This window comes from Kosakonia sp. H7A, from assembly GCF_003028445.1.
GTDB classification, from domain to species: Bacteria; Pseudomonadota; Gammaproteobacteria; order Enterobacterales; family Enterobacteriaceae; genus Kosakonia; species Kosakonia radicincitans.
On sequence record NZ_PYTZ01000007.1, the window covers coordinates 173,015 to 230,685 of the forward strand.

The following is a 57,671-nucleotide window of genomic DNA, read 5'->3' on the forward strand; positions in this document are numbered from 1 at the left end:
ATAGCCGCGATCACGGCAAAAAAGAGCGCATGGGGCAACTCAACAGCCAGAACGGCGTGTGGAGCTGTACGTTTGTCGGCTACTGTTCGGAAGTATGTCCGAAACATGTCGATCCGGCTGCGGCCATTCAGCAGGGCAAGGTGGAAAGCTCGAAAGACTTTCTTATCGCCACCCTGAAACCACGCTAAGGAGTGCATTATGACGACTAAACGTAAAGCCTGGGTTCGTCCCATGCCGTCAAGCTGGTGGAAAACTCTGCCGTTTTATCGCTTCTACATGCTGCGTGAAGGAACGGCGGTACCTGCGGTCTGGTTCAGTATCGAACTGATCTTTGGTCTGTTTGCGCTAAAACATGGGCCGGAAAGCTGGGAAGGGTTCGTGCACTTTCTGCAAAACCCGATTGTGGTGATCCTCAATCTGGTGACGCTCGCCGCCGCGCTGCTGCACACCAAAACCTGGTTTGATCTGGCGCCGAAAGCGCAGCTTATCATCGTCAAAGGCGAAAAAATGGGGCCAGAGCCGGTAGTGAAAGGGCTTTGGGTGGTGACTGCGGTAGTCACTGTGGTGGTGCTGTTTGTGGCTCTTTTCTGGTAAGGAGGCCAACGTGATTAACCCGAATCCAAAACGTTCTGACGAACCCGTATTCTGGGGCTTGTTCGGCGCAGGCGGTATGTGGAGCGCCATTGTCGCGCCGGTTATCGTGCTGCTGGTCGGTATTCTGCTGCCGCTGAGCTTCTACCCAGGTGAAGCGCTGGGCTATGAGCGCGTACTGACATTTGCGCAAAGCTTCATTGGCCGCGTGTTCCTCTTTTTAATGATTGTCCTGCCGGTGTGGTGCGGTCTGCACCGTATCCACCATATGATGCATGATTTGAAAATTCACGTACCGAACGGTAAATGGGTGTTCTACGGTCTCGCGGCAATTCTGACTGTGGTCACACTGATCGGCGTCATTTTTATTTGATACCTGTCGCTCTCCTGCGCAAGCGGGAGAGCAAATTTCCTGCCAGCGTCTATACCCTAAAGAAAAGATCTGGAAGGAAAAATCTCATGCGCATGTTGCTGATGATCGCCATGGTTACCGCTGCGTTACTGCTCTCCTCCTGTAGTTCCCCTACCCCGCCTGATGGCGTCACCGTTGTGCAAAACTTCAATACCCAGCGTTATCTTGGAAGATGGTACGAAATCGCCCGTCTGGACCACCGCTTCGAGAGCGGTCTGGAGAAAGTCACCGCCACCTACAGTTTGCGCAACGACGGCGGACTGACGGTGATAAACCGCGGCTATAATCCGCAGCGCGACATGTGGCAACAGTCCACCGGCGTGGCATATTTCACCGGCAATCCGAATACCGCCGCGCTGAAGGTCTCTTTCTTCGGTCCTTTCTATGGCGGTTACAACATCATCGCCCTTGACGATGAATATCGCTACGCGCTGGTTTGCGGGCCGGATCGCGACTATTTGTGGCTGCTGTCGCGCACGCCCACCCTGCCAGCAGAGGTCAAACAGCAGATGCTGGATATCGCCAGCCGGCAAGGTTTTGCTGTGGAAAAACTACTCTGGATTAATCAGTCTTACTAATGTGTGCTGAGCTTTAACCCAACGATTCCAGCAACAATCAGGCACAGACTGAGAATACGCGCCAGGCTTGCAGATTCGCCAAGCAACACAATCCCTGCAACCGCCGCGCCCACCGCCCCGATCCCGGTCCAGATAGCATAGGCGGTACCGACCGGCAGGGTTTTCATTGCCCATGACAGCAGCACAATACTGGCGATCATTGCCGTAACGGTGATGATACTGGGGGCAAGTCGCGTAAAGCCGTGGGTGTATTTCAGGCCGACAGCCCACACCACTTCAAGAAGACCGGCGATAAGAAGAATTAACCAGGACATGATTGGCTCCGATGCGGGGCCGTCCCCGGAAAAAATGAAACTGACAGGTCGTCCCGCCAGAGATGTGAAGAGAGGCAAATTTTGCCCGCTACAGTTTAAAATTTCAACTTGAATGTGCTTGCTTATATTCCGCAAGTTAAAGCAAGAAATAGCCACTGTTCGCTGCGGAATTCCAGCATTTACCCACCTTATGTACCCCCTATGATGAATCACTTTCCTGAATACAGGAAGCTGTGCGCCACCCTCTGACTGCGAAGAAAAATATGTTCAAGATTCTCGTGATTGACCGTTGTTACTTCACCCGCGTTGGGGTGGAGTCCTGGCTCAATCAACCCGATTTATTCCCCGCCTCGTTCCTCGTCACCGGGTTGCATAATTTAATGCTGGCGAAAGAACATATTGTGCAGTGGCAACCCGATATGGTGATTGCCGATCTTCATGGCTTCAAAAATGAAATCCATCATATTCAACAGCTTGCATCGCTATTTTCCGTCTGCGGCGACTCAAACCAGGTACTGCTGCTGGAATCGGGTATCGATGCGCAACTTTCCGGGTTCTATGCGCAATTTAAAATTCGCGCAACGCTGCTAAAAACAGAACCGCTGGAGAAACTGGCGCAGGTCATTGATGACATTGTGCTGGCGCGCCCGATGCGTTCAATTCCACAAATGGCGACACCGCTACTGACCAAACAGGAAGAGAAAGTGCTCACGCTATGGATGGAAGGGAAAAGTAACCAAAGCATCGCGGCCAGGCTAAGTATTAACGGCAAAACCGTTTATACCTACAAGCGTAATATTCGTATGAAACTCGGGATGGGAAATCGGTTTACGCCGTTCCTTTCACTGCCGGAAAATTCAAATTAGCGGTACGGCGGATGCCGTACCGGCAAGGATTACTGCTGCGCTTTGCTTGCTGCGCCAGAGATTGCGCTGCCGCCTTCAGAGATATCCTGACCGACGCCACGCGTGGTGTTACACGCCGTCAGAACGGATGAAAGGACCAATACAGAAAAGATCGCAACAATTGTCTTCTTAACCATAATATCTTCCTTTTGTGACCAATATTATTTGTGTATAGCCACTTAAGCATAGACAAAATTCCGCAGTGAGACCGGAACGGGAAGATTTTTAAGAAGATGTGAAGTTTTTAGCTCACCGCGTGAGAAATAGCGTGGCCGAGGCTCTGAATATCTTCGCCGACGCCGCGCGCCGTATTGCAGCCCGACAGCAAAGCGCTGCTGATAAGCATAAGTGAAAGGATTTTGGTAAGGCGTTTCATCATTCCTGCCTTGTTATGTTCAACGGCGTAGCATGATGCTACGCCGAAGCCGCGGACATTACTTCACGCGAGATACGTATTCGCCGGAGCGGGTATCGACTTTGATGACTTCACCGATCTGCACGAACAGCGGAACTTTAACCACTGCGCCAGTGCTCAGGGTAGCCGGTTTGCCGCCGGTACCCGCGGTGTCGCCTTTCAGACCTGGATCGGTTTCAACGATTTCCAGCTCAACAAAGTTCGGCGGAGTGACGGAGATCGGCTGGCCGTTCCACAGGGTCACGATGCACTCAGCCTGGTCCAGCAGCCATTTTGCGTTGTCGCCAATCGCTTTGGCGTCAGCGGAAAGCTGTTCGAAAGTTTCGTTGTTCATGAAGTGCCAGAACTCACCGTCGTTGTACAGGTAAGTCAGGTTCATATCGACAACGTCTGCGCCTTCGGCAGAGTCAGTAGATTTGAAGGTTTTTTCTACGCGAGTACCGGTCAGCAGGCGACGCAGCTTAACGCGCGCAAATGCCTGGCCTTTACCTGGTTTAACGAATTCGCTGGCTTCAACCGCATAAGGTTCGCCGTCCAACATGATTTTAAGACCAGCACGAAAATCGTTGCTATAGTAAGTCGCCATAAGGCCCTCTGAAAATTGTTAACTGGTAGCTTAGCCACAAAATGGCGCATATTGTAACCCTAAATACCCCGTCCAGAGAAGATTGGTTAATGCAACTTGCCGATGTAATAACCGATCCAGATGAACTGTTACGTCTTTTAAAGATAGACACGGATGAAAATTTAACCGCAGGCCGTGAGGCAAAACGCCTGTTTCCGCTACGCGTACCGCGTTCCTTCGCCGCGCGCATGCAGCCTGGCAATCCCAACGATCCGCTATTGCGCCAGGTGATCACCGCACCGCAGGAATTTATCGCCGCGCCGGGTTTTACCACCGATCCGCTGGAAGAGCAGAGTAGCGTGGTGCCTGGATTACTGCACAAATACCGAAATCGCGCCCTGCTACTGGTGAAAGGCGGCTGCGCCGTAAACTGCCGCTACTGCTTCCGTCGCCACTTCCCCTACGCGGAAAATCAGGGCAACAAGCGTAACTGGCAAGGCGCGCTGGACTACATTGCAGCGCATCCGGAGCTGGATGAAATCATCTTTTCCGGCGGCGATCCACTGATGGCGAAAGATCATGAGCTGGACTGGCTGCTGGAACAGCTGGAAGCCACTCCACACATTAAACGCCTGCGTATTCACAGCCGCCTGCCGATTGTGATCCCGGCGCGCATCACCGATACGCTGGTCGCACGTTTCGCCCGTTCATCTCTGCAAATTTTGCTGGTCAATCATATTAACCATGCCCAGGAGATCGGCGATGACTTCCGCGCGGCGATGACCGCACTGCGGCAAGCGGGCGTCACTTTACTGAACCAAAGCGTGCTGCTACGCGGCGTGAATGATAATGCGCAAACGCTGGCGGAGTTGAGTAATGCGTTATTTGATGCGGGGGTGATGCCCTACTATCTGCACGTGCTGGATAAAGTTCAGGGCGCTGCGCACTTTATGGTCAGCGATGACGAAGCACGCTTGATTATGCGCGAGCTTCTGACGCTGGTTTCTGGTTATATGGTGCCGAAACTTGCCCGCGAGATTGGCGGCGAACCCAGTAAAACGCCACTGGATCTGCAATTGCGCCAGAGCTAAGCCGTAAATAATGACGAGCCTTTGCAGGCTCGTCATCGCCGTTTAAAACGTCTCCCAACCGTCCTGTCCCGTAGTAGCCGCAGCCTGTTTTGGCTGATGCATTTTACCGATCGACTTTTTCACTTTCTCCAGTTGCTGCCCCGGCAAGCGGAACACATCAACCAGCTGTTGCAGTTTGCCTGCTTGCTCTTCAAGGCTACCGGCAGCGGCAGAAGACTCCTGAACCAGCGCGGCGTTCTGCTGTGTAGTGGTATCCATTTCCGACATCGCCTGGGCAATCTGCGAGATGCCACGGTTTTGCTCATCGGACGCGGCGGCGATCTCCTGCATTAAATCTTTAACCTGCTGTACGGAATGCACAATGCCGCTCATCGTTTCCCCCGCCAGATCGACCTGCCGGGAACCTTCTTCGACATAGTTAACCGACTCATGAATCAGGGCTTCAATCTCTTTGGCTGCCTGGGCGCTACGCTGCGCCAGGTTTCGCACTTCGCCTGCTACCACCGCAAAACCGCGCCCCTGCTCGCCCGCTCTGGCTGCTTCAACGGCTGCGTTAAGCGCCAGAATGTTGGTTTGAAATGCAATGCCATTAATCACAGAGGTGATTTCAGAAATGCGCTTCGAGCTTTCGATAATATCCTTCATGCGATTCACCGCCACGCCAACAACGGTGCCGCCTTTTACCGCCGTATCTGCCGCTGACGTGGCTAGCTGGCTGGCCTGATGCGCGTTCTGCGCGTTCTGTTTCACCGTCGAACTCAGCTCTTCCATGCTCGCCGCCGTTTCCACCACGGCGGCCGATTGCTGCTCGGTACGTGCAGAGAGTTCATTGTTGCCGAGCGCAATCTCATTGGCGGCAGTATTCACCGAGCCGGAGGCGCTGCGCACCATGCTCAGCGATTCCGCGACCCGTTCAATCAACAGGTTGAATGCCCCAACGGCACGGCCAATTTCATCCAGGCGCCCCGTTGGTAACGTATGGCTGAGATCCAGTTTTTCGCTGATGCTGACCATCCCGTCTTTCATCTCATTCAGACGACGTTTGATATTCAACACAGTGAATAAACCAAACAGTCCCAGAATAAGAGTCGCCGCCAGCGTGGCAATCAGAGATAACGTTATTGAGCGAGAAATCAACGAACTATTATTACTGTTGGCCGCAGTCACTAACGAGGTGTTATAGGCAATTTGATCGTCAAAATCCTTGACCAGCAGGGTAATGTTTTCCGCAACTAAACCGCCACTATGCATCGCTTTAACGACGCCATCGCGATCGTTAGCATTTGATATTTTAAAATATTGGTCCATCACCGTGCGGAATTTGTCTAAATCACCTAACGTTTTATTCGACAAATCAAGATCATGTTGATCGGAAATAAGTTCCTTCAGGTAATGTTGATGCATGGCATATAATTCGTCATACATTTTAAACGCTTTTTGTTGTACTTCAGCCATACCAGCAGCGTCCTGCGTCAGACCATGTAGATAAAGCTGACTACGGATGCTGGTGACCTTCAGCATCTCTTTGTTCATGGCGTCGAGGCTCGGCAAGATATTGGCCTGAAAATAATCTTGTGCGTTACTAATTTTTGATAGCGAAAAAACAGCAATAAGGTTTGTTCCAATTAAGCTCAAGATTAATAACGAAAATGCAAGTAATAACTTTTTTGTAATATTCATCGACTCTCCGACCCTCTTCACATCCACCAAAGGTACCCTGTTTTAAAGTCCTTTTATTTTTGCATCCTGCCAACAATATCGACAATAAAACCGCATACTTTAGTGATCGCAGTATCTTCTCAGCAAAGAAACAGGAAATGGTGTTTAACCTTAAGAAAACTTAATATTCAGGACGGATTAACTGACAAAATTTATGAAAAAAAGAGTCAGGAAAAGAGGAATAAATAATGGAATGAAGCGATTAACGGACTCCCGTCAGCATGAGCGGGAGTCCGCAGAAACAGCTTAGTTAGGGCATTTATAGACCTGCGCGTTCATTTCGCTGGCGGTCGGGACAAAACTGGATAAGAAACCCTGCGTCGGGCTGGAAACGTTATAAAGAACGTTGCCGCCCATCGCAGCCGCCTGGTTGCGCAGCGCATTCGCCGCAGCGCGCATTGAACCGCCCTCTTCGCCATGCTGGCCAGAGAGCCAGTTGCTCTGCGAGCCAGTGGCGGTGCCGAGATACTGGCACTGCGCGCCCGGTTTATCTTCCACAAAGCGTACGCCTTGTCCTGCGGCGCTTAATTCACTACTGCTGCTGCTGCAACCCGCTAACAGCAGCACGCCGCCCATAATCCCAGCCAAACGTTTTACGTACATGTTATTCCCCATAATCAATGAGCTGGACGCATGCCGCCCGTGTGTAAACCTTATACTAAAAAGATGACTAAAAGAAAAACATACTCAGCATAAGCCGCACAAATCGCGGAAAATAGTGCCAGGAAAGCGTATAGCAACGATGAGGCTGGAGGGAGAACAACGCTCTGAAAGGCTAGCAGCGCTTCAACGCAGCCATGCTGGTTGAGGTTTACGTTTCACGCAGGGCGTTCCGCCTGTTTTTTCACCGCCAACGCTCATCACCTCAAACAGTACCCAGTGCTAAATACAGCGTGTTAAGCGATTATATATCAACCGATAATTGGCAATGAAATAATATGCCGGGTAACGATAAAAACAATATCAAGCACATCGCCTGAATCTGCAAACCGTAACATATTAAAAACCTGGCGCTCATAATAATCTGATTAACCCCTCCGCGCGGGAAAATCATCACCAAAACCATTGACAACATATATTAGATAGACAGTATGGTAACACCGCAAAAATTCATTGAACGGGATCATCAATGGGACACTCATTAAAAAACAGATCGTAACCACTATAATAGTTCGTGGTAACAACAACTCTTAATTAACTCATTAATGCAGGATAACTAAAACCATAATAAGCATCGCCATGCAAGGTACGACTATGATATTTATCATTAATCACAAAATCCATTTCAGGCCTGCCGATGGCACCATCTGGAATAACGAAGTTGAAAGCGAAAAAAGCCATTTAACGCTGACTCGCGCCAGCAGTAGATTGTTGACTTTCTTAATTGAGAATCAAGGAAAAATCTTAACGCGCAATGATATTTTGAAAGCGGTTTGGGGTAAATATGGTCAGCATTCGTCAAACAATACACTAAATCAATATATTTCGCTGTTACGTAGAATGTTATCTAATTTTGGATTAGGCGTTCAAGTTATTAAAACCATTCCTAAGACAGGATTTTTACTGAGCACAGATATACATATTGTTGCCAATAAAGAATTCGCCAATAGTGGAGTAAGGGCAGATGCACCGCTAATATGCAGAAACTGTAAAAAGTTAGGGTTATTGTTGCTACTGGTAGTGCTTTTCATGCTATTGGCTGGCGTCTGGCAGAGCCGCACAGGCATCTGCAATTTTCCCCCAGGCCTTCAGCCTCGCGCAAGCTGGCACCAGAACGTGCAGGTGCCTTCAGAGTTAGCGTTGCCGGTATAGTTTCATGCATATTCATGGGCAAAGCAGAAAGCAAAAAAAGAGCGGGCAATGCCCGCTCTTTTTCGTTGAACCCGCGACAGGTCGCCCTGTTCGCGCGTCCGGCAGCAATTACATCATGCCGCCCATACCGCCCATGCCGCCCATACCGCCAGCAGCACCTAAATCAGGCGCATCGCTTTTCGGCAGGTCGGTTACCATGCACTCGGTAGTGATCATCAGACCAGCAACAGACGCCGCATACTGCAGAGCAGAACGGGTCACTTTGGTCGGATCCAGGATACCCATGTCGATCATGTTGCCGTACTCTTCGGTCGCAGCGTTGTAACCGTAGTTGCCGTCGCCAGCTTTAACGGTGTTCGCTACTACAGACGGCTCTTCACCGCAGTTCAGCACGATCTGACGCAGCGGTGCTTCCATTGCGCGCAGCGCAACTTTGATACCGACGTTCTGGTCTTCGTTCTGGCCTTTCAGGTCAGCAATTTTGCTTGCTACACGGATCAACGCAACGCCACCGCCAGCAACCACGCCTTCTTCAACGGCAGCACGGGTCGCGTGCAGCGCATCTTCAACGCGTGCTTTTTTCTCTTTCATTTCAACTTCAGTTGCTGCGCCAACTTTGATAACGGCAACGCCGCCAGCCAGTTTCGCTACGCGCTCCTGCAGTTTTTCACGGTCGTAATCGGAAGTCGCTTCTTCGATCTGCTGACGAATCTGGGTTACGCGACCCTGGATTGCAGCTTCTTCACCCACGCCATCGATGATGGTGGTGGTGTCTTTGTTGATCACAACGCGTTTAGCCTGACCCAGATCTTCCAGGGTGGCTTTTTCCAGTTCCATACCGATTTCTTCAGAAATCACGGTGCCACCGGTCAGGGTTGCAATGTCCTGCAGCATAGCTTTACGACGATCGCCGAAGCCCGGTGCTTTAACAGCAGCGACTTTCACGATGCCGCGCATGGTGTTAACCACCAGCGTTGCCAGCGCTTCGCCTTCAACGTCTTCAGCGATGATAACCAGCGGTTTGCCTGCTTTTGCAACGGCTTCCAGAACCGGCAGCATTTCGCGGATGTTGGAGACTTTTTTATCAGCCAGCAGGATGAACGGGCTTTCCAGTTCTACTGCGCCAGTTTCCGGCTTGTTGATGAAGTAAGGAGACAGGTAACCACGGTCGAACTGCATACCTTCAACCACGTCCAGTTCGTCCTGCAGGCCGGTACCGTCTTCAACGGTGATCACGCCTTCTTTACCCACTTTATCCATCGCTTCCGCAATCAGTTTACCCACGGTTTCGTCGGAGTTTGCGGAGATAGTACCTACCTGAGCGATAGCTTTAGAGTCAGAGCATGGTACGGACAGTGCTTTCAACTCTTCAACCGCAGCAGCGACAGCTTTGTCGATACCACGTTTCAGGTCCATCGGGTTCATGCCCGCAGCAACGGCTTTCAGACCTTCAGTGATGATTGCCTGCGCCAGAACGGTTGCAGTAGTGGTACCGTCGCCCGCAGCGTCGTTCGCTTTGGAGGCCACTTCTTTCACCATCTGCGCGCCCATGTTTTCGAACTTGTCTTCCAGTTCGATTTCACGTGCTACGGAAACACCATCTTTGGTGATGGTCGGTGCACCGAAAGATTTATCCAGAACCACATTACGGCCTTTTGGACCGAGGGTAACTTTCACTGCATCTGCCAGAACGTTTACGCCGCGCAGCATTTTTACACGGGCGTCGTTACCGAATTTTACGTCTTTAGCTGCCATTTTCTCTTTCCTTAAATTCGTTCAGGTTCGCGCGCGTTGTTACGCTTCAACAATTGCCAGGATGTCACTTTCGGACATGATCAGCACTTCTTCGTTATCGATTTTTTCAGCTTTCACACCGTAACCATCGTTGAAAATCACGATATCGCCCACTTTCACATCCAGTGGTTGAACGGTACCGTTTTCCAGGATGCGGCCCTTACCGACAGCGATGATTTCGCCACGAGTTGATTTACCTGCTGCAGAACCGGTCAGAACGATGCCGCCAGCAGATTTGGATTCAACTTCTTTACGTTTGACGATCACACGATCATGTAACGGACGAATACTCATTGATAGCTCTCCTTTGAGAAAGTCTTTATCAGTTATGGATGGCGCCGGGCCGCAAACGGTTCTCCGGCTGGTGACCAGAGAGATGGGGTTAGCTGTTTCTCCCTTCAAGGGGGAACAACAAAAAAAATTTATGAAATCTGACTCACCCGCCAAACCAAGCTGCCTCAACTATTGCTGGCAGGTGCTGGCGCAGCCATAAGTAAAACCGATTGTGATAACATCAGCGCAACAGACAACCGACAGACAAAGACAATGAGTGGATTAAAACAAGAGCTGGGGCTGGCGCAGGGCATTGGATTGTTATCAACGTCTTTACTCGGCACTGGCGTATTTGCCGTACCCGCGCTGGCGGCGCTGGCCGCAGGCGACAGCAGCCTGTGGGCATGGCCGGTACTTATTTTACTGGTGTTCCCGGTGGCGATTGTGTTTGCGGTGCTTGGCCGTCATTTCCCAAGCGCTGGCGGCGTCGCCCATTTTGTCGGTCTGGCGTTCGGCCCGCGGCTTGAGCGGGTCACCGGCTGGCTGTTTCTCTCGGTGATTCCGGTCGGTCTGCCGGCAGCCCTGCATATTGCCGCAGGTTTCTGGCAAGGCATGTTTGGCTGGCAAGGGCCGCTATTACTCATGGCTGAGCTTGGCACGCTGGTACTGATTTGGTTTATCGGTACGCGCGGCGCAGGTTCCAGCGCCAATTTACAGTCGCTTATCGCCGGGCTGATTGTGGCGTTAATCGTCGCTATCTGGTGGCGTGGCGGCATCACTTTCCGCGATATTCCTTTCCCTCCGCTGCCGCAGGTGTCGGTTTCCGCGATGTCGGCATCGCTGGCGGTGATGTTCTGGTGTTTTGTCGGCCTGGAGGCTTTCGCCCATCTGGCTTCGGAATTCAAAAACCCGGAGCGGGATTTCCCGCGTGCGCTGATGATTGGCCTGCTGCTGGCGGGTTCGGTCTACTGGGCCTGTACCGTGGTGGTGCTGCATTTTGATGTCTGGCGCACGCTCGGCGCAGCGGCATCGCTTCCGGCAATCGTCGTTGAACTGTTCGGTAAGCAGGCGCTGTGGATAGCCTGCATTATTGGCTATCTGGCCTGCTTCGCCAGCCTGAACATTTATATCCAGAGCTTCGCCCGGCTGGTGTGGTCGCAGGCGGCATATAAGCCCGAGAGCGCGCTGGCAAAGCTCTCTAAACGCCAGTTGCCGGTGAATGCGCTCAACGCTGTGCTGTTCTGCTGCATGGTGTGCACCCTCGTCATCTACGCTTTCAGCATTAATCTGGATACGCTGATTATCTATGCCAACGGCATTTTCATCATGATCTACCTGCTGTGCATGCTGGCAGGTTGCCGCTTGCTGAAAGGGCGCTATAAAGCGCTGGCGATTGTCGGCAGCGCGCTGTGCCTGTTACTGCTGGTAATCCCTGGCTGGAAGAGTTTGTACGCGGTGATCATGCTGGCCGCGCTGTGGTTACTGCTGCCGAAGCGCCGCAGCACAACGATCCATTCCGTACAGCCATAAAAAAAGCCCGGCGGTGCCGGGCATCAACATTAGCGGTCGTCTTTATTATCCAGCCGATTACGCTGCTCGTCTTTGCGCTGATACTCGCCTTCAAATGTCTGGCCCGCATCGCCTCCTGCCGAAAAACCGCCGCCCGGCATCCGCGAAAAGCGCAGATGCGGCATCAGCTTCAGCGTCAGGTGTTTTTGCACCGGCGGCAACAGCAGCAGCAGGCCGAGGAAGTCGGTAAAGAACCCCGGCAGCAGCAGCAACAGACCAGAAATGATCAGCGATACGCTTTTGATCATCTCCGCCGCCGGGCTTTCACCCGCCGCCATTTTTTGCTGCATCAGCATGAAATTCTTAAAGCCCTGGTTACGCACCAGCGACATACCAATCACTGAGGTAAAGAGCACCAGAATGAGCGTCATCAGGACGCCAAAAACATGGGCAACCTGAATAAAGATCGATATCTCAATGTAGACGTATAAGAAAAAAGCAATAAACGGTATCCAGCGCACTGGCTTCTCCTGTGAAAAAAACAGACGCCCTGTGGCGTCTGTCAGTAAGGGTTTGCGAATCGCATAGTCCTGAGATGGCGGCAGATCGAAAAAATTCAATTTCCGCCGCGATGTAAAGTTTTGTCTGTTACGAAGCGGTGACACATTTCACATATTATTAATAATGATGCATTCACGAGGATAATAAGTGATCGAGATTACGGCATTTGATCATATCCAGCATATAATCTCGGGTATCCGACCGATTAAGGGCATAATCGTCGGTCGAAAAAGACACATATCCACATAAATACTGTGTGTTTGGTGTATTCATTCGTAGCTTGCAAAAGAAGGTTCACATGTTAAACAACATTCGTATCGAAGAAGATTTGTTGGGTACCAGGGAAGTGCCAGCGGATGCCTATTATGGCGTGCATACTCTGAGAGCGATTGAAAACTTTTATATCAGCAACAGCAAAATCAGTGACATCCCTGAATTTGTCCGTGGCATGGTAATGGTAAAAAAAGCGGCTGCCCTGGCGAACAAAGAGCTGCAAACCATTCCTAAAAATATCGCGAACGCTATCGTTGCCGCATGTGATGAGGTCCTGAACAATGGCAAATGCATGGATCAATTCCCGGTAGACGTTTATCAGGGCGGCGCGGGTACTTCCGTCAACATGAACACCAACGAAGTGCTGGCCAACATTGGGCTTGAACTGATGGGCCACCAGAAAGGCGACTACCAGTTCCTCAACCCGAACGATCATGTCAACAAATGCCAGTCCACGAACGATGCCTACCCTACCGGGTTCCGCATCGCGGTGTATGCCTCCATCGTTAAGCTGATTGATGCCATCAAACAACTCGGTGAAGGTTTTGAAAACAAAGCCGTGGAGTTCAAGGATATCCTGAAAATGGGCCGCACCCAGTTGCAGGACGCGGTGCCGATGACCCTCGGTCAGGAATTCCACGCCTTCAATGTGCTGCTGAATGAAGAGACCAAAAACCTGCTGCGCACCGCTGAGCTGCTGCTGGAAGTGAACCTCGGCGCTACCGCCATCGGTACTCGCCTCAACACGCCGGACGGCTATCAGCAACTGGCGGTGCAGAAACTGGCGGAAGTGAGCAACCTGCCGGTCGTGCCGGCGGAAGATCTGATTGAAGCCACCTCCGACTGCGGCGCGTATGTGATGGTACACAGCTCGCTGAAGCGTCTGGCGGTGAAACTCTCCAAAATTTGTAATGACCTGCGTCTGCTCTCCTCCGGGCCGCGCGCCGGGCTGAATGAAATCAACCTGCCGGAGTTGCAGGCGGGTTCATCGATCATGCCAGCCAAAGTCAATCCTGTGGTGCCGGAAGTGGTGAATCAGGTGTGCTTTAAAGTGATCGGCAACGATACCACTGTCACCATGGCTTCCGAAGCGGGCCAGTTACAGTTGAACGTGATGGAGCCGGTGATTGGCCAGGCCATGTTTGAGTCGATCCATATTCTCACCAATGCCTGCTACAACCTGCTGGAAAAATGCGTCAACGGCATCACGGCCAACAAAGAAGTGTGTGAAGGTTATGTCTATAACTCCATCGGCATCGTGACCTACCTCAACCCGTTTATCGGCCATCACAACGGCGATATCGTTGGCAAGATTTGCGCCGAAACGGGCAAAAGCGTACGGGAAGTGGTTTTGGAGCGCGGTCTGCTGACTGAGGCAGAACTGGATGATATCTTTTCCGCGCAAAACTTGATGCATCCGGCCTATAAAGCAAAGCGTTATACCGATGAAAGTGAACAATAAATTCAGTACGTAAATACATAAAAGGCACGTCACTCGCGACGTGCCTTTTTTCTTATGGATAGTAACTAAAATATAACGATTTAATATCACTTAGTTAAACAAGGAAGCCACTATGTTTACAGCAGAGCTTGTCCTCGTCTTATTAGCCATCTACCTGGGCGCCCGGCTTGGCGGTATCGGCATTGGGTTTGCGGGTGGCCTTGGCGTTCTTGTCCTGACCTTGTTCTTTCAAATCCCGCCTGGCGCCATTCCCTTTGACGTCATCGAAATCATCATGGCCGTTATTGCCGCTATCGCCGCGATGCAGGTGGCGGGCGGCATGGATTATCTGGTGAGCCTGGCTGAACGCATGCTGCGTAGCCACCCGAAATACATCACCTTTCTTGCGCCGCTGGTCACATGGTTTATGACGATCCTTGCCGGAACCGGGCACACCGCATTCTCGACGCTGCCGGTGATTACCGAAGTGGCGAAAGAGCAAGGTATTCGCCCGTCGCGTCCGCTGTCGATTGCCGTGGTCGCCTCACAAATCGCCATTACTGCCTCGCCTATTTCTGCCGCCATGGTCTTTTTTGCCGGTATCCTTGAACCGCTGGGTGTCAGTTACCTGACGCTGCTGGCGATCTGTATTCCTGTCACGCTGATTGCCGTGATGATCACCGCCGTGGTGTGTAACTTCCTCGGCTGCGAGCTGAAAGACGATCCGGTGTACCAGGAGCGTCTGGCGAAAGGTGAAGTGAAGCTGCGCGGCAGCCAGGTATTTGAACTGAAACCCCACGCTAAACGCTCGGTGCTGCTGTTCCTGATTGGCATTGTGGCGGTGATGCTGTACGCCACTGCAATCAGCCCAACCGTAGGGCTGATTGCCCACCCGGTACTGCCGCGTAACGAAGCAATTGTGGTGTTTATGCTGACCATCGCCACGCTGATTTGCCTGACCTGCAAAATCGACACCGGCGAAGTGCTGAACGCCAGTACGTTTAAATCGGGCATGAGCGCCTGTATCTGCGTGCTGGGCGTCGCCTGGCTGGGTGATACGTTTGTGAAGCACCATATTGAAGATATTCAGGTGGTGGCCGGTGACTTATTGCATAACTATCCATGGCTGCTGGCCGTGGTACTGTTTTTCGCCGCGACACTGCTCTACTCGCAGGCGGCAACTACCAAAGCGCTAATGCCTGCCGCGCTGCTGCTGGGCGTTTCGCCGCTGACCGCCGTTGCATCGTTTGCGGCGGTTTCCGCGCTGTTTGTGCTGCCCACTTACCCCACGCTGCTGGCGGCGGTTGAGATGGACGATACCGGTTCAACGCGCATCGGCAGGTTCGTGTTTAACCACCCGTTCCTCATCCCGGGCGTGATCGCCATTGCCCTGTGCGTCATTCTGGGCTTCATCTTTGGCGGTATTCTGTTGTAAAAGTCCTTAAAATCGGGCCGCGCGGCGGCCCGATCCTTTTCCTTCGCGTGGTATAGTCGATACTTTCGCTGCTACGAGGTTGACGATGAACACGCCTGATGCCGTTGTTGTACTCTGCACTGCCCCGGATGAAGCCACTGCCCAGGATCTGGCCGCCAAGGTGTTGGCCGATAAGCTTGCCGCCTGTGTCACTATTCTGCCGGGAGCAACGTCGCTCTATTACTGGGAAGGTAAACTGGAGCAGGAGTACGAAGTTCAGCTACTGCTGAAAACTGACGTCGCGCATCTGGAAGATCTTTTCGCCTGCATTAAATCGCACCATCCGTACCAGACCCCGGAACTACTGGCTTTGCCCGTTACCCACGGAGATTACGATTACCTCTCATGGCTCAACGCATCCTTACGCTGATCCTGCTGCTGTGCAGCACATCCGCCTTTGCCGGATTATTCGACGCGCCTGGTCGCTCCAGTTTTGTCCCTGCCGATCAAGCGTTTGTTTTTGATTTTCAGCAACATCAGCACGACCTTACGCTCAACTGGCAGGTGAAAGAGGGTTACTACCTTTACCGCCAGCAAATTCGCGTCACCCCGAATCAGGCCCATATTGGCACGCTGGCGTTGCCTGACGGGGAGATGCATGAAGATGAGTTCTACGGCAAAACCGAGATCTACCGCCAGCAACTCACGCTACCGCTTGAAGTGACGCAGGCGACAAAAGGCGCGACGCTGACGGTAACTTATCAGGGCTGCGCCGACGCCGGGTTCTGCTATCCGCCGGAAACCAAAGTCGTGCCGTTGATGGAGGTTGCCGCCACGCAATCCACTGCGCCAGCGCCCGCCGAAAAGCCGGTTACCGCAAACGACACGCCTGCAGCCTCACTGCCTTTTTCCGCGCTCTGGGCGCTGCTTATCGGTATTGGCATCGCGTTTACCCCTTGTGTACTGCCAATGTATCCGCTGATTTCCGGCATTGTTTTGGGCGGCAAACAGCGCCTGTCTACCACACGCGCGTTGCTGCTGGCGTTTATCTATGTACAGGGAATGGCGCTAACCTACACCGCGCTGGGGCTGGTTGTCGCCGCTGCCGGGTTATCGTTTCAGGCGGCATTACAACATCCTTACGTGCTGATTGGGCTCTCCGTGCTCTTTAGCCTGTTGGCGCTGTCGATGTTCGGCCTGTTTACCCTGCAACTGCCGTCCGCACTGCAAACCCGTTTAATGCTGTGGAGTAACCGCCAGCAGGGCGGCTCACCTGGCGGCGTGTTCGCCATGGGCGCAATCGCCGGGCTGATTTGTTCGCCCTGCACCACCGCGCCACTGAGCGCCATTCTGCTCTATATCGCCCAGAGCGGTAATCTGTGGCTCGGTGGCGGCACCCTTTATCTGTATGCACTGGGCATGGGTTTACCCCTGATCCTGGTCACGGTGTTCGGCAACCGGTTGCTGCCGAAAAGCGGGCCGTGGATGGAGCAGGTCAAAATCGCCTTTGGTTTTGTTATCCTCGCCCTGCCCGTCTTCCTGCTGGAGCGCGTGCTGGGCGATACATGGGGATTGCGGCTCTTGTCGCTGCTGGGTCTGGCGTTTTTTGCCTGGGCGTTCATTTCCAGCCTCAACGTGACGCGCCCGGTAATACGTGTCGTGCAAATTGCCCTGCTCGGCGCTGCGCTGGTGTGTGCTCGTCCATTGCAGGACTGGGCGTTTGGCGCGCCCGCCGTACAGACGCACTCGCCGCTGGCGTTTACCCCGATCCAGACCGTTGATGATCTGAACAAGGCGCTGGCGCAGGCAAAAGGTCGGCCGGTAATGCTGGATCTTTATGCGGATTGGTGCGTAGCCTGTAAAGAGTTCGAGAAGTACACCTTCAGTGACCCGCAAGTGCAGGCGGCGCTGAGAGAGAGCGTGTTATTGCAGGCCAACGTGACGGCGAACAACGCGCAGGATGCCGCGCTGCTGCGCCAGTTGAATGTGCTTGGTCTGCCGACGATCCTCTTTTTCGACGCGCAAGGCGTCGAACAGCCCGCCGACCGGGTGACCGGTTTTATGGATGCGGCAACCTTTGCCGCGCATTTGCGCAATCGCATCCCATAAACAACACTGTTTGGGGAGCTCGCTTCAGATAACGGAGGAGAACACCGTGCAACGCGAAGACGTTTTGAGCCAGACTTTGCAATTACTTGAGCTAAAAGGGATTGCCGAAACCACTCTTGAGATGGTTGCCGATCGCATCGGCTATCCCCTCAATGAGCTGCGCCGTTTCTGGCCGGATAAAGAAGCCCTGCTCTATGATGCGCTGCGTTATCTGAGCCAGCAGATTGATGCCTGGCGCAGACAGCTGTTGCTGGATGAGACGCTGACTCATGAGCAGAAGCTGCTGGCTCGCTACGGCGCGTTGACTGAATGCGTCAGCAACAACCGCTATCCCGGCTGTTTGTTTATCGCCGCATGTACGTTCTTTCCCGATCCCGGACACCCCATCCATCAACTGGCGGATCAGCAAAAGCGCGATGCTTACGACTTTACGCACCAGGTGCTGACGCAGCTGGAAGTTGACGATCCGGCGATGGTGGCGAAGCAGATGGAACTGGTGCTGGAAGGGTGTCTGAGCCGGATGCTGGTTAAGCGCAGCCAGGCCGATGTCGATACGGCGCAACGGCTGGCAGAAGATATTCTGCGTTTCGCCTGCTGCCGCCAGGGCGGCGCGTTAACCTGATTTCGCTGCGCAATCGCGCTGATTGCCGCAAACTTGAGCAACTGGATAGCATTTTTAGAAATAAGGTTGACGCCTTAAGACGATTAGGGTTTAATGCGCCCCGTTGCCCGGATAGCTCAGTCGGTAGAGCAGGGGATTGAAAATCCCCGTGTCCTTGGTTCGATTCCGAGTCCGGGCACCACTTCTTCAGAGCCTGTTCGTTAAGAGATGAGATCCTTAACGGGCATGAAACAGTCCCGGACACATCGTCAGGCAGAATGAGAGCGATTCGTTCTACACCTGAGGGTTACGGGATTAAGAATCCGGATGATGTTCGTTGCATCATCCGGATTTCTCACATCCCAACAATTTCAGTTACAGGTATTTACCTTCTCATCGCCACTCTGTCAACGATTTGTAAAGCAAAACCCCCTTTTAGATATCAATCCCTTAGAAATTTGCCTTAGGCATACTCTTAAGCCGCATATGCTGCTTCGAGGTTTCGCCGCAGGTTATCCATGTTGGCTTCCACATATTCCAGAGTCACCGCCACGCTGGAATGACCGAGCAGCGCCTGAACATCATTAAGGCTTCTCTCCGGCAGTTTCATCAGGTCCGTGGCAATGGAATGTCTGAACCGGTGCGGGCTGACAGCATACTGGCACTCCCTTGACAGTCTTCTGAAAAAAGCCCGCAGCGGGATATGGTCCATATTTTTACCGTGTATGATCCGGCCCTTTTTTGAGGAAAACCGGTTGATGCTGAACAACTGATCCCCTTTCCTGGCCCCCTTGCGGACAGCCTCATGATAGAGGTGTTCAAGCCGTGGCCGCAGTCGGGCAATGATGGGAACACGATGCTCCCGGTGATTCTTGGAGCCCTCCGCACGCAGTTCAATGACCCCCTGCACCAGATCCACATCGCACAGGCGTATATGCAGCAGCTGATTCTGACGCATACCGGTAAATTTAAGTGTCTCAATGACCGTCATCCAGAACCACGCGGGTTCAAGAGCATTTGGCCGCCGATCGTGAATCCCCATCTGCTCCAGCCCGATTTTTCTTTCCATGATTAAATCAATTTTCTTCATCTGTTCAGCGGAGAGCGTTTTTTTTCGTTTGATATCGGGTTTAACAATAACCTCTTTAAACGGATTTTCTCTGGTGGAAATAAGATCCCTCACTATGGCATGATTAAACAATGCCCGCATATGTGTGACCTTATTATTCCATGTCCTTTTACTGGACATCTGTTTTTTAAGAACATACCGTCGCCATTTCAGAACGTGATCGCCTGAGACATTTTCGGGTAGCGTATTTTTCCCCGCGAATGCAATGAAAGTTCTTAGCACCTTCCTGTAACTCCATTCCGTCGACTTAGTAAGAAATTTCCTGAGGAAATAATCTTCCAGAATATCGTCAAATGTAACAACACCCGTCATAAACACCTCATCATATTCAGCGAATTATTTTCTCGCTGACAGCCATATACTGTCCGCAGGACAGTTCCCTTTTTTAAAAATAATGTCAGCGTTAATCATGTAGCCTGACACTTTAGTAAAACGACCGCTTTTATCCGGCGTGTCATATTGATGGTAATGAAATAACCCCTTACCATTTCGTGAATGATGTACGTTCAGTAACTCAAAACTTTTCTGCAGCCTGTCCTTATCAACCCCGCAGGCCTCCACTGTCGGGGTATAGCGATAGAAACAGGCCGGGGACACCAGAAAGACAAACTGCGCCAGAACGTGCAGAATGCTGTCCTTTTCATTGACGCTCAGCGTGCCGTCTTCAACACAGTTCCTGACCCATTCCAGAAAGCGTGTACCGGCCTGCTCTCCCGGGCCTGTCTTGTACTCAGAAGAAAGTGCCCTGTCAGCATTAACCGGGATGTCCGGGCAGTTATCTGCGTAATCCGCAGGTGTGTTTGCGGCCGGCGCAGAGGGTTTCCCTTCTGCCATCAGATCCAGCATTGAAAGGAGATTTTCAGTGGAAATCTGCGTGTCACCCTCACCGTCCGTACTGATGTCACTTTCTGCAGAATGCAGTTTCGCCTCTGAAGAGAGAGCGGATTCCAGTGCCAGAGAAGGAGACGATGTCGCTGTATCAACGGGGGCTTTCCCTGTGTCCAGCCCCGGAGTGTAGGTCAAATCTCCGGTTTTAATTGGCACTGAAACATCAGGAGAATTATCCTGACTGGACAATGACATAACATCTGCTTCATATAATTTCGGGGGGGTATGTTCAGTGACAGGAGTCGCAGGCACCAGAGTGACCTGATGGGGTGCCTGCCCGGACATCGTGGCCGCATCAGAAAGACCACATCTGCTCAGGGCATCGTTCACAATGCTGTTCAGTATCCCGGCTTCGGCGCGACGTCCTGAGAGAAACAGCAGCAGCGAATCTGACAGCGCAGGCCAGCGCTGAAGCCACATCAGGGCGACCTCAGGCAGGAGCCTGAACGCCACATATGTGCTGCGCATCCCACCCGATGATTCACCAGATGGCCTTACCCGCCACGCTTCTCCGGGCACACTCAGCCCCGGATACCAGACCCGGCCGCTTTTCAGCGCGCCCTCCACCTGCATCAGCCAGGGCAGGTGATGGAACAACCCGGCCCAGTATGCGGCACAGACCCAGCCGGGCGTCTGCTCTGCCTGAGCTTCAGGCGTGGCACCCGGTGGCAGCATCATGCCCCGCACCAGCCTCACTGCACGCGTGGCCACGTTCAGGCTGAGTTCATTAAACCCCCCCGGTCCTGAGTACGGACCGGACCATGCTGCCGGACAGGCCTGTACCCGTGCCGCCATTTCTTCCAGAGGACGCAGCCACCAGGCTTCCGTGACCTGCTGCGACAGCGGGCTGTTTTCTGCCAGCACACGGATAAGACGGCGGTTTTCATCTGACTGCAGTAACGCCCTGCCCGTCCTAGCAGGGAGCCAGCCATCATCAGTCACTGTCCGTGGCAGCGGGGCTTCCCGCAGCCACTCTCCGGACCGGCTTTCCTGCCTGCCCCGCCCTGTTAACCAGTTAAATCCACGCACTGTCACCTCCGCCGGAATGTGCCTGCTGAAAATGACGCTACGCTAAAAGCCCCCCTGATAATTGCAACCGGAAATCCGGAACCGGCCCGGACAGAAATCCTGCTTGCGAAAATATTCAGAAGCGCTTTCAGATTTTCAGGGTGCCGGGATCACAGGAAGAATGCTCTCCTGCACGCCTCTGTTAACACCGGTATCGGGAGTCTGTTCATGCAGCAAGCCTGTGTTTTTACTTTTTTCCTGCTCTGGCTGGGTTTGTCCGCCGCGTTGGGCCTGGAGATTACCGGCGGCGTCTGCTCCGGTTTTTATCTGGTCTGGGTGCTGCTGTCCGGCCTCCCCTTCCTGCTGCGCCCGCTCGCATGGGCAGAGCGTCGTTTCAGGCCGGAGATGACGCTGATAAGCCAGCACGGAAAGCGGGCATGGGTTCACCTGGCCCCCTGGCAGCCCACCACCCGCCTGACGCCGCCGCGTGTCTGCCTGTTCTGGCAGAGCGTGAACGCCTCAACCTGCCAGGCACTGGAAACACACCGCACCGTTATCATCTCATCGCACCTGCTGACCGGTATACGTGCCCACAGGGTACTGGCCCACACCAGGGAATATGGACTCACGGTCCGCAGCCGTATTTATCAGATTCCTTTTACTCCGTGGAAAAGAGCGCTGATGCAGCTCGAAATCCTCTTCAGGCAGTGGCGCTGGCGTTCCGTCTTCCGGACGACATGGCCTGTGCTGGTCCTGCGGCGTAAATCTTCCGGACCGGAAAAATAATTTCCCCTGTCGCCTGCCTGCGCGGCGCTTCACACTGGATACATGCATGTATTCGATCTGAACGATCGATTTTATCCGTTATACATCCGCATATTCGCGGCGTAACGTATTCACACCGGATACATATAAATAAACCGATGAAAATTAGACTGTTAGCCAACACCAGGACTTTTTATGAAGCATCTGAATATGACATCCCTGCTGGCAAGGATCGCCCTTGAACGGGACGACGAATTGCTGCAGCTGACCGCCGCAATGTCCGACGGAAAGAAAACATCCGGTAACCCGATGGCCATCCGTTTCAAACCTGCTGTGGGGGATTTTATCGTCCTCATGTCAGGCAGGCTGGGGATCTCGGCTGCGGCTCTCGTGAATATTATGATTGAAGGCGTTATGCGTGAAACCCTCACACCGCATCAGGCCGCCATTACCCGCATCCCCGAACGTTTCTGGCTGTTGATGGACGAATACAATCTGTCATCTCCGGAGGTGGCCCATCTGCTTGCGGACTGGAACATGAGCCTGAATGTGCTGGAAAACCGGGAAAGAACACTCGGTTACATGACCGCGCCCCTGCTGGAAAAATTGTCCGAATGGTTTTATGTCAGTACCGGGTGGCTCTCGGGCAAAATTGTCCCTCCGGTCCGGATTACCGTATTTCCTGACTGGTCCGATGCAGCCAGGTTATTAACGTGCAGAATTCAGGAAATCAACCCGGAAGATTTTATCGCCCGGCCGGATCTCTTTTTAATTCGAAAAAAAGAGCAGGATGATATTTTCCTGTTTATTCGCCGGTACAGAACCATTAACGACACAAGGTTCCGTGTTGTGGAATGCGCTGGCCGTTGTTCAGTATCGGGTGAGTCAGGGAAACAATTTACTTCATTCCTGGCCATGTGCGGACTGCTGTTTAAAGCCGAAGTCCTCTTCCTTGTCGATACCTTTATTGATTCAGGGAATATTCTCGATTCAATGATATCCGGGGAAGTACTTCCGCCGGCAGCATTAAGGGAAATACAAAAACCCTTCCACGATACTTACGGAAAATATACCCAAAGGATCTGGAGCACTGACGAAAGGGAGCCTTTCCTTAATCCGGATAATTTTATAAATGATGAATGGAGAAAGATAGCGGAAGACATTATTTCAACCCGTTCCATCTGAATTCACTGAATAGCCCGTTTTAACTGGCGCGCCAGCGTCAGGGGATTCTTTTGCCTGAAACACCATAAATGAGAAAAGGAAATAAATGATGAAAGTTTCAATGATTACACGCTGCATTACCGCTGTCTTGTTCGTTACTGGCGTACCTTCTGTCCAGGCCGCCACGAGCTGGATGGAGGCCCGTAATGATGCAATGGGGGGCACAGGTGTTGCGTCCAGTCATTATGGTACCGCTGCGCTGTCCAACCCCGCGCTGTTGACCCGTTTCGGACCGACTGATGATTTCAGTCTCGTATTGCCGTCTGTGGGTGCTCAGGTTTCAGATCCGGATAACACCGTGGATAAGGCTGATGACGTCAAAAACCTCTGGAATAACTTCGACACCGCGGTAAACAACCAGTCCGGTGTGAGTGCCAGCGCCGCCGCACTGAAAAACAAACTGAATGAACTGAAAGACACGCATTCCGGTGGCCAGCTCGGTGCATCGGTAATCGCGACGGTGCCGAACAGGACGCTTCCCTTTGCCGTTGTGGTGAAATCATGGGGTACCGTGTCTGTAGACGGTAAGGTTACGGACCACGATCTGCAATACCTGGACAAAGTGGCTGAGGGCACCATTCCTCCATCGCTGGTTGATAAAGATGCCCTGACATCGAGAGCCAGTGGGCGCGCTGCCGTCATCACAGACGTCGGCGTCGCAATGGCTCACCAGTTTGAAACCGCCGGTCAGAGATGGTCCCTGGGTATCACCCCGAAATATCAGCGTATTGACCTGTTTAACTACAATGTCTCCGTTCGCGATTTCGATAAGAGCGATATCCATTCCGGCGATTACCGCAACACAAAAACGGGTTTTAACGCTGACCTGGGGCTGGCAACGGACCTGACAGATAACTGGACTCTGGGGCTGGCGGTCCTGAACGTCATTCCCCGTTCCGTTGAGACCAAACCGGTAAATGGCTCGACCGGGACATTCAAGGTTAAGCCGCAGGCCACAGCCGGAGCCGCATGGCACAGCGGTTTTATCACGACAGCACTCGATGTCGACCTGACTGAAGCCAGCCGTTTCGATACCGACAAAAAGCGTCAGTTTGCAAGCGCCGGCGTCGAGCTGAATGCGTGGAGCTGGATGCAGGTTCGTGCCGGTTACCGCCAGAACATCATTTCGAACGATGGCTCCGCCTTCACTGCCGGGCTCGGTTTCTCGCCTTTTGATGTGGTCCATCTGGACATCACGGGCATCGCCGGCACCGACCGTACTTACGGTGCAGTCGCCCAGATGCAGTTCACCTTCTGATTCAACAAAACCGGGGCAACAAAGGATAAGCCCCGGTATTTCACTTCCTGAAGACGTCAAAAGGAAAATAAAATGAAAAAAAGACAACTCCTGCCGGCCATAACTGCCCTGCTTATGTCCCTGACGGCATGCAGCCAGAGCCAGCTAACCCAATTTCCGCAACAGCTTTCAGATATCACATCACAGCCCGCTCCCGGAGCACAGCCATCTGCGTCCAAAGAAGCCGACCGTCATGATGTTGTTAGCGTTTATACCCTGCCGGCAGGCACGGGTGTGGATACCGCGGCCATGCGCCTGAAACAGCACTTTGGATTTTCATCCGACGAGGATGTTGCAGCCGCACGCAACAGCGGCCAGGGAAACGCAGGCTGGTCAGCCTCCGCAATATCCGAAGGTACCAGCTGGCTGGCTCAGCCAGGCAACTACTACCGCATGAGCCGCAACTGGGCCGGTAATGACAGGCTCACCCTCGAAGTCACGGGTAACACAAAGGGCAGTTCTGTGACTGCCACCTACCGTTCGTCGAATCCGGAACATCTGAAACCGGCATGGACTTCACGCCTCATGAAACAAATACCTGAAGTCGCTGACGGCTCTATCAAGTAAATAAGGGGTCACATCATGGTTCAGTTACAGACACAACTCAATGCCATCCACGAACGGATTGCTGATGCGCAGGATATTGTGAAACGCCGGGAACGGTCGGTTAAACGTGCAGAACGCAATCTTGAAATTGCAGAGGACATCCTCACTCAGCTGCAAAACGAACGTGATGAACTGCTGATTGCGTCATGGGGAGATATACCGAACTGGCAGGTTATTTTTGACCTCGTTAATCCCTCACCGGCAATGTATGAATACAAAGAGAAATGGGTCAGGGAAAAAGGCCTTCACGCGGGCGGGATGTATAATTGCTATACCAGTCAGTTGGCCTTCTCTGTTGGTTTTACCACAACATCAGAGCACGAACTGCATCAAAATATCCGCATGGTTGAATTCGTCATGCAATATCTGCGGGCTGACCGTAATAACGAAAAAGTAATGATTGTACATAACGTCCCGACTGACAATTGTTGCCACAACTTCGTTTTTAATACAGTAACGGGAAAATACGGAATTACCACTGACAGCTATATGAGTCGCCGGAGTATTACTGAATATTCAACAGCAGAAGAAGCGCTGCGCTATCTGCAAAGCATTTCGGATACCGATATCGTCCCTGAACCGGAAAGTCTCCCCGGTTCAGTAATATCCGGTGAGGAGTAATGCGATGGCTAATCACATGAAAGAGCAAACTGAATTAACGCTGGCCCGCATTGTTGAACTGGCAGACTACCAGAGAATGATCCGCCATCCCGGCAACCCGGCACAGGGACAATTTGTAGTGACTGGCCCCAATTTTAAGGATGATTCTGCGCGCGTTGGCTACTGCGTACAGGTGCGTAAACACGTTGGCCAGTTTGGTTCTGACATGGTTTTCCTGCGCCACGTAAATGGCTCCCTTACTGTGCATGAAAACAATTGCTACATAGCGATGAATACTGAACAGGAAGTCCTGGCCCGCTCAGTGTTTGATGTATTGCCTGAGGACGAGGAATACGAAAAAGGATACCGCGATTGTGAGAAGGTCCACGAAGTAGGCTTTGTGATTGAAAACTCAGCATCTCATGGTACCCCGGATATCCCTTTCGCCATCACAATCATGACGACGAAAGGCGGTGCGGCATGACTTACAAAAACGAGATGGTCGGGGAAATCATAGCCGCAATAAAGCTGAGACACGAAAAAACGGCTTTTTCGCACCAGTAATCACATGGTTCGAATTTTGTACCCTGCTGGAAGGTCGTGAAGCTGATCATGCAGAGAATGCGCAACTGCGCCAACGCATCGCCGATCCTGAAGCCCGCCCGGTTGCTCCGTTCGACTTCAAAGAGACCACAGACGCAGACTACTGCCGGGAGTGGGCATGGCGTGAAATCACGAAAGACCTCCCTACAGAACACTGGAAAGCCGGGGATAACGGGACATTCTATGCATTTTACCTGATGGGGTGGCATGCACGTTTACAGTACAGCGAACAACGTCGCGCTGAATATTCTCAAATCGCAGGCGCCATTCTGAAAACACGGACAGGGAGCGTTAATACGGAGCCGTGGCGATCATTTGTTTCTGACGATGATATTACCGCGCTGAACCGCTTTGCTGAATGCTGTGATGATCCGGAATCAGGTGGTCATGATCTTGAGAAAGAACAGGTGAAACGGCTTGAAAAGATCGGGTTATTACGGCGTTCGGGGCGGATCAGCTTCACCACGGATTTTGGCGATTTCGTGCTGTCTGCAGCCGGCATCAATCCCAGGGGGCGTAGGCATGCCCAGGGTTAAAAATCGTGAAGGCATGATGATTGAACTGCCTGATTTGCCGAAGCAGCGGCCTAAAGTGGAAGTTCCTGACGGTCGTTTCTCCAGGCCCAGGAAGAAAATCACCAAAGCGCAGCGCAGAGAATTACGCATGAAGTTTGGCGGCCGCTGCGCATACTGCGGTTGCGTTCTTCCGGAAAAAGGCTGGCATGCAGATCACGTTGAACCTGTGCGCCGCGATTTTGAATACGTGCTGGCACCAGCTGGAAGCGGAGTAACGCACGTTACCAGAAGCACAGGAAAAGTCATGCATCCTGAGATGCACACAATAGAAAACCTGTTTCCCGCCTGCGCACCGTGCAACCTGTTCAAGGGTACATTTAGCGTTGAAGGGATGAGAAAAGAAATCAGCCAGCAGGTAGAGCGCGCCCGCGCATACAGCGTCAATTTCCGGACCGCAGAGCGCTTTGGAGTGATCGAGATCGTCGATAAGCCGGTGGTGTTCTGGTTCGAACAGTATCAGCAGCAGGAGGCCGTATGTCCACAAAACTAAACCGGAAGCGGCTGGAAGAAATTGCCAAACTGAAGGGGTGGAAACTGGTTCCGGATCAAATGCACCTGAACGCTGACGCTATCGAATGCATCTGCTCACAATGCGGTGACGGAGGTAAAATCTACGGCGATTTTACGGCGGGTATTCTGTGGGTTGGAGAGGTGCTGACGGACGACTGCAACGGCATTAAGTATGGGCTGAACATATCATCAGCCGAATATCCGGAAAAAGGCACGATCAACATTTATGAGTTCGACAATCCACTTCGTGGCCATTCAGCGGTTACCAGAGATAATACAGGTATGAAGTATTATCACCACTGTATTTATACCTTCAGGCTGACCAGACTTCTGCTGAAAAGAGAAATCCCGCTGCGAATATTTATTTATGCTTTACGGACAAAACCAGGAGCCGTCGCCGGTAAGCATGGTTCTTTTATTGTAGACCCGTTCTACGATGATCTGGGTTAAAAGGCTACAGAATGAAAATTAACGTCAGTCATTCAAGATTATTTTTGCTTGCGATCCCATTAGCCATATATGGTATGGAGTTACTATTCTGGTATGCCCTGATGAAAAGAAATATATTTCCTTCGGAATACATAAGCTGGCGGGTTACTATCCTGTTAACATTTGTATGGATATTTGGGTTTGCTCTCTATTTGTGTGAGAATGATGAAAAATGGCCTGTACTTCTTATGAAGCTATTCAGTCCTGTTGCCGGCTATATTTTAGTGGCATGTATAGCAACTCTGGTTGCATTCGTAACGTGGGAGATAAAACCTTTCACTGACAATTACTTAGATTTATTTCGTCTTGCTTTTGTTGGCAGCTATATTGCCCCAATAATCCTCATTTTTTTATCCGAAATCATCGATGTCTTTTCAGATATGTGAAAAGAAAAGGCCACAATGATTCGTGGCCTTTTGCTTTTGTTCAGTCTGAGCGTTCATGCATCCCGTCTGCAGCAGGACATTCCCGTTCCCCCTGTAATGAGCTGACGTATAAAAAACAGTTCCGGTAGTTATCATCCGAATCAGTCTGTATGAAAGCCGGCTCCGGAAAATCCCCCGGTCCGATAATCTGCTCAGCCGGCCGCGACAGCGCGATCTGATATTCGTGAGTGATTTCATTCGTAAGGCTTAAAACACCTCAGGGTGCAGCCAGTGCTGTCAGGCCTGATAAGGCTTTACAGCACAATACCAAAGTGCAAACCTGCAGTGGCTCACGCTCAGAAAACGTCCGCCTTTACGGCCTGGTGCTTTTTCAAAGGACAGTGAGTGATTTACTTAACTTTAGCCTTTCTGCTGTATTATCCCGCCCCGGCTGATTTTCAGCCCATTGATTACGGGTGTCTGAGGCCCGTAAAGGTATTAGAGAGGTATGACATGACAGCACGTAAATTTTTGACCATGCGTGAGGTGGAGGGACTGATTGCGGTGGTACAGGACGGCACGACCGGCGCCCGCGACTGCTGCCTTATTCTGCTGGCTTTCCGCCACGGTTTTCGCATCAGTGAACTGTTGAATCTGAACTTCAGGGACCTGGACCTGGATGAGGGGCGTATTTTCATCCGTCGCCTCAAGAACGGTCTGTCGACCATTCATCCCCTGATGAAGGACGAACTCCGGGCGCTGAGGCACTGGAAGGAAGAGCGCGCCGCGTGGAAGGCTGACCGCGAGCCGGAGCGGGTGTTCATTTCCCGGCGTGGCAGCCGGCTTTCGCGCCAGCAGGCCTGGCGCGTCATCAGTCAGGCGGGCGAGAAAGCCGGGACCGTCATCGGGACCTACCCGCATATGCTGAGACACGCCTGCGGTTATGAACTGGCCGAACGGGGCACGGACACGCGGCTGATACAGGATTATCTGGGGCACCGAAACATCAGACATACTGTACGGTACACGGCAGGGAATGCGGCACGGTTTGCGGGTATCTGGGATAAAGAGAATATTCTTGACAGGAATAATAATTCCTGAGATGGACAGAAACCAGACCAGAGTCGGTTAATTATTGACCTGAGAGTGAACAATTGGGGCCAAACTGTTTACAGTTTCGGATAAATCTTTTTTTTTGGCAATACTTTGTTGTGATTTTTTTAACTCCATTCGTTAAGTGACTGTATTTTAATTAATTTTTAAATCCTGAAATTTACCCCGCGTTTACAATTTGCATACCTCTCCGGACGTCATTTCGCTCTGTGAGCTGTCACGGTTCTGCTCTTTTCCCCTCAGCACGCCGACAGACAGAATATTATTCCACCATTCCATCGACACCATCCATTATCAGCATTTAATTCCACAAAATATCATTATTCCGGTCAGGAATATGATGAAACAGTTTGGCCCCAACTGTTTCATCAGTGCGGGAAAAACGAGCGGAAACGCGGACTTGCTTTCAGCCAGTTTTACCTGCCGGCTCAGGGCAGACGCGCTAACCGCTGTGCATTTCATGACCATGAAACGTTAATTTACTTAAAGGAAAACAGTATGAAAAAGATCATTGCGCTTTCCGCACTGATGGCCGCGCTGGCATCAGCCAATGCGATGGCGGTGGATTCGAACCTGACATTTACCGGTTCCGTAACATCCAGCACATGCACCATGAATGCATCGGATGCAACAAAAACTCTGGTTATTCCTGATATATCTTCAGCAGCCTTATTAGCAGCGGGTGCAACAAGCCAGTCAGCATCAACAACGATTAACTTCTCAAGCTGCCCTGCTTCTATCTCAAATGTGAAAATCATTAAAGGAGAGACTACAGGCTCGTTATACACCGGCTACAGTGCCACCGAAACCAACCGTAGCGTTCCGGCATCCGGCACTGCAACGGGGCTTAACTTAATTTTGTTCGCCGGCCCATCTCAAACGTCAGTCCCAGTTAATGGCTCAGTAATCAGTAACCAAAACTTTGCCGTAACAAATGGTTCAGCTTCGATCCCAGTGGGCGTTTCCGCAGCAGCTAACGCTAACAATCAGGCTGCTACAGCGGGTACTTACTCAAGCAGCTTTACCCTGACCTTTGCCTGGAGTTAATCCGGCAATCACGTTTTAGAACTAAACAGAACACAGGCTCTAATAAAGGATAATGTCCATGAACAACTCCATGATTAAAAAGTCCCTGCTGGCTACCGCCCTGCTGGTTGCCGCCCACGGTGCACTTGCTGCCTCGCCCACGTCAGTAATTAACGTCAGTGGCAAAATTACAACTCAGACCTGTACCGTGGCGTCCAGTGACGTCAACAAGACTGTAGCCTTAACCCCCAACGGCGACAGTCAGTTGCAGAATGCCACCAATCTGCTGCCTGTAGCTTTTTCTTTCGGCATCAGTGGCTGTGACAGCAGCCTGACAAAAGCAACAGCTACTGTTGGTGGCACCACGGCAAGTTCGGATGTGACCGGTTACGGCACCAGTGCAGTGATTGCTAATACCGGAACTGCCACCAATGTCGGCATCGGCTTCCTGGGTGCTACTTCCGTGAGTTCCACCCCGGCAGGTGTACTGCCGGTTGGCACTGCTTCTGCCGTCGCCACCCTAGCGAAAGTAGGCTCGGCGACCACCACCAGTGGCACCCTTTACCTGGGTGCCCAGATTGTTCCGTTGGTCAAGGCTACCCTTCCAACAGCAGGCACAGTGGCGGGCACGGCAACAGTGACCTTCACCTACTCCTGATGTGACGGCGTGCGGGCCGGGAAACCATTCCGCACCGCCAGACATCACCCGGACCGCCCGTACGGGCGGTCTTTTCAGTGGTTACTTTTTTAGCCGGCCCGGGGCCGGACGGCCTCCCTTTGCCCGGCGTCACGACAGAGACCAGACCATGTACAACAGACTGCGCTTCATGACGGCTCCGCTTTTCATCCTGCTGCTGACCACCACACTCGCGGCCGGCAGCGCACAGGCCGCCCCCGGTGACCAGGGCGGCATCTCGCTTGGCAACACCCGCGTGATTTATAACGAAAAGGACGGCGGGGCCAGTGTGCGGGTCATCAACAGTTCCGGTTCACCATTCCTTATCCAGTCCTGGGCCGATAACTACCGGGGCCAGGGCGGCTGGGAGAAGTCTGCCCCGCTGGCGCAGGGCACCTTTATTGTGACCCCGCCGCTCTTCCGTCTGGATAAAGGCGAAAACAGTGTGCTTGTCCGCCGTGCCAGCGGCGACCTCCCGGCAGACCGGGAGTCGGTGTTCAGCCTCAACGTCAAGGCCATCCCGCAGACCGAAAAACCGGACCCGAAAACGAATTACATCCAGTTCGCCTTCATCAACAGCATCAAATTGTTCTGGCGCCCGGCAGGCCTGACCGGCGTCCCGGCGGACGCGTATAAACAGATCACCTTTAAGCGCCAGGGTGACCGCCTTGAGGCAGTGAACCCGTCGGCCTACCACATCACCGTCAAGACCCTGAAAGTGGGCGGCATCACCCTGTCTGACCCGGATAACCGCATGGTGCCACCGAAAGGTACCCAGAGCTGGCCGCTGCCAGCGGGCGCGTCCGGCCAGGTGACGTACACCACCATCACCGACTTCGGCGGCCTGACCCCGCCGCTGACCACGGCCCTGCAGTAACCTCAACCGGGAGCGAGCACATGCGTGTGAGAACAGGAAGTGAAACGGTGCCGGGGTCGCCTTTAACGCCGCTGGCGGCCGCACTCTGTGTCCTGCTGGCCGGTACCTGCGCCCCTGTCCGGGCGGAGACCGGCTGGTTCAACCCGTCGCTGCTGGGTACCGGCGGCGGGAGCAGCGTCGACGAGAAAGCCCTGCAACGCCTGGCGAATGGCCAGCAGTTGCCCGGTACGTATCCGGTGGACGTGTACGTCAACGGCACCTTTATTGCAAAACAGGACACGGTCCTCACTGCGGACGGTCCGGGCGGGAGCCTCACGCCGTCCTGGCCGGTCAACAGCCTGCTGGCGGCCGGGGTGAAACCTGACGCCATTGCTGCCGACGGCAAGCTGAACATGGCACCAGAGGCGGGTGACCGTCCGGTTCCCGGTATCCTGAATCACGTCGCCGGCGCACAGGCTCGCTTTGATTTCGGCCGCCAGCGCCTGGACGTCACCGTGCCGGAGCTCTCCATGAACCGCACGCTTGCCGGTGCCACCGATCCGCGCTTCTGGGACGAGGGGCTGAATGCCGGTATCGTGGACTACAACCTCAGCGCCTGGAAGAGCAGCGCACGCCGGGCCGGCTCACAGGACAGCGACAGTGCGTTCCTCTCCCTGAACAACAGTCTCAACCTCGGCGCCTGGCGCGCGCACAACTTCTCCACCTGGAGCTATAACGCGCTGGCGCGTAATGCTGACAGCCTGGACACCACTGAACGGCGGGTGACGCAGCGCTGGCAGGCCATCAACACCTGGCTTGACCGCCCGGTACCCGCGGTGAAAGGGCTGCTCAGTATTGGCGACCGCTACACTCCCTCCGACGTGTTCGACAGCGTGCAGTTTCGCGGTGTGCAGCTGGCCACTGACGAGGAGATGTACCCCGACATTTTACGCAACTTCGCTCCGGTTATCCGCGGCAACGCGACCAGCAACGCCCGGGTGACAGTGCGCCAGAACGGTGCCGTGGTCTACGAGACCACCGTTCCCCCGGGACCGTTTGCCATCACCGACCTGCCCGTGGCCTCACTGAGTGGCGACCTGTATGTGACGGTCCGCGAAGCGGACGGCACGACACGCACCTTTGTCCAGGGCAGTTCTTCCGTTGCCGTCATGCAGCGCGAGGGCCAGTTGCGCTACGCCTTCACGGGCGGGAAACTGCGCAGCAGCGGGACCGACACCCGTGAGCCGCAGTTCCTGCAGGGCACCGCCATTTATGGACTGCCGTACGCCCTGACCGTATACGGCGGCCTTCTGGGCGCGGACGGCTACCAGGCCGGCAGCCTCGGACTCGGCTCGATGCTCGGCGTGGCCGGGGCGCTGTCTGCCGACGTCACGGTGGCGAAGGCCCGCATCGCTGATCCGCTGAACGCCGGCAGCACCACGGATTCCACCGGGCAGTCCTGGCGTCTGCGCTACTCCAAGGCGGTGACCGAAACCGGCACCACCCTGACACTGGCCGCCTACCGTTACTCCACGCGCGGCTACTACAGCTTCACGGATGCAAACGCGCTGGCCGACCGCCGCAGCATCATCACCACCTTCACGCCGGACGGCGTCGTGGCCACCCCGGTGGTGCACGGCCGCGCCCGCCAGGAGATGCAGGTCAACCTGAACCAGTCCCTGGGGGACTGGCTTGGCTCCGTCGGGCTGAATGCCTCCCGCAAAACCTTCTGGGACCTGGACCGCGACCAGGAGTCGGTCTCCGCGAACTGGAACTGGACCGTGAAGGGGGTCGGGCTCGGTCTGGGCTGGCAGCTCAGCCGCTGGCCGGGCAGCACACAGAAGGACGACCGTCTGGTAAGCCTGATGGTCACCCTGCCGCTATCGCAGTGGCTCTACGGGCCGGAGGCAAACCACAGCCTGTACAGCACCACCACACTGACCCGGGACAACGATGGACGGGAGACCCTCAGCAACACCGTGGGCGGCACGTTGCTGGAGGATAACCGCCTGGCTCTGAGCGCCGGGCAGACCGCTGTGCGTGCCGGAGGTGATAACGGTGACAGCAACAGCAGCAGCGCTAACCTGAATGCCAACTACAACGGCCGGGCCGCCAAAGTCAGTGCAGGGTACAGCCAGATCCGTGACACCCGCCAGGTGAGCGCCGGCCTGCAGGGTGTCCTCGTCGCCACAAAATACGGACTGACCGCCGGGCAGAGTCCGGGTGAAACCCTTGCCCTTATCCACGCCCCGGGGGCGGCCGGCGTCAGGGTGAAATCCGGGACCGGCATTGAGACCGACTGGTGGGGGAACGCCGTGGTGGCGGCCCAGCCATACCGTCGCAACCGTTACGACCTCGACCTGCTCACCACCGGGCAGAACGTGACGCTGGGCGACACCAGCCGGGAGGTCATCCCGACCCGCGGGGCCGTGGCGGCTGCCGTCTACGACACCACCGTGGGCCACCAGGTCCTGATAACCCTGACCCGGGGAGGACGCCCGTTGCCGTTCGGTGCCACCGTGACGCTGGCCCGCGACGGGGGTGACACGCCAGCCACCGGCAGTGGCCGGGCGGCACCGGGCGGTATCGTCGGTGATGCCGGCCAGGCGTGGCTCACCGGGATGCCGGACCGCGGCACCCTGAACGTGACCTGGGGCGAGGGAGCCGCAGGCACCTGCCGCGTGGCCTTCGCCCTCAGTGACACCGCCATCCGCACAGCAGAACAACAGCACCTGCCGGTCACGGCAAAAGGAGAGTGCCCGTGAGCACAGGCATACTGAACAACCTGGCCCGCATCCTCGCCTGCATGGTGCTCAGTCTGGTGCTCCTGCCCGCCGCTGCCCGCGCCGACACCTGTACCGGCTGGGGCGGTGACCTGGAGAAAGAGGTCGACCTGGGGCTGCCGGCCACGGTGGATATCCCCGTCAGTGCGACTGCCGGCACCGTGCTGGCCTCCGGCAGCACGTCCGTACCGGCCATCGTCTGTCGTGACACTGGTGGGCAGGTGGTGTCCCTGACGGATGTGACCTGGAGCAACGCCACGGTGGATGCCGGCTCGGGGATACGCTATGTCGCCCCGGGCATCGGGATACGGCTGAGATATCACCCGACCGGGAATGCATCCGCTGTCCTGCCCTCTGCCAATGCCGGGGGCTACAACCAGGACACACGGGGGCTGGACTGGCAGTCCGTGGACTGGGAGCTGGTCCGCATGCCCGGCACGGCCGCCACCGGCAAAACCTCCGGCGGGATACTGGTTGGGGTGGGCGTGAATGCGGCGGGAAACACCAGCGGCACAGCCCCCACCCTGCGCCTCACCGTCGGTAACGCCCCGGTGGTGACGGCGGCCTGTACGCTGGCGACCGACAAAAGCCTGGTCGTGCTGCCGGACACGGGGGTCGCGGAGATGATGAGCGCCGGGTACAGCGCCAGCCGGGATGTTCAGGCGCAGATAACCTGCCCGGCAGACACCACGCTCAGCGGCGGCACCACCCTGACCCTGTCAACCCCGCAGACTGACACGGACTCCACGCTGGTGAAAAATACCGGCACGGCCACAGGTGTCGCCATTGAAGTACTTGATGGCACAACCCGCGTCAGCGCCGGCGGCGGCACGGTCAGCCAGGCGGCCTTTACCCAGGGCAGCAGCACGGCCTCACCCGGCGCCACGCAGACCCTCAGTGTGCGCATGGTGCGCCAGTCCGGACAGCCGGTCAGCGGCGGAACGGTGCAGGGCACCTTCACCCTCACGCTCGCCGTGAACTGACCGCCACATGATGATAACCCGCAGTCGTCCGGCACGCCGGACAGGAGAGAGACCATGGAAAAGATAATCCGCACCGCCCTTCCGGGCGTGTGCCCCCAGGCTGTTCCGGCCCCCGGGCAGGTATCGCTGCTGTTCCCCTGGCCTGATGTGCCGGAAACCGGGACCCCGGTGCGGCGGCCCGGACGACAGGGGGCTGTCCGCCATGTTCAGACCTGACCGTTACTTTGACCGGGTGGTGGTGATGGACCGCTGCTTCCTCTCCGGGCGGGCCCTCTGTGAACTGGCCGGCGAGGCGTGTGGCTGCGGCCCCGGCCAGTACGTCAACACGCTGCAGGCCCTGCACGGGCTGCTGGAGGCCGGCGCGGGCCACCGGATGCTGATCATCACCGAACTGCTGAGCGACCGGGAGCCCCTGAGCGCCGGACTGGCACTGCTGGATGCGCTGCAGACGCCGCTCGGGCGCGGGCACTGCCGGGTGATGGTCTGCACGGATCTGACGGACCCGCTGCTGCTGAAGGTGATGCTGAACCGCAGGCCGTCGGTCATCACGCTGCGCCGGGAATCCCTCAGTGTGTTGCGCCAGGCCGTGCGCATGACGGGGGAGTCCTGGCCGGGCACGGTGCTGAGCCCGGCGGTCACGGAGGGACTGGCGCTGGTGCGGGATCTGAAACTGGCCCCGCGGGAGCTCGAGTGGCTGGTGACGCAGATGGACGGGATGGGGCTGAAGGCGTCGGCGCGGGCAATGAACGTGAGCTACAAAACGGTGGCGACATGGCGGCGGAATATTTCACTGCAGGTGGGGTACCCGGAAACCGGGGCGTTCACCTGGCGGCTGGCGCAGATGCAGCATGAGGCCGGCATCAGCCCGCAGCCATCCGTGTTACCCGGAGAAAGACATGATCCGTTATGACCCGATGAATATTGCAGCGGTGGACCGGCAGGGCCGGGACCACCGGATAACCCCCTCTGCCGGCAGTGGCGAAAGGAGAGTCCCCGTGAATACCTGTCAGAACCCCGTCCGGTTGCCGTTCCTGCGTGGCCGGGCCGGTTGCCGCCGGCTCGCCGCCCTCCTGGCCTGTCTGGCCCTGAGCCTGGTGCTGTCCGGCGTCGCCCGGGCCGACACCTGTACCGGCTGGGGCAGTGACGTGACAAAAGACGCTGACCTGGGGCTGCCGGCCACGGTGGACATCCCCGTCAGTGCGACTGCCGGCACCGTGCTGGCCTCCGGCTCCGTGACTGTACCGGCCATTACCTGCCGTAATGATACCACCGGGCAGGTGGTAACCCTGACGGAAGTGAACTGGAGCGCCGGCACGTCAGATGCGGGCTCGGGGCTACGCTATGTCGCCCCGGGCATCGGGATACGCCTGAAATATCACGCGACCAGCGGTGCCTCCGCTTTTCTGTCCTCTGCCTATTCGGCAGGGGACACGCAGGGGCTGGACTGGCAGTCCGTTGACTGGCAACTGGTCCGCGCCCCGGGCACGGCCGCGACCGGGAAGACCACATCAGGGGTGGTGGTCTCGGTGGTACTGGATTCGGCAGTCAGACCCAGTTGGGCGGCCCCCACCCTGCGCCTCACCGTCGGTAACGCCCCGGTGGTGACGGCGGCCTGTACGCTGGCGACTGACAAAAGCCTGGTCGTGCTGCCGGACACGGGGGTCGCGGAGATGATGAGCGCCGGGTACAGCGCCAGCCGGGATGTTCAGGCGCAGATAACCTGCCCGGCAGACACCACGCTCAGCGGCGGCACCACCCTGACCCTCTCAACCCCGCAGACTGACACGGACCCCACGCTGGTGAAAAATACCGGCACGGCCACGGGCGTTGCCATTGAAGTACTTGATGGCACCACCCGTGTCAGCGCCGGCGGCGGCACGGTCAGCCAGGCGGCCTTTACCCAGGGCAGCAGCACGGCCTCACCCGGCGCCACGCAGACCCTCAGCGTGCGCATGGTGCGCCAGTCCGGACAGCCGGTCAGCGGCGGAACGGTGCAGGGTACCTTCACCCTCACGCTCGCCGTGAACTGACCGGGCCGGACAGTGATTACCCTCAGTGCGGCGCCTCACCAGGGAGCCGGTCATACCGTGGTGCACAGCCGGATGAACAAAAACAACACATCCGGGTTGTCTGTGCACCGGATTTCCACAGCGTTCGCCGGCAGCCCTGCGCTGCCGGCAGGGAGAATACAGCCCATGACACCCGCCCTCATCAGTACGCCCGCGCTGCCGTCCGTACTTCCCCTGACCGTCCCCGCCTTCGGGCGGGTCTGGCAACTGACGCCGGTTTTCGCCCCTTTGTGGGGAGCGGACGGTCGTCTGACCGCCCTGGAAATGCTAAGCCGTCTGCAGGACCGGGACAGCGGCGCGCCTGCCGCGCCGGAGATGTTTTTTGCCCAGGCGCCACAGGCCGAGCAGCTTCGCATCCTGCACTGGCAACTGGATGTGCTGACCCTGCTCATGCCATGGTGCCGCCGTCGCGGCGTGGCGGTCAGCCTTAATATCAGCCGCGGACTCGCCCTGCGCCTGCTCGGGGAGCCGGACATGGCCGGGGTGGTTCAGGCCCTGTCCCCTTCACTGCGCCTTGAGGTCAGCGAACGGTTTCTCAGCCCGGACACGTCACCCGAGCATGACCCGCTCCTCCAGGGGCTGCGCCCCCTGGCCCCGCTGTGGCTGGATGATTTCGGTGCCGGTGCAACAGGACTGTCCTGGATGATGTCCGGAGCGTTCGAGGCCGTGAAAGTGGACCGGCTGTTCTTTCGCGACCTGGCGGCCCTGCCGGAAGGCGTGTACTTTTTGCAGGCGCTTGCCGCCCTGGCCGGAGCCGTGGACACCCGGATAGTGGCCGAAGGGGTGGAGGACCGCGCCCTGATGCAGACGGCCCTGTCCGCCGGCGTGGACACCTGCCAGGGGTGGCTCTGGCCGGAAGTCACTCTGGCCGCACTTGCCACCCTGCCAGCCGGCCTGCCGGATGCGGAGGGTGCCCGGTGAGCCTGCGGATGAAACACCTCGCCGCAGGTCTCCTGCTGCTGTTGCCGGTGCTGGCGGTACTGCAGTCCGGTCCGCCGCGGCCGGGTCGGCATCCAGTCGTGCGTCCCCTGCAGGCGCTCATGCGGCCCCCGGCCTCAGAGCTGCACGCCCTGACGGTGACCCTGACCACCGCGACGCACCAGGTCCGTGTGCAGGGCGTGACCGTCCCTACAGGAGCCACGCTGCCCGGAGCACCGCAGGACACGGTCTACTCCCTTGACCCGCAACGGGACGGCCACGGCCCCCTGTCCTTCCCTGTCCTGCTTGACCATAGCGGAGGTCACCATGCCTGACCGTGATGAGATGAATTTCCCATCAGGCCGGGTCCTTGTGATGGACCTGTTAACAGTCCATGGTGGCTTTCCATAATGGGCCTGCATCTTTTTTAGGAGCCTGTCGCCCCGTTCTCGTCTGCATGGTCAGGAAAACGGGAACCGAGCGACACGAACGACAGCAAAACGAGAACTGCAGTAACTGGCAGTCTCAGTCTGTAACAATGAGGTCAGGAATGCGCATTAACTTATTATCACCATCATCACTCAGGATTGAACATCTGAGCCCTTTCGTCGTGGCGATCCTTCCTTTGCTCTTGCTGTCGGCGGCTGAGGCATCCATCGTGAGGGATGATATTGATTACCAGACCTATCGGGATTTTGCCGAGAATAAAGGACAATTTATCCAGGGCGCACAGGGGCTTGTCATCAGGGATAAAGACGGCAGACAGGTTGGCGTACTGCAACAGGCACCGATGCCTGATTTCAGTGCCGTTGACCGTCTACTCGGAGTTGCCACTCTTATCAGCCCACAGTACATTACCAGCGTCCGGCATAATGGGGGGTACCAGAGCGTACAGTTTGGTGGCAGCGGGGGAAATCCGGACTACCACCGCACCACTTATACCATAGTGACGCGTAACGACCATCCTGACTGGGATGTCCACGTCCCCCGTCTTAATAAGCTCGTAACTGAGGTGGTACCTCAGAGTGTTCTGGATACCACCGATTACAGCGTGCTTATGGATCGCAGTCGATTCACTACTTTCTACCGTGTGGGTACCGGCACCCAGGATACCCGTGCCCCGGATGGTACTCTCAGGGAGCTCAGCGGTGCGTACAACTATCTGACGGGTGGTACACTTCCGTTACCTGATAACGTTTCTGGATCCCTTATTTCGAGCAATTCCGGACTGCTTTATGACCCGACCACCGGTCCTCTGGGTACTTACGGTCTGCCAGGTGACAGCGGTTCCCCTTTGTATGCCTGGGACTCACTACGCAATACGTGGGTGATTGCAGGTGTACTGAGTTATTACATGGGTATTGATGGCAAGAACAATTTGTGGACAATCGTGCCGCCGGATTATATCAGGCAGGTACAGACCAATAATACTTCGCCAGTCCCCTATCTTAGTCACCCCTCCATGGGGGACATTCATCTGACGTTTGATGCCAACAGTGGCAGAGGCGTTCTGGCTCAGGGTAACGACAATTTCGTTTTATACGGGCTGCGTCCAGATAGCCCGGGTTACGGACGTGACCTGACGCTTTATGGTGGTGGACGGATCGTGCTGGATAACACAGTTAACCAGGACTCAGGTTCGCTGACTTTTGATGGTGACTGGACGGTGGCTCCCCGGGGGCAGGAAACGTGGGTGGGAGGCGGAATCATCACCGCACCTAACAGCCACGTGACATGGCAGGTTAACGGTTTGGGTGGCGACAGTCTGCACAAGCTTGGTACGGGAACACTGTTAATAAACGCTGTGGGTATTAACCCGGGTGAACTTAGCGCGGGCGACGGGACCGTTATACTGAATCAGCAAATGGACAGCAGCGGCCACCGGCAGGCTTTCAGCGTCGTGGATATCGTCAGTGGTCGCCCGGTAGTGGTGCTGGGGAGCGCAGACCAGGTTAATCCTGACAACATTTATTTTGGTTTTCGTGGCGGACGGCTCGATCTTAATGGCAATAACCTGAACTTTCACCGTATACGGAATGTGGACAACGGCGCGCAACTGGTGAACCATTCCTCATCTCCGTCCCTTATCACTGTGACCGGCTATTCACTGGAGGAATGGGCACAACTTCTCAATATGTCCGGCCCCTACTGGCAGAGTAATCAGCATATTTTTCAGGGGATGCTGGGAGAAAATGATGCACAACGCCTAAATGGTCCACTGAGTCTGACATGGTCTCCCACAGCGTCAGGGTATGAACAATTCAGTGTTCTTGCCCTGACCGGAGGCGCGGCCCTGAACGGGGATTTATCTGTCTCAGATGGGACGCTACTACTTTCCGGGAGTCCGGTGCTGCACGCGGGCAATGTTATCCTTCCCGATGACTGGCGGACAGCTGCTTTCAGTCTGAACGCCGTGAACGTGGCCAATAATGCGTCTTTTCATCTGGGGGAGTATGCCTCTCTCCGGTTGCGCGACGGGATGACAGCCGGACAGGATGCCATGGTTATTCTCGGATTCCGGGATGACGACAGCCCTGCGCGGCGGGTATGGCGTTGCTATACCGACGATAACACAGGAAGCCCTGTATGCAGCCGACCGCAGAGAACTTCTACGGAACATGCAACATTACCCACAGCCAGTGCAGAAGGAAACATCACACTCGGCGACCGGTCACAATTGCTGCTCGGGAAGACGGTCTGGTCGGGAGCCCTTCAGGGTACCAGCAGCGCTGGCCTGGCACTGGCAGGTGATTCCTTGTGGCAAATGACCGGAAGAAGCCAGATTGGCTCCCTGCTTGCAGCCCCTGGTAGCATCATTAATATGGCTTCTTCAGAGGGACGCGAACTGAGGGTTGGACGCCTTGAGGCCAGTGGACTCACTGTTCTGATGGGTGCCTCTCCACAGTCAGGCAAACATGACCAGGTGAGTATTCTTCAACAAGCAACCGGCAGTAATAACATTCTCGATGTCAGGCTATTTTTGGATAATAATCAGCCTGTTAACTTTACAACAGACCTTTTACTGGCCTCAGCCCCTTTGGGTACAGTGCACGATTATTTTTCGCTGCCATCAGTAAACCGGGGATTTTCGATTTACACCCCGGATTACCGGGTGACGGAACAGAATGGAGAAGTCCAGTGGGTGTTACACCATAATAGTGCGGGCAACTCCGGTACCGGCAACAACCCGGGCTCGGGGGGCAACTCCGGTACCGGCAACAACCCGGGCTCGGGGGGTAACTCCGGTACCGGCAACAACCCGGGCTCGGGGGGTAACTCCGGTACCGGCAACAACCCGGGTTCGGGGGGTAACTCCGGTACCGGCAACAACCCGGACTCGGGGGGTAACTCCGGTACCGGCAACAACCCGGACTCGGGGGGTAACTCCGGTACCGGCAACAACCCGGGCTCGGGGGGTAACTCCGGTACCGGCAACAACCCGGATAATGGCTGGTTCATTCGTACGGACAATGAGCCACTGATCCGCTCCACCCGTGTCCTTCTTGCATCCGTCAATCCAGTATTATTGGATATGACCGGAAACACATCCCGCCGGACGATTGATCTCTTTTTATCAGAGAATACCGCCGGTTCGTGGGTTAACCTCAGCACAGTGAAAGGCTCAGGAAACGGGCAAAACAGTACCTGGCAGAGCCTAGATATAGGTGTTGATACCCAGTCAGAACACCTGCTGTATGGGCTGTCAGCAAGCGCCGTTAAGGGTCAGAACAGTAATAAAGGTACTGGGCAGATAAACCTGCAGGCGGGAAGTCTCGGTGTCTACGCTGCTTTTTTCGGAGAAGAGGGTTTTTTTGCTGATACGGACCTGAAGTACATTCGGTTGTCTCCCTGGCTACAGCCTGATCCCTTACTGGAAATTTCACCTGGCAGAATGGATATCGACAGTTTTGCGGGCCGGATACGTATCGGATGGCAGTGGCGTTCGGCCGATGGCAACAGCAGCCTTTTACCGTGGGCAGCGGTAACGCCGGGGTATCTGATCGGCAGCGAGCTGGCCGGGCAGGGAAATGGCCTGAAACGCGAGTCCGGGGAAATGATGATGTACGGCACCGGTCTTGACGCGCGTCATCTTCTGGCAACGGGAGACGGGACGTCATTGGTACTGAAAGGTGGGGTATCCCGTCAGTGGGTTACGCTTCTGCCCGGGGTGGAGTTACGTGATCAGGAAGAAGCCAGACATTACGATACGCCAGGATATCAGCGAACATCGGGCTATGTAGGATTTGAGGGGAAGCTAACGACAGCGCTGAATATCAGTCTGGAAGTGAATGTTCGGGATGATGGAAGAATGCACGAGAAAGCAGGTACTGCAGGCTTTCAACTGGCATTTTGACAGATGGAATTGAGGAACCTTTTGTCCGGAAAGTAATAAATAAGTAAATAAAACACTGACCAAGGGATATACGACGCTGCCGTGTCACCAACTGTGATATCGAAGGTCACCAGTGACGTAAGAAAGCAAGTCACCGATTGGCAAAATCGGCAGATGGAACGCTGTATTTCATTGTTTATATGGGCTGTATCATCATCACAGCTCTTCAGCATTGCAGCGTGATAACACACTGTCTTTCTGGTGCTGGGTATCAATGCCGAAGACCAGAAAGAATTAGTGGCTATGTGACTGGACGAAAGTGAAGGTACAAAGTTCCGGCTTAACGTGTTGACATGGCTGGAAAACCATGCTCTTCAGGACATCTTGGTTGCCAGCGTAGACGGTTAGAAGGATTCCCGGATTCCATCAACATCGCCTACCCGCAGACATCTTTCCAGTTGTGCATTATTTATATGGTGCCTAACAACCTGTTTTAGGTGGTGAGGAAGGACAACAAAACCGTCACCAGTGGACTGAAAGCGGTTCATCAGGCTCCACCGAAGAGGTGGCCTTGATAGCGCTGGATGAGGTTGCTGAGTTCAGGGATGAGAAGTGCCCGTAAATCAGCAAAAGCTTACAAGGCCACAGGGGAAATCTTAATACGTAATACGCTCTTAGGTTATCCGCCGGATGTCCGCAAGGCTATCGATACCACGAATGCTATCGCACCGCTAAACATCGTGATCTGTGCGCAACCATCAAAAGATGGAAAGTGTTCCTGCCAGATGGCCCGTCGCTAAATTAAGGTCATTGCTCTATACACGTTCTGCAACATGTTCTCTCTCCTGACCTGTCTTAGAACGTGTTCGCTGCTACATACAGCCAGAGCCATCTGGCGGAAAGGCTGCTGAGCATTACCGAGTTGCTGAACGATTGGAACCTCTGACCATGGATCTGGCGCTGAAATAGCCTTATATAGTGAGAGAGACTCGGTCAATTATGATAAAGATCGGCACAGTACAAGTATGTCGGTAGAGCCATTACCAGAATCTAGCTCTGCTTAGTAAGAATTTACTCCACCGAAGTTCAGGGCCCGATAACGCCAAGGAAAGTCCTAGAAGGCAGTTTGCATAATCGAAATAAAAAACAGGTAGATAATGAATGAGCGAAAATGGTCCAATTCGATGATACGATATTGTACCAGAACATTCGTATTTAATCCTATATAGAGCAAGCTCTATTTCATTTTGATATATTGTAACAATCAATTCATTTGTAACCTTACTAAGAACAGAATGCTTTTCTATCCTTTACTCGCAAATAGAATGACTATATCGCCCCCTACATATCCAGTCTAGCATGTTGATAGCCTTGGCCCAGAAAATAAACCTAATGGAGTTCAAGACAAAAATTAAGAACATTTCAAATTGAAATCCTAATATTGCCAAAGGAATTGAATGTGAGCTCATCGTGATATAGAAATAGAGTAATCGAAATAATTCTCACAGGATATTGAAAATTCTGTGCGGTAGCTATGACATTGATAGTTTTCTGACGGGATTTCTCTCAAAAAGACAGATACAGGTGGTTCTATGAGTAAAGATTATGGTTCTGTTGCCCCTAAAGAACGTATAAACATTGTATATCGTCCAGCATCAGGGGATGAAAACACTTCTGTAGAATTGCCTCTTAAGTTACTTGCAATTGGTGAATACATATTGAGTGAAGATGATAGACAACTGGAATCCATGAATCCGGTCAGTGTGGATAAAGATAATTTTGATAGTGTCATGAGTGCTCATAATGTAGTACTTAACGCTCTGGTTCCAGATACGATATCCGCTAAATCAGGGCTCGAAGAAAAATACCTTTCCATCAATATAAAGTTCAACTCAATAAAAGATTTTACACCTGACGCACTCGTAGAAAACATTCCAGAGCTCAAACGAATTGTCGCAATGAGAGATGCCCTCAAAGCATTAAAAGGACCACTTGGTAATATACCGGCGTTCAGGAAAAAACTTCAGGAGCTTGTTTCGGACGATCAGATCCGTCTGATGATAATGAAAGAGCTGGATATAATGAATAGTTCTGACGACAGAGAGAACGCATGATGAATAAAATGGAAGATGGGGATCAAAAAGCTAATCTGTCAATACTTGACCAGATTACTGGAATGACTCATATTAACCCTGCCGATGAAGCCTATGGTATAACCAAATATGGAATTCAAACTTTCATCAATGAAGTTATTAGTGAAGGTGCTGATACGGATAAGAGAATCACTCAGTCTACTGTTGATACCATGATTGCAGCTATTGACAGAAAACTCTCCGAACAACTCGATGCAATATTGCACAATGTAGAGTTTCAGAAACTTGAATCAGCCTGGAGATCATTGAGGTTTCTGGTTGACAGAACTGATTTCCGTGAAAATATCAAGATTCATATGCTGAATGTCAGCAAGGAAAAGCTTCTTGATGATTTTGACGACGCATCAGATATTACCAAATCTGGTTATTATAAAGTTTTATACAGTGCTGAGTATGGACAGTTCGGGGGACAACCTTATGGCTCAGTTATAGGCAACTACAGCTTTGGACCGGGTACAGAGGATGTGAGACTGCTTAGCAGTATTGCCAGTGTTTCTGCTATGGCGCATGCCCCGTTTATTGGCGCGGCTTCATCCGATTTCTTTGGTCTGGATGGTTATGAAAACCTCCCTAATCTCAAGGATCTTTCATCTATTTTCGAAGGACCGCAGTTTGTTAAATGGAACGCGTTTCGGGAAACAGATAATGCTAAGTATATTGGCTTGACGTTACCGGCTTTTCTTCTGAGGGTTCCCTATCATGAGAATACAGTTCGGGTTCGTAAGTTTAATTATACGGAAACCACACATGATCCCCAATCAGATTTCCTGTGGGGAAATGCAGCTTTTGCTGTCGGAACCCGGATTACGGAGAGTTTTGCGAATTACAGATGGTGCGCAAACATAATCGGTCCACAAGGTGGCGGAGCAATCAAAGATTTACCAGTATATACATATCAGGCAATGGGAGAACTGCAGAATAAAATTCAAACAGAAATACTCATTTCCGAGCGACGAGAGTTCGAACTTGCCGACCTGGGTTTTATTGCACTGACGATGAGAAAAAACAGTGATAATGCAGCTTTTTTCTCTGCAAATTCTGTACAGAAGGCTAAATTTTTTGGGAACAGTAAAGAAGACAGAGAGGCAGCACTGAATTTTAAACTGAGCACTCAACTTCCTTATGTTTATATAATAAGCAGATTGGCTCATTATATTAAAGTAATTCAGCGTGAAAATGTGGGAACGTGGAAAGAAAGAAGCGATCTGGAAGCTGAACTAAATCTCTGGTTACGTCAGTATGTAGCGGATATGGATAATCCAGCAAATGGTGTACGTAGTCGTCGTCCGCTGAGGCAGGCGAGTATTGAAGTAAGTGAGGTTGAGAATGAACCCGGGTGGTATAAAGTTAATCTTAAAGTCAGACCCCACTTTAAATATATGGGTTCATCATTCACCTTATCACTCGTTGGTCGGCTTGATATGCCGAAGTAAATAAGCCAACAAAGATTCTAATATAATTCATCACTTAATCTAACAAACTGGAGTCAAAGATCATGCCAATGCCAGGATATTTAGTTGTGCAGGGTGAAACTCAGGGTAAAATTGAAGGTTCCTCTGAAATAAAAGGTCACGAAGGAAAAATTCTCGTACAGGCTGTAACACATACTATTGAAATACCCAAAAGTCCACAGACGGGATTACCTACTGGTAAACGAGTCCATGGGCCCATGGTGATTTCTAAAGAAATAGATAAAGCCTCTCCAAAATTATTCCAGGCGTTGACCTCCGGGGAACAGTTCAGCTCAGTTATTCTTGAATATTATAGAATTTCTCCGCAAGGACAGGAAGAAATTTACTATACGGTTAAACTTGAACGAGCCATCGTTACCTACATTAGAGATTACACTCCGATGTGTCTGCTTCCTGAAAATGAGAAAATGGGGCACATGGAAGAAGTGGCTTTCACTTATGAGAAAATAACCTGGACATTTACCCCGACGGGAGTAGAGGCAGAGGATTCGTGGTTGGCACCGAAGTCTACCAGATAATTATTACGCATGCACACCCACTGTAAGTACTGGGGGGAATACTTTCATGAGTCAACTGCGGCTATTGCAAAGAATTAACCTAATATCCGTCAAGGGGCACACGTTTATTCCCCCTTCTTTCGAGTTGCTATACCAGTCCGTAAAGGAACATATTCATAAGTTAATGAATACACGGACTGGCAGTGTGATCATCGACAAAGATTATGGTTTGCCCCTTTATATTATGGGACGTAATGACGAGCAAACACTTAGTCAGTACATTCAAAATGTGGTTAAGATGGTTGAAAATTATGAGCCAAGGCTTCAACGCCCCTTCGTATCTGATTTCACTGAAGTGAATAGTCGGCAGGAGATCAGATACACTATTAACGGCAGCATTATGTTAGTTGGTCGTTTATCAGCGATTGCTCTTCGGGTCATCATCGATGACAGAAACAAAGTCATTATTCTGTAGTTGTATAACGCTCGGAGAGTGTCGTATGGCAGGAGACTATTTTAATAAAGAGCTTTTCCGGTTAAGGGAGCTTGCTCGTCATTTTGGTAATATATACCCTGAATTGGCACCGATGCTCAGAAGGAAATCGGAGGATCCTGATGTTGAACGTCTGCTGGAAGGGGTTGCTTATTTGACAGGGCTGACCCGGCAGAAAATGGATGAGGAATTCCCAGAGTTAATTAATGATGTTTCAGAGGTTTTATTCCCTCATTTTCTGAGAGCCATTCCTTCTGTGACGTTAATTCATTTCCCTGTTAAAAGAGGAACTCGAGCCAGCATAATGTTGCCTGAGAGTACTGAGGTCATCTCTATAGCAAATGAAGGTATCAACTGTCGGTTCCGTACAACTACCAGTCAACTTCTGCATCCTATTGAACTTGAAGCTACTGAGTTCCATAGCTCCGTAGATGGGGCCTTTTCTGTCAGTCTGGATTTCATTCTGAACGGAAATCTTCCTCTCTCCGGTACTGATATAATCAACCTGCGAATATGTCTCAGCGGCGAGTATGAAGACTCTGCAAAGGTTTTCTTACTATTTTCCCGTTATCTGAGTAATTTATATTTAGAATCCGAAGATGGCACAAGAGTTAGATTATGTCCTGAAACAGTACGCTTTCCTGCGCTTAATGAAACTATCTTTCCTTCTGAGAGGGACGAATATTCAGCTTTCAGAATGGTGAGAGAATATTTTATTTTTCCGGAAAAGTTTTTTTTCATAGAGCTTAATGAACTCAGTGAAGTCAAAAATTTCAGAGGAAGTAAGTTTAGAGTATTTGCTGAATTCACTGAAAGACCGAACTGGTTTTCAGGACAAGGTAACTGTTCTTTTATGATTAATGTCATACCAGCCATTAACCTGTATACAGTGTACGCCGATCCAATTATGAATACTCACAGGGAGCATGAATATATCATAGTGGCAGGTAGTGAAAAAAATTGGCATCCTGATTTGTACAAAGTGGTGAATGTGACTGCGACCCGCGCAGGAAAAGAAGATGATGTAATATATCACCCTTGGTATGCGATCCCAGACGGTAAAGAAGGAAGCGTAAACGGGAGGATTTTCCGGACAATACACAAACCAAACATTTCTGGGACAGGATGGGATACTTTTCTGTCATTGTATTACACCCCGGACGAAGAAAGAGTAACCGAAATTTTGTCAGTCTCGGCTCTTGCAACAGATGGTATGTCAACCGCCCGGCTCAGGATTGGTGATATATGCATCCCAACCGATTACACTCCAGACGGGTTTAGATTTTCGAATATATCGAGGGTCAGTCCTCCTTTTTTTCCGAGAGATAGCGTGTCATTGCGCTGGACATTGCTGTCACAGATGACCTTGGGTTTTATCTCCGCAGCCACAACGGAAAGCCTGAAAAAAATTCTCAGCCTCCATGTTTACCATGGCCAAGCAGTAAGTATAGAAGAGTCTAATATAAGAAGAATTGAGGGGATTCAATCAGTCAGATCCGTGCCACGGCATCATATAATGGGATACAGTGGCGTGGTGCACGGTTACAGCATTGATATTACATGCAATCCTTCTTTTTACGAAGGGCCCGGAGACTTATATTTATTTGGTTGTATTCTTGACGACCTTTTTGCTGCGCTCTCTGCCTGTAATACTTTTACTCAACTTAATCTAGAGGACTTATCCACGGGAGAAAAATATCAGTGGCCAGCCAGATCCGGATCCAGAATTCTTATTTAGAAGACGATACATTAATAAATTATGACCTATATAATTATTTTCAGCTGCTGAGAGTATTAGAATTATTCTTAACTGAAAAGGGAAATCTTACTATACTTCCCGAGTTATCCTTGGCATTTCCAGTAAATGATATCAAAAAAGTGGAGAAAAGGGGCAATGGAGAGTACATTGTCAGTGTGGGTTTTTTTGGACTGTATGGGGTTTCATCGCCACTACCGGTCTTTTATACCGAGCAATTGATAGAGGAAGCACAGCGAGGAGAGCACGCAGCCAGACAGTTTACTGACCTTATCCATAAGGTCACCTATCCACTACTTAATTCCGCCTGGCGCAGGAATAAAATAATCTTCCGTTTTCATGAAATTAATGACGATGCCATCCATTATTTCCTGGACACTTTTACCGGTCTCCGGTTATACCCCTATCCAAGCATCGTACCGAGCACAATCAGAAAATACCTCCTCGGTTATGCTGGCCTTTTTTTTCGACATATAACATCATCCTCTGCACTTCGTTCCCTGATTACAAATTTTATCTCAGATGTCAGTGTTGAGATTAATACGCTGGTTAGACGTGTTGTTCCGGTTCCACAGGATCAGCAGTGGAGACTGGGCCGGACATGTGTCCCGACAGCTCCTTACGGAGGCCCTCCGGTATTAGCTTATCTCGGAAGTGAGGTTGAAGATTATACTGGAGCAGTACAAATCCTGTTATCCGCGCAGACGGCTCATACATACGCCAGTCTGATGCCTGGAGGTAACAGGGAATGTATGCTTAGAGATATTCTACGTTTCTTCATCGGGGATACGCCGGAAATTCAGATACATATCAGACTTAGAGCGTCTTCCGTACCCTATGCTGCCCTTGGATGCGAAGTAGGTTCCCGGTTGGGGTCAGACTGCTGGTTACCCGGTAATCCTACAGATACATTTAAGGAAGGCCGTCAGTATGTATTGCGAGGCCGTGAGCATTTTCTCTGACGATACAGCAACTATCTTCCCGTCTTAATCGCCCGAGCAGTGGAGCTAATGGTTGCATTGCCGTGGTAGCTACATACCTTTGTGTAAGTTGGCTTAGATACTTACGGAGTCAAAAACGATGAGTCTTAATGATATTAAAGGTGACGAAAGAAAAAACCGAAAAAACAGCCGTTTTTCATTTCGGTCAGATGCTTATCCGGAGAAAACATTTACTGTGGTTCATTTAGAAGGAACTGAAAGCATCTCAAACCCTTTCAGCTATGAGTTAATCCTTGTCTCCGAAAATAATGATATTAATTTTGACCTTATTTTGCAAAGTAAGGTCCATTTTGAAATTTATTCTGTTGATGGTATAGATACCGCCTTATATCATGGAAAAGCATCAGCATTTGATCAGCTTAATTATGTGAATGGCTATGCCTTCTATCGTGTTAAGGTTGTACCTGCTATGTGGGATTTATCTCAATACAGTGGTTCTGATGTATATTTAAATGAACAGGATATTCCCCATATTATTGAATCCGTACTACTGAAATCACGGCTTACCCGTAATAATTATGAGTTCAAAATTAGCGGTAATTACCGCCCCAGAAGCTTTGTCTGTCAATATCAGGAAAGTAATCTGGATTTTATCTCAAGGCTTATGGAGCGGGAAGGCATTTACTATTTTTTTGAGCATGAAGGAAAAACAGCTGAAAATTTGGTGATCATCGATGATATGAACCTTCAGTCCGGTAATGTATCTGAACTGATCTATACTTCCTCAGAAATATATGATGAACAGATCGCCAGACATGCTGTCCGTGACTTAATGTGCAGTCAGAGTGTGATACCGAAATCTATAACTCTTCAGGATTTTAATTATCGACGAGCAGGAATTCCGCTTAAAGTCAAATATAATATTTCCTCGTCTGGCACTGGGGAAAAAACAATATTTGGTGAAAATTTTCGGAGCAATGATGAAGGGTTACGTTATGCCAGGATCCGGGCAGAAGAAATTTCATCCTCTTCTAAGATATTTCATGGTCAGTCAACAGCAATAGGCATCCGGGCAGGTTCTGTGGTTTCTGTGACCGGTCATTATCGTGAAGATTTTAATATCCGGTATTTAATAACAGAAGTCAGGCACACCGGGATGCAGGCTGGAGCCCTCATCTCGTCAATTCATGATGTACTTCCTGGTAATATATCCGGTGGTGAAACCGCTTATTCATGTCGGTTTACTGCAATTCCAGCATTGCAGCAGTTCAGGCCCCCCCGGATAACGAGAAAACCGGTCATAGCCGGGACCATGAGTGCCATCATCGACGGTGAGGGGAAAGGCGAATATGCTGAACTGGATGAATACGGGCAATACAAAGTCAGATTGCCTTACGATTCAAAAGATCGTCCTGCTAATCAGTCTTCAGCGCGGATAAGACTTGCGACACCGTATGCTGGTAGTGACAATGGTCTGCATTTTCCTTTGCTGAAAAATTCTGAAGTTCTGCTGTCTTTTATTAATGGCGATCCTGACCAACCTGTCATTATTTCTGCAGTACCAAATTCGGAGAATCCAAACACTGTAACGGATAAGAATGCGCATCAAAATCGTATTGTTTCCGCAGGCGGCAATCAGATTTCACTGGACGACAGGAAAGGTGCAGAAGTCATGTTTATTCATTCCCCTTTCCATAACAGCACAATTGGCCTGGGCTCAATAGACCCCAAGGGCGGAGGAAGTATCTGGAACAGTACTTCAGGAAGCTTTGGTTCTGTAACTGCCGGAGAGAAGATAATTCTCACCGGAGGAACAAAGGTTTTTGTGGATCTTGCCATTGAAAATAGCCTGGCAGTTGGCGGGGTCAATAATATTACTGTTGGACCATCAACTAAATTCTCTCTGGCAAGTGATCTGCAGTGGAGTTATGGCCCCAAGTACATGATTGATGATGGACCAACGCATGAATTCAAAACAGAACACCAGATACAGGCATCAAAATCTGTCCTGATTTCTGGCGGGATGAGAGTTAGCAGCGACTCAAAAACCAAGCTGGCCAAAAAAGCAATGAGGGCCAATGTGATAACAACACTCGCTGCACAAGCCGGAATGGCTGCTGGCGCATGCCATGAAGTAGCCAAGAACAGTGATGATACTGGTCCGGATGTCGCAAAAATTCATGCTTCTCATGACATTAATAAGAAAATTGCAATCTTACATTCCATGGGTTCAGAATTATTCAGTATTGGTTCGCAGTTTTTTAACGCAGGGATAGTTTATGGGCTATTAAGGAACTTCGATAAAGTCGGTTATGACAGTAACATGAAACTGGACAATAAAGGAATAAAGATGGATGTCTCTTCTACCCTGAATAAGAAAAGTTCATTTATCCTGATGGATGATACTTCGATTAATATCCGATCATGTAGCAATTTTATTCTTGTCAAAGATGATGATGATTCCGTCTCTGTGTCTGCGGATGATGACGCAGTCGCATCGACCAAACTGGAAAATATGTCTGTCATACCGGATCCAGATCCTGGCAAATCATCAAGTGAATTACTTCTGAACTCAGGGCATGCCACACTTTATACCCAGGACCAGCAAGGCAAGGTCTCTTTGTGGCATTCGGATGGCTCCGTTGTAGTCAGTCAGACGGGAGTACTTTTGAAGACAGCCATAAGTACATTGTCCTTGGATTCAGTGACGGGGATTGCCAAGTTGAGATCAAAGATCATCCAACTTGGATAACGCGTTCGGGATAAGTATGAATAACATTGACTGGAGTATCTGTGAAAATATCAAAACCTGAGACGATGGCTTTACTTTATCGGCACTGCAATCTGAAAGGTACGAATACCCTCTCAGTCGGCATGACAGCTATGTTTTCATTAAACCGTCCTGACATATTGTATTCTGAAAGAGAATACTGGGACTATTTCTCTGATCAAGAAGATACGCCAGATTTATTCGACACAGGGTGGCCTAAACCTGCCGGAGAATATTTTGTTTATGGTACAGCCCATGCTCCAGGATTACGTCCCGTTAATGAAATGACTGTAAACGTTCAAATTGGTACTCAGACCAAGACAGTGGTTGTCAGCGGCGATCGTTTAATAGACCCGGAAGGAAGGCGCCTGTATTCTTGGGAAACTTTTGTGCAGATGCCCCTTACTCCACACCAGGCTTACGGTGGCTCCGGTGTTTTGCACAATACCTTGGGTAAAGGATGGGATACATTTATCGATGAACACGGATCGTTATTTCGGAGGTTACCAAATGTTGAATTTTTAGAGCATGAGATGACGGGAACCGATGGTGAGGTAACTCCAGCGGGATACTGGCGTTGGCCACCTACCCATCCCGACCGGCTGAATCTGCTTGGTACCCCTGACAATGCATGGCTATCAGCAGCATGGCCCGGTTTACCAGCGGATGCCTCAACAGAGTTTTTTCATGAAGCACCACCCGACCAGCGAGTCAAAAATGGATTCTGGCGGGGAGATGAAAGTATCAGTCTGTCAGGATTTTCAGCTGATAAAGTCATATATAGTCGTTTCCCGGGACTCAGGGCGCGCTGCTTTACATGGACCAGGAAGAAATCTGCTGAAGGAACGATATCGCTGCACCTGAAAAGTCATGAGGCAAGGGCAGAAACTCTCTGGATATTTCCTGACTCCGGGATGGGCGTTGTGTTGTACCGCGCATGCTTTCCGGTTTCGGAGGCAGCTGCTAGTGAATCATTCAACCTTTATGCAGCGTGGGAGTACCTGGAGCACGAACCTTTATCTGAAGAATTCTATCTCACGCAAATTGCAGAAACAGATACACCACCCGTCGGCGAAGAGAAAGACTCCCTGAATGGGAATCCAGGCTCCCACATTCAATCCCCCCAACGGCAATCTTACGAACACGCAGATAACGAAAATAGAGAAGAACTGAATAAATTAAGCCTGTACATTAGTGAACTTGAGAAGATAATAGACCAGACCCTTAAGAAGGATACCCTCTCAAATGGAACTCTAGAGGAAAGCATCTTTTCCATTCCTCCTCTTCCTCCATTACGTCCGCTCTCTGATATAGCTCGTGAAATAGAGGAGATTAAGGAGAAAAATGAATCTCTTCTGAAAAAAAAAGGCGTCAAACCTTTTGATACGGAGCGTCATTTTGCGGAACTGCAAGGCGATACAGCCCGGAAAGTTTTGGAGAATGCAGGTCAGGGGCTTGAGGCTCATATTGAATACCTGAAAGGCTTTATAGCCAAAGAACATGGTAATACAACAGGAACTGATACGGGTACTCTTTCTATTCTGGATGCATCGATTACTAGGCTGAAGAAAGACATTTCAGACTTCCTGGATGAAAACTTCGCGGAAATAGAAAAATACGATAAGTTCTCGGCTGAAGAAGTGATTTCCACTAAAGACAATAAATCTTCTGTAATAACACGTGAAGAAGTTATTAGCCGATATCGTAAGTCAAAATCTCTGGCTGGGGCTGATCTGACAGGGATAGATCTCTCAGATATCGAGCTGTGTGAAGCCGATTTTAAAGGGGCTATTCTGGAATGCACATCATTTGCAGGAAGCAAATTGTCAGGTGCTTGTTTTGACTCTTGCATTATTCTAGATACTGATTTTTCCTCTTCCTGTCTTGAGGAGGCAAGCTTTATTTCTTGCCGTGCTACCGGTGCGATATTCCGCCATGCAAGGATGTTAGGTTGTCAGATAATCCAAAGTGATTTCGGGCAGGCGAATTTATCTGGTGCAGACCTGCGCGAATCATGCCTTTCTGAAAGCATTTTTGACGCCGCGGTATTGTCGGATGCCCTTTTGGCATTTTGCCGCGGAGAAAATATTTCTTTTTACCAGGCAATTCTTAGCGGATCAGATTTTATGGGATGTACACTCAGTAAACCTGATTTTCGTGCAGCGGACCTGAATGAAACAAACTTTTGTCGCGCTTCACTCAGCGATGCAGATTTTTCTCTTGCAAATGTGGTTAGCACTAATTTTGAAAGCTCAAACCTTAATCGGAGCAGGGCTACAGAAGGGACTAATTTTTCCCACTCTATTTTTAAATGTGCCAGTTTAATTTCTGTCAGTTGGTCCGGCGCCTCATGCATAAATGCCAATTTCGCTCAGTCCATTATGACGGATGCGGATTTATCATATTGTGAATTATCGTATGCCGACTTTTATCATTGTGAAGCTGGAGGTTGTCGACTGAGCTATGCCAACCTGACTGGTGCTGACTTAACAATAGTGAATTTAATGAATGGTTCTTTACGGAACGCAACTATTAATTCGGCCCTGTTCTATGGAGCCAATTTATATTTAGTGGACTGCGAGGGGATCAGGGCGGAAATGGAGTATTTTAAGGGAGCCATTATAAGCAAGACATTACTTGAACACAGAAAACTACCGGACAAAAGAGATTCTGCGTATGAAGCAGCACATGACCAGAGATGAAGTAGTTTTAGAATTAAGTAAGGCAAGACATTTTTCTAATGTAAATCTCACGCATATAGATCTATCGGAACTTGATTTTTCAAAAAGTCACTTTGAAAGTGTTAATCTGAGCCATTCAGATCTGTCGTCCTGTAATTTTGAACAGGCATTTTTCAGTAATGTAAACTTATTAAATGCTCGTTTTCGTAGCGTTAAGGCCCTGGAAGCTATATTTATTCGCTCTGATGTCTCCAGAGCTCTCGTGGATTCATCTGATTTCAGTTTCAGCGAATGGGTCGGTTGTGATATATCAAAATCACTTCTGGAAAATTCAGACTTCATATGTTCCCAGTTTACAGACTGTAATCTTGCGGATATGCAGCTTAATGGTTGTAATTTAACTCGAGCTATGATGTGCGATGCTGATCTGAGAACAGTCACGTTTAGCGACTCCAGAATTAACAATGCCTTATTTATGCGCTCAAATCTTGAAGGAAAAATATTTTCCCGGATGAGCTTACATCTAACAAATTTTTCTGAAGCGAATCTTTCAGATGCTCAGTTTGAAGATTCATCGCTGGAAAGAGTAATACTTTCGGATTCAGTTCTTACCCGAAGTAATTGGTCTGGTGCAAAAGTTAAATTCAGCTCATTTTCCGGAGCAATTTTAAAAAATTCAGATATTAGTGAGACTTTATTTTCTGCATGTAATTTTCAAGGTTCGGACTTCAGTTTTTCCAGCGCGCAGAATAGCAGATGGGAATATTGCATGCTTGCACGTACCAGTATGACAGAGTCTGACTTTCAACATGTAACGTTTACTGAGTGCGACTTATCACATTCCCGTTTCGGAGGAACAAACCTGAATGGTGGTTCTTTTATTCGATCCAACCTGCATGTGACATTTGATGATATTAAACAGTGTGAGGGGGTACATTTTGACGGAGTTACGGGCACGAATGAGGAACGACTTAAGGCAGAGAACTGGAAGCCGCAAAGCACCTATTTCAGAAAATAAGTCATAAAGGAGATACAGCGTGAAAGTAAAAACATCCGAATTAGCGCACTCTGCTGCTGACTGTCAGGCCCTAACAAGGGTTGCAAAAGTTAAAGGCCGCTGCGGTTTATGGTTCCTCCTTGAAAGCATGGACCCTTCTCTGACACACGCCATGAAGGCTGCCAGTTGCCTTTCAGAGCCAGCAAACGGGGATCTGGTTCTTGTCTGCTCTTCAGAAAATTATCGCAACCACTATATTATATCAATACTGTCTGCTTCTGAAGCCAGTGTATCCACAGTGATCTTATCTGATGGGATCCGTTTATCATCCCGGGACGGACGGCTCAAGATTGAAACGCAGCGGCTTACGATATGTGCAGAGGAAAAGCTGTCTATCGCTTCTTCCAGTATTTATCTGACAAGTCGGGCGCTGTTGTTGCGCAGCCAGCATCTCCGTGCCCGGTTATCCAGCACAGTGGCACGTATCTATGCTCTGCAAATGCACTCAGTAACAGTGCTGGCGACATGTCGCAGGTTATTTGTGAAAGCCCGTGACAGCTTTCGCTGGGTCGAGCGGATGGATGACACGCGTGCAGGAAGGATAAACCTCAGCACAGAAGAAACCATTAAGATACGGAGTGCCTCACTCACAATGCGAGCATCCGATAACGTAAAAATTGATGGTAAACATATTGATCTTGGGTGAGGTAAATTATGT

The 57,671-nt window shown here is 51.9% G+C and carries 55 protein-coding genes and 1 tRNA gene (2 of these 56 running past the window's edge); 45 read left to right on the top strand and 11 right to left on the bottom strand.

Features of this window, described 5'->3' with window-relative positions; translation table 11 throughout:
• The 4 genes from CWM66_RS20980 to CWM66_RS20995 form a co-directional block, all read left to right on the top strand.
• Nucleotides 1-188, top strand: partial view of a succinate dehydrogenase/fumarate reductase iron-sulfur subunit gene (locus tag CWM66_RS20980; RefSeq protein WP_007372723.1) — the end only. 547 nt of this gene lie to the left of the window's left edge; only the last 188 of its 735 coding nucleotides appear in the window; the start codon falls outside the window, past its left edge; it ends in the stop codon at nucleotides 186-188.
• Between the two features lie 10 nt (nucleotides 189-198).
• Entirely contained in the window at nucleotides 199-594 is a 396-nt protein-coding gene (frdC, locus tag CWM66_RS20985) for a fumarate reductase subunit FrdC (RefSeq protein WP_007372722.1), read from the top strand.
• 10 nt (nucleotides 595-604) lie between these two features.
• Nucleotides 605-964 (top strand): fumarate reductase subunit FrdD, encoded by a 360-nt coding sequence (gene frdD / locus CWM66_RS20990; protein WP_007372721.1) that lies wholly within the window; start codon nucleotides 605-607, stop codon nucleotides 962-964.
• Between the two features lie 86 nt (nucleotides 965-1,050).
• The gene (locus CWM66_RS20995) at nucleotides 1,051-1,581 is read left to right on the top strand and encodes a lipocalin family protein (protein WP_079517062.1); all 531 of its coding nucleotides are present in this window, start codon (nucleotides 1,051-1,053) and stop codon (nucleotides 1,579-1,581) included.
• Here CWM66_RS20995 and sugE read toward each other — a convergent pair.
• On the bottom strand, nucleotides 1,578-1,895 hold the full coding sequence (gene sugE, locus CWM66_RS21000) for a quaternary ammonium compound efflux SMR transporter SugE (protein WP_007372719.1): 318 nt from the start codon (nucleotides 1,893-1,895) through the stop codon (nucleotides 1,578-1,580). The two genes, CWM66_RS20995 and sugE, sit on opposite strands and share 4 nt — an antisense overlap.
• A 263-nt stretch (nucleotides 1,896-2,158) precedes the next feature.
• On the opposite strand from sugE, the gene CWM66_RS21005 reads away from it, so the two are divergent.
• Nucleotides 2,159-2,761, top strand: coding sequence for a LuxR C-terminal-related transcriptional regulator (locus CWM66_RS21005; RefSeq protein WP_007372717.1), 603 nt, complete (start codon nucleotides 2,159-2,161; stop codon nucleotides 2,759-2,761).
• Between the two features lie 29 nt (nucleotides 2,762-2,790).
• Here the strand turns inward: CWM66_RS21005 and ecnB are convergent, their stop codons facing one another.
• From ecnB to efp, 3 genes are all read right to left on the bottom strand, one after another.
• Nucleotides 2,791-2,937, bottom strand: a complete 147-nt coding sequence (gene ecnB, locus CWM66_RS21010) for a lipoprotein toxin entericidin B (RefSeq protein ID WP_007372716.1) — start codon at nucleotides 2,935-2,937, stop codon at nucleotides 2,791-2,793.
• Between the two features lie 107 nt (nucleotides 2,938-3,044).
• Complete coding sequence (locus tag CWM66_RS21015; protein WP_035886951.1) at nucleotides 3,045-3,176, bottom strand: entericidin A/B family lipoprotein; 132 nt, start codon at nucleotides 3,174-3,176, stop codon at nucleotides 3,045-3,047.
• Nucleotides 3,177-3,234: 58 nt separating this feature from the next.
• Nucleotides 3,235-3,801, bottom strand: a complete 567-nt coding sequence (gene efp, locus CWM66_RS21020) for an elongation factor P (protein WP_007372714.1) — start codon at nucleotides 3,799-3,801, stop codon at nucleotides 3,235-3,237.
• Between the two features lie 41 nt (nucleotides 3,802-3,842).
• Between efp and epmB the strand changes: the two genes are divergently transcribed.
• On the top strand, nucleotides 3,843-4,871 hold the full coding sequence (gene epmB / locus CWM66_RS21025) for an EF-P beta-lysylation protein EpmB (protein WP_035943029.1): 1,029 nt from the start codon (nucleotides 3,843-3,845) through the stop codon (nucleotides 4,869-4,871).
• 42 nt (nucleotides 4,872-4,913) lie between these two features.
• Here epmB and CWM66_RS21030 read toward each other — a convergent pair whose 3' ends face one another.
• Together CWM66_RS21030 and CWM66_RS21035 are read right to left on the bottom strand one after the other, a co-directional pair.
• A complete protein-coding gene (locus CWM66_RS21030) occupies nucleotides 4,914-6,551 on the bottom strand; it encodes a methyl-accepting chemotaxis protein (RefSeq protein ID WP_007372712.1) in 1,638 nt (545 codons plus the stop codon).
• 285 nt (nucleotides 6,552-6,836) lie between these two features.
• On the bottom strand, nucleotides 6,837-7,193 hold the full coding sequence (locus CWM66_RS21035; RefSeq protein ID WP_007372711.1) for a DUF4156 domain-containing protein: 357 nt from the start codon (nucleotides 7,191-7,193) through the stop codon (nucleotides 6,837-6,839).
• A 651-nt stretch (nucleotides 7,194-7,844) separates the two neighbouring features.
• On the opposite strand from CWM66_RS21035, the gene CWM66_RS21040 reads away from it, so the two are divergent.
• Nucleotides 7,845-8,402: a winged helix-turn-helix domain-containing protein gene (locus tag CWM66_RS21040; protein ID WP_007372710.1), complete on the top strand. Its 558-nt coding sequence runs from the start codon at nucleotides 7,845-7,847 to the stop codon at nucleotides 8,400-8,402.
• A 108-nt stretch (nucleotides 8,403-8,510) separates the two neighbouring features.
• Here the strand turns inward: CWM66_RS21040 and groL are convergent, their stop codons facing one another.
• Together groL and CWM66_RS21050 are read right to left on the bottom strand one after the other, a co-directional pair.
• Nucleotides 8,511-10,157, bottom strand: coding sequence for a chaperonin GroEL (gene groL / locus CWM66_RS21045; RefSeq protein ID WP_007372709.1), 1,647 nt, complete (start codon nucleotides 10,155-10,157; stop codon nucleotides 8,511-8,513).
• A 39-nt stretch (nucleotides 10,158-10,196) separates the two neighbouring features.
• Nucleotides 10,197-10,490 carry a co-chaperone GroES gene (locus tag CWM66_RS21050; protein ID WP_007372708.1) on the bottom strand — a complete coding sequence of 98 codons (294 nt, stop codon included), beginning with the start codon at nucleotides 10,488-10,490 and terminating at the stop codon, nucleotides 10,197-10,199.
• A 252-nt stretch (nucleotides 10,491-10,742) separates the two neighbouring features.
• On the opposite strand from CWM66_RS21050, the gene yjeH reads away from it, so the two are divergent.
• Nucleotides 10,743-11,999: an L-methionine/branched-chain amino acid transporter gene (gene yjeH, locus CWM66_RS21055; RefSeq protein ID WP_090398351.1), complete on the top strand. Its 1,257-nt coding sequence runs from the start codon at nucleotides 10,743-10,745 to the stop codon at nucleotides 11,997-11,999.
• A 29-nt stretch (nucleotides 12,000-12,028) separates the two neighbouring features.
• On the opposite strand, the gene CWM66_RS21060 is transcribed toward yjeH, so the two are convergent.
• A complete protein-coding gene (locus CWM66_RS21060; RefSeq protein WP_071920069.1) occupies nucleotides 12,029-12,499 on the bottom strand; it encodes an FxsA family protein in 471 nt (156 codons plus the stop codon).
• A 338-nt stretch (nucleotides 12,500-12,837) separates the two neighbouring features.
• Here CWM66_RS21060 and aspA point away from each other — a divergent pair, with 338 nt between their 5' ends.
• The 6 genes from aspA to CWM66_RS21095 all read left to right on the top strand — a co-directional run bounded on the left by aspA (nucleotide 12,838) and on the right by CWM66_RS21095 (nucleotide 18,579).
• Nucleotides 12,838-14,274 carry an aspartate ammonia-lyase gene (gene aspA, locus CWM66_RS21070; protein ID WP_007372704.1) on the top strand — a complete coding sequence of 479 codons (1,437 nt, stop codon included), beginning with the start codon at nucleotides 12,838-12,840 and terminating at the stop codon, nucleotides 14,272-14,274.
• A gap of 112 nt (nucleotides 14,275-14,386) precedes the next feature.
• Nucleotides 14,387-15,688, top strand: coding sequence for an anaerobic C4-dicarboxylate transporter (locus tag CWM66_RS21075; RefSeq protein WP_107147192.1), 1,302 nt, complete (start codon nucleotides 14,387-14,389; stop codon nucleotides 15,686-15,688).
• Between the two features lie 85 nt (nucleotides 15,689-15,773).
• On the top strand, nucleotides 15,774-16,097 hold the full coding sequence (cutA, locus tag CWM66_RS21080) for a divalent cation tolerance protein CutA (RefSeq protein ID WP_007372702.1): 324 nt from the start codon (nucleotides 15,774-15,776) through the stop codon (nucleotides 16,095-16,097).
• Nucleotides 16,073-17,776, top strand: coding sequence for a protein-disulfide reductase DsbD (locus tag CWM66_RS21085; RefSeq protein WP_107147193.1), 1,704 nt, complete (start codon nucleotides 16,073-16,075; stop codon nucleotides 17,774-17,776). The genes cutA and CWM66_RS21085 overlap by 25 nt, the downstream gene beginning before the upstream one ends.
• A 46-nt stretch (nucleotides 17,777-17,822) precedes the next feature.
• A complete protein-coding gene (locus CWM66_RS21090) occupies nucleotides 17,823-18,398 on the top strand; it encodes a transcriptional regulator (RefSeq protein WP_007372700.1) in 576 nt (191 codons plus the stop codon).
• A 105-nt stretch (nucleotides 18,399-18,503) separates the two neighbouring features.
• Nucleotides 18,504-18,579: transfer RNA gene (locus tag CWM66_RS21095), tRNA-Phe, on the top strand.
• A gap of 273 nt (nucleotides 18,580-18,852) precedes the next feature.
• Here the strand turns inward: CWM66_RS21095 and CWM66_RS21100 are convergent.
• Both CWM66_RS21100 and CWM66_RS21105 read right to left on the bottom strand, forming a co-directional pair.
• Nucleotides 18,853-19,818: a tyrosine-type recombinase/integrase gene (locus CWM66_RS21100; protein ID WP_107147194.1), complete on the bottom strand. Its 966-nt coding sequence runs from the start codon at nucleotides 19,816-19,818 to the stop codon at nucleotides 18,853-18,855.
• Between the two features lie 24 nt (nucleotides 19,819-19,842).
• Nucleotides 19,843-21,429 (bottom strand): TraI domain-containing protein, encoded by a 1,587-nt coding sequence (locus CWM66_RS21105; protein WP_369878929.1) that lies wholly within the window; start codon nucleotides 21,427-21,429, stop codon nucleotides 19,843-19,845.
• A gap of 201 nt (nucleotides 21,430-21,630) precedes the next feature.
• Between CWM66_RS21105 and CWM66_RS21110 the strand changes: the two genes are divergently transcribed.
• The 31 genes from CWM66_RS21110 to CWM66_RS29570 form a co-directional block, all read left to right on the top strand.
• Complete coding sequence (locus CWM66_RS21110) at nucleotides 21,631-22,188, top strand: hypothetical protein (protein ID WP_107147196.1); 558 nt, start codon at nucleotides 21,631-21,633, stop codon at nucleotides 22,186-22,188.
• Nucleotides 22,189-22,362: 174 nt separating this feature from the next.
• Complete coding sequence (locus CWM66_RS21115) at nucleotides 22,363-23,352, top strand: hypothetical protein (RefSeq protein WP_107147197.1); 990 nt, start codon at nucleotides 22,363-22,365, stop codon at nucleotides 23,350-23,352.
• An 85-nt stretch (nucleotides 23,353-23,437) separates the two neighbouring features.
• Nucleotides 23,438-24,649: a conjugal transfer protein TraF gene (locus CWM66_RS21120; protein WP_107147198.1), complete on the top strand. Its 1,212-nt coding sequence runs from the start codon at nucleotides 23,438-23,440 to the stop codon at nucleotides 24,647-24,649.
• 72 nt (nucleotides 24,650-24,721) lie between these two features.
• Nucleotides 24,722-25,255, top strand: a complete 534-nt coding sequence (locus CWM66_RS21125) for a hypothetical protein (RefSeq protein ID WP_107147199.1) — start codon at nucleotides 24,722-24,724, stop codon at nucleotides 25,253-25,255.
• A gap of 15 nt (nucleotides 25,256-25,270) precedes the next feature.
• A complete protein-coding gene (locus CWM66_RS21130) occupies nucleotides 25,271-25,915 on the top strand; it encodes a hypothetical protein (RefSeq protein ID WP_107147200.1) in 645 nt (214 codons plus the stop codon).
• Nucleotides 25,916-25,919: 4 nt separating this feature from the next.
• Complete coding sequence (locus CWM66_RS21135) at nucleotides 25,920-26,378, top strand: plasmid protein (RefSeq protein WP_107147201.1); 459 nt, start codon at nucleotides 25,920-25,922, stop codon at nucleotides 26,376-26,378.
• Nucleotides 26,368-27,033 (top strand): hypothetical protein, encoded by a 666-nt coding sequence (locus CWM66_RS21140; RefSeq protein ID WP_107147202.1) that lies wholly within the window; start codon nucleotides 26,368-26,370, stop codon nucleotides 27,031-27,033. Before CWM66_RS21135 ends, CWM66_RS21140 begins: the two co-directional genes overlap by 11 nt.
• Nucleotides 27,020-27,562 carry an HNH endonuclease gene (locus tag CWM66_RS21145; protein ID WP_107147203.1) on the top strand — a complete coding sequence of 181 codons (543 nt, stop codon included), beginning with the start codon at nucleotides 27,020-27,022 and terminating at the stop codon, nucleotides 27,560-27,562. The genes CWM66_RS21140 and CWM66_RS21145 overlap by 14 nt, the downstream gene beginning before the upstream one ends.
• The gene (locus CWM66_RS21150; RefSeq protein ID WP_107147204.1) at nucleotides 27,547-28,032 is read left to right on the top strand and encodes a hypothetical protein; all 486 of its coding nucleotides are present in this window, start codon (nucleotides 27,547-27,549) and stop codon (nucleotides 28,030-28,032) included. The genes CWM66_RS21145 and CWM66_RS21150 overlap by 16 nt, the downstream gene beginning before the upstream one ends.
• Nucleotides 28,033-28,043: 11 nt before the next feature.
• Nucleotides 28,044-28,457 (top strand): hypothetical protein, encoded by a 414-nt coding sequence (locus CWM66_RS21155; protein WP_107147205.1) that lies wholly within the window; start codon nucleotides 28,044-28,046, stop codon nucleotides 28,455-28,457.
• Between the two features lie 492 nt (nucleotides 28,458-28,949).
• Nucleotides 28,950-29,537 (top strand): tyrosine-type DNA invertase, encoded by a 588-nt coding sequence (locus tag CWM66_RS21160; protein WP_071921411.1) that lies wholly within the window; start codon nucleotides 28,950-28,952, stop codon nucleotides 29,535-29,537.
• Nucleotides 29,538-30,047: 510 nt separating this feature from the next.
• Nucleotides 30,048-30,596: a type 1 fimbrial protein gene (locus CWM66_RS28805; RefSeq protein WP_146159944.1), complete on the top strand. Its 549-nt coding sequence runs from the start codon at nucleotides 30,048-30,050 to the stop codon at nucleotides 30,594-30,596.
• A 58-nt stretch (nucleotides 30,597-30,654) separates the two neighbouring features.
• Entirely contained in the window at nucleotides 30,655-31,233 is a 579-nt protein-coding gene (locus CWM66_RS21170) for a fimbrial protein (RefSeq protein ID WP_107147206.1), read from the top strand.
• A 148-nt stretch (nucleotides 31,234-31,381) separates the two neighbouring features.
• Nucleotides 31,382-32,128 (top strand): molecular chaperone, encoded by a 747-nt coding sequence (locus CWM66_RS21175; protein WP_107147207.1) that lies wholly within the window; start codon nucleotides 31,382-31,384, stop codon nucleotides 32,126-32,128.
• A 20-nt stretch (nucleotides 32,129-32,148) separates the two neighbouring features.
• Entirely contained in the window at nucleotides 32,149-34,872 is a 2,724-nt protein-coding gene (locus tag CWM66_RS21180; RefSeq protein ID WP_107147208.1) for a fimbria/pilus outer membrane usher protein, read from the top strand.
• Between the two features lie 425 nt (nucleotides 34,873-35,297).
• The gene (locus CWM66_RS28940; protein ID WP_158262956.1) at nucleotides 35,298-35,873 is read left to right on the top strand and encodes a fimbrial protein; all 576 of its coding nucleotides are present in this window, start codon (nucleotides 35,298-35,300) and stop codon (nucleotides 35,871-35,873) included.
• Between the two features lie 202 nt (nucleotides 35,874-36,075).
• Nucleotides 36,076-36,783, top strand: a complete 708-nt coding sequence (locus tag CWM66_RS21190; RefSeq protein WP_107147210.1) for a response regulator transcription factor — start codon at nucleotides 36,076-36,078, stop codon at nucleotides 36,781-36,783.
• Between the two features lie 235 nt (nucleotides 36,784-37,018).
• Entirely contained in the window at nucleotides 37,019-37,903 is an 885-nt protein-coding gene (locus tag CWM66_RS21195) for a fimbrial protein (protein WP_158262957.1), read from the top strand.
• A 72-nt stretch (nucleotides 37,904-37,975) separates the two neighbouring features.
• Nucleotides 37,976-38,863: an EAL domain-containing protein gene (locus CWM66_RS21200; RefSeq protein WP_107147212.1), complete on the top strand. Its 888-nt coding sequence runs from the start codon at nucleotides 37,976-37,978 to the stop codon at nucleotides 38,861-38,863.
• A gap of 547 nt (nucleotides 38,864-39,410) precedes the next feature.
• Complete coding sequence (locus tag CWM66_RS21210) at nucleotides 39,411-43,214, top strand: S6 family peptidase (RefSeq protein ID WP_158262958.1); 3,804 nt, start codon at nucleotides 39,411-39,413, stop codon at nucleotides 43,212-43,214.
• 1,571 nt (nucleotides 43,215-44,785) lie between these two features.
• Nucleotides 44,786-45,307 carry a type VI secretion system contractile sheath small subunit gene (gene tssB, locus CWM66_RS21220; protein ID WP_107147215.1) on the top strand — a complete coding sequence of 174 codons (522 nt, stop codon included), beginning with the start codon at nucleotides 44,786-44,788 and terminating at the stop codon, nucleotides 45,305-45,307.
• Nucleotides 45,304-46,779, top strand: coding sequence for a type VI secretion system contractile sheath large subunit (gene tssC, locus CWM66_RS21225; protein WP_107147216.1), 1,476 nt, complete (start codon nucleotides 45,304-45,306; stop codon nucleotides 46,777-46,779). Before tssB ends, tssC begins: the two co-directional genes overlap by 4 nt.
• A gap of 62 nt (nucleotides 46,780-46,841) precedes the next feature.
• On the top strand, nucleotides 46,842-47,336 hold the full coding sequence (locus CWM66_RS21230) for an Hcp family type VI secretion system effector (protein ID WP_107147217.1): 495 nt from the start codon (nucleotides 46,842-46,844) through the stop codon (nucleotides 47,334-47,336).
• A 46-nt stretch (nucleotides 47,337-47,382) separates the two neighbouring features.
• Nucleotides 47,383-47,790 (top strand): type VI secretion system baseplate subunit TssE, encoded by a 408-nt coding sequence (gene tssE / locus CWM66_RS21235; RefSeq protein WP_107147218.1) that lies wholly within the window; start codon nucleotides 47,383-47,385, stop codon nucleotides 47,788-47,790.
• A 25-nt stretch (nucleotides 47,791-47,815) separates the two neighbouring features.
• On the top strand, nucleotides 47,816-49,546 hold the full coding sequence (gene tssF, locus CWM66_RS21240; RefSeq protein ID WP_158262959.1) for a type VI secretion system baseplate subunit TssF: 1,731 nt from the start codon (nucleotides 47,816-47,818) through the stop codon (nucleotides 49,544-49,546).
• Nucleotides 49,510-50,526: a type VI secretion system baseplate subunit TssG gene (tssG, locus tag CWM66_RS21245; RefSeq protein WP_158262960.1), complete on the top strand. Its 1,017-nt coding sequence runs from the start codon at nucleotides 49,510-49,512 to the stop codon at nucleotides 50,524-50,526. Before tssF ends, tssG begins: the two co-directional genes overlap by 37 nt.
• Before the next feature lie 118 nt (nucleotides 50,527-50,644).
• Nucleotides 50,645-53,257, top strand: coding sequence for a type VI secretion system Vgr family protein (locus tag CWM66_RS21250; protein ID WP_107147221.1), 2,613 nt, complete (start codon nucleotides 50,645-50,647; stop codon nucleotides 53,255-53,257).
• A 41-nt stretch (nucleotides 53,258-53,298) separates the two neighbouring features.
• Nucleotides 53,299-55,977 (top strand): DUF2169 domain-containing protein, encoded by a 2,679-nt coding sequence (locus CWM66_RS21255; RefSeq protein WP_107147222.1) that lies wholly within the window; start codon nucleotides 53,299-53,301, stop codon nucleotides 55,975-55,977.
• Complete coding sequence (locus CWM66_RS21260) at nucleotides 55,964-56,974, top strand: pentapeptide repeat-containing protein (RefSeq protein WP_158262961.1); 1,011 nt, start codon at nucleotides 55,964-55,966, stop codon at nucleotides 56,972-56,974. Before CWM66_RS21255 ends, CWM66_RS21260 begins: the two co-directional genes overlap by 14 nt.
• 19 nt (nucleotides 56,975-56,993) lie before the next feature.
• Nucleotides 56,994-57,659 (top strand): DUF3540 domain-containing protein, encoded by a 666-nt coding sequence (locus CWM66_RS21265; protein WP_071921429.1) that lies wholly within the window; start codon nucleotides 56,994-56,996, stop codon nucleotides 57,657-57,659.
• 8 nt (nucleotides 57,660-57,667) lie between these two features.
• Nucleotides 57,668-57,671 carry the start of a PAAR-like domain-containing protein gene (locus tag CWM66_RS29570; protein ID WP_071921430.1) on the top strand. 398 nt of this gene lie beyond the right edge of the window, so only the first 4 of its 402 coding nucleotides appear in the window; its start codon is at nucleotides 57,668-57,670; its stop codon lies beyond the right edge, outside the window.

Excerpts from the sequence above, each read along its gene's own strand:
- frdC (WP_007372722.1), top strand. The coding sequence starts at position 199 with ATGACGACTAAACGTAAAGCCTGGGTTCGTCCCATGCCGTCAAGCTGG.
- CWM66_RS20995 (WP_079517062.1), top strand. The coding sequence starts at position 1,051 with ATGCGCATGTTGCTGATGATCGCCATGGTTACCGCTGCGTTACTGCTC.
- sugE (WP_007372719.1), bottom strand. The coding sequence starts at position 1,895 with ATGTCCTGGTTAATTCTTCTTATCGCCGGTCTTCTTGAAGTGGTGTGG.
- CWM66_RS21005 (WP_007372717.1), top strand. The coding sequence starts at position 2,159 with ATGTTCAAGATTCTCGTGATTGACCGTTGTTACTTCACCCGCGTTGGG.
- ecnB (WP_007372716.1), bottom strand. The coding sequence starts at position 2,937 with ATGGTTAAGAAGACAATTGTTGCGATCTTTTCTGTATTGGTCCTTTCA.
- CWM66_RS21015 (WP_035886951.1), bottom strand. The coding sequence starts at position 3,176 with ATGAAACGCCTTACCAAAATCCTTTCACTTATGCTTATCAGCAGCGCT.
- efp (WP_007372714.1), bottom strand. The coding sequence starts at position 3,801 with ATGGCGACTTACTATAGCAACGATTTTCGTGCTGGTCTTAAAATCATG.
- epmB (WP_035943029.1), top strand. The coding sequence starts at position 3,843 with ATGGCGCATATTGTAACCCTAAATACCCCGTCCAGAGAAGATTGGTTA.
- CWM66_RS21030 (WP_007372712.1), bottom strand. The coding sequence starts at position 6,551 with ATGAATATTACAAAAAAGTTATTACTTGCATTTTCGTTATTAATCTTG.
- CWM66_RS21035 (WP_007372711.1), bottom strand. The coding sequence starts at position 7,193 with ATGTACGTAAAACGTTTGGCTGGGATTATGGGCGGCGTGCTGCTGTTA.
- CWM66_RS21040 (WP_007372710.1), top strand. The coding sequence starts at position 7,845 with ATGATATTTATCATTAATCACAAAATCCATTTCAGGCCTGCCGATGGC.
- groL (WP_007372709.1), bottom strand. The coding sequence starts at position 10,157 with ATGGCAGCTAAAGACGTAAAATTCGGTAACGACGCCCGTGTAAAAATG.
- CWM66_RS21050 (WP_007372708.1), bottom strand. The coding sequence starts at position 10,490 with ATGAGTATTCGTCCGTTACATGATCGTGTGATCGTCAAACGTAAAGAA.
- yjeH (WP_090398351.1), top strand. The coding sequence starts at position 10,743 with ATGAGTGGATTAAAACAAGAGCTGGGGCTGGCGCAGGGCATTGGATTG.
- aspA (WP_007372704.1), top strand. The coding sequence starts at position 12,838 with ATGTTAAACAACATTCGTATCGAAGAAGATTTGTTGGGTACCAGGGAA.
- CWM66_RS21075 (WP_107147192.1), top strand. The coding sequence starts at position 14,387 with ATGTTTACAGCAGAGCTTGTCCTCGTCTTATTAGCCATCTACCTGGGC.
- cutA (WP_007372702.1), top strand. The coding sequence starts at position 15,774 with ATGAACACGCCTGATGCCGTTGTTGTACTCTGCACTGCCCCGGATGAA.
- CWM66_RS21085 (WP_107147193.1), top strand. The coding sequence starts at position 16,073 with ATGGCTCAACGCATCCTTACGCTGATCCTGCTGCTGTGCAGCACATCC.
- CWM66_RS21100 (WP_107147194.1), bottom strand. The coding sequence starts at position 19,818 with ATGACGGGTGTTGTTACATTTGACGATATTCTGGAAGATTATTTCCTC.
- CWM66_RS21110 (WP_107147196.1), top strand. The coding sequence starts at position 21,631 with ATGCAGCAAGCCTGTGTTTTTACTTTTTTCCTGCTCTGGCTGGGTTTG.
- CWM66_RS21115 (WP_107147197.1), top strand. The coding sequence starts at position 22,363 with ATGAAGCATCTGAATATGACATCCCTGCTGGCAAGGATCGCCCTTGAA.
- CWM66_RS21120 (WP_107147198.1), top strand. The coding sequence starts at position 23,438 with ATGATGAAAGTTTCAATGATTACACGCTGCATTACCGCTGTCTTGTTC.
- CWM66_RS21125 (WP_107147199.1), top strand. The coding sequence starts at position 24,722 with ATGAAAAAAAGACAACTCCTGCCGGCCATAACTGCCCTGCTTATGTCC.
- CWM66_RS21130 (WP_107147200.1), top strand. The coding sequence starts at position 25,271 with ATGGTTCAGTTACAGACACAACTCAATGCCATCCACGAACGGATTGCT.
- CWM66_RS21135 (WP_107147201.1), top strand. The coding sequence starts at position 25,920 with ATGGCTAATCACATGAAAGAGCAAACTGAATTAACGCTGGCCCGCATT.
- CWM66_RS21145 (WP_107147203.1), top strand. The coding sequence starts at position 27,020 with ATGCCCAGGGTTAAAAATCGTGAAGGCATGATGATTGAACTGCCTGAT.
- CWM66_RS21150 (WP_107147204.1), top strand. The coding sequence starts at position 27,547 with ATGTCCACAAAACTAAACCGGAAGCGGCTGGAAGAAATTGCCAAACTG.
- CWM66_RS21155 (WP_107147205.1), top strand. The coding sequence starts at position 28,044 with ATGAAAATTAACGTCAGTCATTCAAGATTATTTTTGCTTGCGATCCCA.
- CWM66_RS21160 (WP_071921411.1), top strand. The coding sequence starts at position 28,950 with ATGACAGCACGTAAATTTTTGACCATGCGTGAGGTGGAGGGACTGATT.
- CWM66_RS28805 (WP_146159944.1), top strand. The coding sequence starts at position 30,048 with ATGAAAAAGATCATTGCGCTTTCCGCACTGATGGCCGCGCTGGCATCA.
- CWM66_RS21170 (WP_107147206.1), top strand. The coding sequence starts at position 30,655 with ATGAACAACTCCATGATTAAAAAGTCCCTGCTGGCTACCGCCCTGCTG.
- CWM66_RS21175 (WP_107147207.1), top strand. The coding sequence starts at position 31,382 with ATGTACAACAGACTGCGCTTCATGACGGCTCCGCTTTTCATCCTGCTG.
- CWM66_RS21180 (WP_107147208.1), top strand. The coding sequence starts at position 32,149 with ATGCGTGTGAGAACAGGAAGTGAAACGGTGCCGGGGTCGCCTTTAACG.
- CWM66_RS21190 (WP_107147210.1), top strand. The coding sequence starts at position 36,076 with ATGTTCAGACCTGACCGTTACTTTGACCGGGTGGTGGTGATGGACCGC.
- CWM66_RS21200 (WP_107147212.1), top strand. The coding sequence starts at position 37,976 with ATGAACAAAAACAACACATCCGGGTTGTCTGTGCACCGGATTTCCACA.
- CWM66_RS21210 (WP_158262958.1), top strand. The coding sequence starts at position 39,411 with ATGCGCATTAACTTATTATCACCATCATCACTCAGGATTGAACATCTG.
- tssB (WP_107147215.1), top strand. The coding sequence starts at position 44,786 with ATGAGTAAAGATTATGGTTCTGTTGCCCCTAAAGAACGTATAAACATT.
- tssC (WP_107147216.1), top strand. The coding sequence starts at position 45,304 with ATGATGAATAAAATGGAAGATGGGGATCAAAAAGCTAATCTGTCAATA.
- CWM66_RS21230 (WP_107147217.1), top strand. The coding sequence starts at position 46,842 with ATGCCAATGCCAGGATATTTAGTTGTGCAGGGTGAAACTCAGGGTAAA.
- tssE (WP_107147218.1), top strand. The coding sequence starts at position 47,383 with ATGAGTCAACTGCGGCTATTGCAAAGAATTAACCTAATATCCGTCAAG.
- tssF (WP_158262959.1), top strand. The coding sequence starts at position 47,816 with ATGGCAGGAGACTATTTTAATAAAGAGCTTTTCCGGTTAAGGGAGCTT.
- CWM66_RS21250 (WP_107147221.1), top strand. The coding sequence starts at position 50,645 with ATGAGTCTTAATGATATTAAAGGTGACGAAAGAAAAAACCGAAAAAAC.
- CWM66_RS21260 (WP_158262961.1), top strand. The coding sequence starts at position 55,964 with ATGACCAGAGATGAAGTAGTTTTAGAATTAAGTAAGGCAAGACATTTT.